The following is a 57,671-nucleotide window of genomic DNA, read 5'->3' on the forward strand; positions in this document are numbered from 1 at the left end:
GCGGAGTAGAGCTTCATGATGTGCCAGAGGATCGGCCGTCCGCCGATTTCGATCATCGGCTTGGGCTTGAGATGCGTCTCCTCAGAGATGCGGGTTCCCAACCCACCGGCGAGAATTACAGCTTTCAATTCCGTCTCTCCGTAACTGACGGCCTATCCGTTGAACGACGACCGTCAGCAAACCATGCGAATGGGGCTTCTCCGGCGATCGGGCTAAACGCCTTCGTGCGCTAAAGCAAAATGGTCCTGATCAGATCGTCCTGGGCGAACACGAGGTTGGGCAGATAACCCATCTCAACGAAACGGGCCCGCTCTTCCGGCAGATGCACCAGGATCGCCGTGTTCTCGAGTTGCGCGGGCGTAGGTTCCGCCGGCTCGTCGATGATCTCCAGTCGCGAAGGGAGCCTCACCCTTTGGAGCCGTTCCTTGAGAGTTACGATGTCCGGATATCCGGAGATGACGAGGTTCTCGATGCCCGCGGTCACCCCCAACTGCCAGGAAAGGGTCTGCAGTGCCGTTGCGAGCAATCCGCCTTCCTTGAAGGACATGACTTCCGGATGCTCGTCGAAGCCTCCGAAGACCATTCTCGTATAGACCTCGTACGCCTTCACGTATTCGCGCATGCCGACGAGCAGTCGCATCGAGACGGCCATCCGCTGCAGCGTGAAGTTTCTGCAGAGATGCTCCTGGGTCGCGCGTTCGTCGGGCGAGGTGCCGACCTTACCGCGTTTCGATGCGAAGTAGAGGAAGTATTCCAGGCCACCGCGATACTGGTCCCATCCTGTTGCCGCGATCTGAGCGCCCCCCTGAACACGATCGCGTTCGACGTTGGATGCGATGACCTGGCGATAGAAGGGCGTTCTCCGGAAGGCGATGTCGCCCTGGTCCAGGAAGTGGGCAAGCATGGGGAAGGGGTAGAAGCAGATATCCCTGGGAACCCATGAGGACCGGAAAGCGCTGGCGCGGTAGATGCCGATTTCAGGGAAGATGTGGCCCCGGAACATATAGTTGAAAACTTCGGCGAAGCTTTTCTGCGGAAAAACCTTGTCTTCGTTGACCGTGTAGAACAGTCCGCCTTCGACTTCGTTGATGCCGTCATACATCGCCCACGGCGCATGGCAGACGGTGATATTCGGATTTTCGTCGAGGTAAGCAACGATATTGGCGACTTCCTGCGGGATCAGGCGATCGTCGTCGGCGAGGTAGAGGAGGTATTCGCCGCGTCCCAGCCGCAGGGAGCTGCTCATGTTGGGGATCATCCCCACATTCTCCGCGCCCCTGACGTAGCGGATCGGCATCCCCCGCTCGATGAATTCCTTGGCTACCGCGCCGGTATTGTCCGTCGAGGCGTTGTCGGAAATGACGATTTCATAGGGGAAATCGAAGCGGAAATCGCGATGGCACCGTTCCAGGCAATCGTGCAGGTGTTTCTCACGGTTGTAGGTGGGGATGCATATGCTGAGTTTGATGGAAGACACCGAATTTCCTCGACCTGATTTGTTCGAAAGCGCAGCGGGTTCGCCGCAAGCAAGGGACGCTCAGCGGCAGGTTTCCGAGGCGCTTCCGATCGACGTCAGAGCCAGCATGGGACTTTTCCAGGCTCTGTACGTCCATTAGCTATTCCTGGATTGAGGCTATGCGACCAGACTTGCGCCAAGCTGAATGATGGTCGCGTAGGCAGCCCAAGCATCGTGGTTCGGCCAGGGCGGTCTCCTTTCTGTGTACGAGTCCCCGCACGCGGCCCGCAGGTGTTGACCTGCATTGGTCCGGGTGACTATCGAAGATGACGCAAAGGACCTTCGTGATCGCATGATTCGGCTGATCTACCTGTTCGTCGCTCTGATGGCGGCACCCGGGCTCGCGCTCGCCCAGCAATCGCCGGCGGATCTTCTCAATCTGCCGGTCGATGGTTCCGCAGCCGCGTGGATCATCCGGACTTTCGGGCTGTTGACGGTTCTGTCCGTCGCCCCCGGCATCCTGATCATGGTCACGAGCTTTCCGCGGATCGTGATCGCCTTCTCGATCCTGCGCTCGGGCATGGGCCTGTCGACCGCGCCGTCGAACATGATATTGGTCTCGATGGCGCTGTTCATGACGTTTTATGTCATGTCGCCCACCTTCGACAGGGCGTGGAACGAGGGTGTCCAGCCGCTTCTTCAGAACCGGGTCACCGAGGCGGAGGCGGTTCAGCGGATCGCGGAGCCGTTCAGAGTGTTCATGTCAGCCAATACGCGCGACAAGGACCTGGAACTCTTTGTCGAAATTGCCCGGGAGCGAAACCAGTCCGTCGGCACGCCGCAGGCCGTCGATTACCGCGTCCTGATCCCCGCTTTCATGCTCTCGGAAATACGGCGCGGTTTCGAAATCGGCTTCCTGATCATCCTGCCGTTCCTGGTCATCGACATGATCGTCGCTGCAATCACCATGGCAATGGGTATGATGATGCTGCCGCCGACATCGATCTCGCTGCCCTTCAAGATCCTTTTCTTTGTCCTGATCGACGGCTGGAACCTGCTGGTCGGCAGTCTGGTTCGTTCTTTCAACTAAACGCAGACCTGCTGAAATGGAAACGGCGGGAAATTTCCCGCCGTTTCTTTTTGGTTCGGATATCAGCTTTTGCGGAAGCTGAACGGGCCTTCCCGCGGGGGGAGGGCCGGGACGCTGAAGTGATCGGGCTTGATCTTGGCCTTGGCCTTCTCGGCCATCATCGTGTAGGCGGTCTCGAGATGCCGGCAATATCGTTCGGCGTCGAAAAGCGGATGCGTGAAGCGGTTTGCCTCCAGCCGCTTGCGCACCTCGGCGAGCTCCTCGCGGTTGTTGTAATAATGGACCGCCCGGCGAACGAAGTCATCCCGATCATCGGCGACCATTTCCGGCAGGCCGAGTGCATTCAGCAGGCTTTCGCTGACGCGCGATGCGAAGTTCTTACCCTTGTGGGTCAGCATCGGCAGCCCGGCCCAGAGCTTTTCGGAGGTCGTCGTATGGCCGTTATACGGATAGGTATCGAGGCCGAGATCCGTCAGGCCGATACGGTTGATATAGGCCGCGTAATTGTTGACGCGATCGCCGAACATCAGGCGGTTCTCGGGGATTCCCGCTTCCGCAAAGGCCTTGATCAGGTTCTTTCGAGCACCGAACCGTTCGCGGCAGATCAGGAACAGATAACTCTCCGGCGTTTCCTTGAGAACGCGGACCCAGAGGTCGATGGTTGCGGGCGTGAACTTCCAGTGACTATGGAAGCACGAGAAGATGAAGGCGTCCTGGGGCATGTCGCAGAGCGCCCGATCGATCGGCTGCGGCATCGGGCGGTGAACCGCTTCGTTCGGGAAGAACGTCTCGGGCATCCAGCAGACCTTCTCGTAGTAGTGCTGGAAGGAGCTTTCCGGCACTACCGTTTTGTCCGCGATGAGGTAGTCGATGTCGACGTTGACCACAGTACCCGGATAGCCGAGCCAGGTCGCATGCACCGGTGCGGTCTGGCGGTTCATCACGAATACCCGGTTTTCTGCGGTATGCCCCTGCAGGTCGACGAGGATGTCGATGTTCTCAGCCTTGATCGCCTCGGCGGCCTCGTCATCCGTCATGCCCCGGATCCGGACAACCCTACCCCATTCCTCGCGGATGGCGTTGTTGTCGTTGCGCAGCCGTTCGGCGGGAGCGTTGCAGAAGAGCGTGACGTCGAAACGGCTCTTGTCGTGCGATTCCAATATGCCGCGAAGCGCCTTCATGACGGCGTGTTCCGTCCAAAGGTCGGCCGAAAGATAGCCTATGCGCAGCTTGCTGCCCCAGCGGTGCGGCATGTTGTGCCTTTTCGAGGCGGCGTTTTTGGGCTTTCTCTCGCCCATTCTGGAGCCCGCGATGGCGTTCGTTTTTTCATCGTCGCACCAGCGCAGATTGAAGAGCGACACCTCGTCGGCGATCGCTTCGAATTCGCCTTTGGCGATTTCCTCGAATTGGATCGGCTCGTATTTGCGGATGATATCGTAATCGAGGGCGTCTCTCATGGCTGAGAGATAGAAATTGCGCACGATCCGATCCTCGGGATCTTTCTCGAAGATCTCCAGGATGCACTTGTTCTCTTCGTCGCTCCGATCCTGGAGCCGGATCGAGCGGGCTGCGAGTTGGCGGTGTGTCGGCTCGTCGCTTCGCGCGAGCGTGTTGCGGAAGGCTTCGGCGCCTTCCAGTTCCTGGCGCATCAGAGCGCCGGACATCAGGACGGCCATGTCCGGATCGGCAATCGCCTCTTTGAGAATGCGCGCACCGAGGCGCAGGACGTTGATGTCGTCGTTATTGGAGAAATGAAGGCGCATGGCTTCGCGCGTGTACTTGAGCTTATGCGGAGATTCCATCTCGCCGGCAATTTGGAACGCCTGGGCGGCCTCGGTCTTCATCTTGAGCTTCAACAGAGTTGCGCCCAGGAGTGCGTAGTGCCTCGGATCCTTGTGAACATCCAGCAGCTTGTTCAGGATGCCCAATACATCGTGATATTCTTTTTTGTCGAAGTGATTTTGTGCTGCGACGTATTGCCGTTGTATCTTCAGGGGTTTCAAGGCTTCCCGCTCCAGTAAAGTTGTGCCGGCGTCCCGGCAAATCGGCTTCACCGCGCATCGTGGCAAGCCAAGCTTGCATGAAGCCGACCTCCCGGAGGCCGGGCGCTTCGTACACCCTTCGTTAAGGATACTGGCCGAACGGTTTTCAGGTCGTCGTGTTGTTTAAAGAACTTAGCAAGGATTTGCTGCGAGATTTGGCTCACACGACGGGTTTGGTGTTCCTTCAGATTGAAGAGACCGAGTTGGCATGATGCCGGACCGAAGTGCCGGTAAAATATACAGTCCGGTATGTCCCCCTCCATGTATTTCGTTCAAAGGGACAATCAACTATGGCTAGCATTCTCACTAACGTGTCGGCGATGGCCGCGCTCCAGACGCTGCGCGGCATCAGCAACGACATGGAATCCACGCAGAGCCGCGTTTCTTCCGGTCTGCGCGTCGGCTCTGCTTCCGACAACGCTGCCTATTGGTCGATCGCGACCACCATGCGTTCCGACAAGGGTTCGCTCTCGACGGTTCAGGACGCTCTCGGCCTCGGCGCTGCCAAGGTCGACACTGCCTATGCCGCCATGGAATCGGCGATCGACGTCGTCACCGAAATCAAGAACAAGCTGGTTGCCGCTTCCGAACCGGGCGTCGACAAGTCCAAGGTCCAGGAAGAAATCACCCAGCTGCAGAGCCAGCTGAAGAGCATCGCTTCCTCCGCTTCGTTCTCCGGTGAAAACTGGCTGCAGGCCGAAATCGGCGGCACTCAGAACGCCACCACCGGCATCATTCAGGCCGGCACCGAGATCACCAAGCAGCTCATCGGTTCGTTCGTTCGTGACAGCGACGGCAACGTCTCGGTCAAGTCCATCAACGTCGTCCTCGACGAACAGAACGTCCTGTTCGACTTGAGCGGCGGCCGCGGCGGTCTTCTCGACCAGAATGCCCTCAACGGTTTCCGCGCCATCGAGTTCGACGACGGCACGACGAACCAGAAGGAATACTTCGGCAAGATCAACACCTCGGCGATCTACTCGACCACTGCCCAGTGGAAGGACATCGGCGGCGGCGTGTTCATGAAGGGCGACACCAACGGCGTCTACTCTTCGGGCTCCAACGGTACCTACATGATCAAGGTTGGCGGCGCTTACATCGACGCAGTCTACACGACCAAGGGTTACGACTTCTCGGCTGGTGCGACTGCAACCGCCGGCATCAAGTACGGAGCGGACATCTCGGTTTCCGACCTCGACATCACCAAGCTCGAAGACTATCGCGACTCCAGCGGTGTCAGCTATCTCGGCCTCGGTACCAAAGCCAGCGATGAGGATCTCATGCAGGCATTGACCTCGTTCGTCGATGGCCAGCTGGAAGCGATGGGCAGTGCTGCGGCCAAGCTCGGTGCGGTCTCCAAGCGCATCGACATGCAGTCCGACTTCGTCTCCAAGCTCACCGACTCGATCGACAAGGGCGTCGGCCGACTGGTGGATGCGGACATGAACGAAGAGTCGACCAAGCTCAAGGCACTGCAGACCCAGCAGCAGCTGGCGATCCAGTCGCTCTCGATTGCCAACTCCGACTCGCAGAACATCCTGTCGCTGTTCCGTTAATCGACACAGGGAAAATGGCGCGGCGGCTGACCGCGCCATCGACCTTCAAAAAGGGCCGCGTCCGAATTCGGGCGCGGCCCTTTTTATTCTCTGGATCACTTCAATGTTCCTTAATCATATTGCTTCATTCTTTGGTCATCGAAACGGTGAGTTAACCAAGAAAATTAAATGGTTAACAAGCATGATGCTGACCGCTGTTCCCGGTGAAGTCCGGAATGTCCCTTCCTACAATTAGCCATTCAAGGGGCAATCAATATGACTAGCATTCTCACCAACGTTGCAGCTATGTCTGCTCTGCAGACGCTGCGCGGCATCAGCAACGACATGGAATCCACGCAGAGCCGCGTCTCTTCCGGTCTGCGCGTCGGCTCTGCTTCCGACAACGCTGCCTATTGGTCGATCGCGACCACCATGCGTTCCGACAAGGGTTCGCTCTCGACGGTTCAGGACGCTCTCGGCCTCGGCGCTGCCAAGGTCGACACTGCCTATGCCGCCATGGAATCGGCGATCGACGTCGTCACCGAAATCAAGAACAAGCTGGTTGCCGCTTCCGAACCGGGCGTCGACAAGTCCAAGGTCCAGGAAGAAATCACCCAGCTGCAGAGCCAGCTGAAGAGCATCGCTTCCTCCGCTTCGTTCTCCGGTGAAAACTGGCTGCAGGCCGAAATCGGCGGCTCGCAGAGCGCGACCACCGGCATCATCTACGCCTCCAGCGAAATCACCAAGCAGCTCGTCGGTTCCTTCATCCGTGATGCCGACGGCAACGTCGCCGTCAAGACCATCAACGTCCTCCTCGACGAACAGAACGTCCTGTTCGACTTGAGCGGCGGCCACGGCGGTCTTCTCGACAGCAACGCCCTCAACGGTTTCCGCGCCATCGAGTTCGATGACGGCACGACGAACCAGAAGGAATACTTCGGCAAGATCAATACGTCGGCGTATTATGCGACCAACGCTGTCTGGAAGGACATTGGCGGCGGCGTGTTCATGAAGGGCGATACCAACGGCGTCTACTCTTCGGGCTCCAACGGTACCTACATGATCAAGATTGGCGGCGCTTACATCGACGCGGTTTACACGACCAAGGGTTACGACTTCTCGGCTGGTGCGACTGCAACTGCCGGCATCAAGTACGGGACGGACATCTCGGTTTCCGACCTCGACATCACCAGGCTCGAAGACTACCGCGACTCCAGCGGTGTCAGCTATCTCGGCCTTGGTACCAGAGCCAGCGATGAAGACCTCATGGCTGCACTGACCTCGTTCGTGGACGGTCAGCTGGAATCGATGAACAGTGCGGCGGCCAAGCTCGGTGCCGTATCGAAGCGCCTCGACATGCAGACGGACTTCGTCTCCAAGCTGACGGACTCCTTCGACAAGGGCGTCGGCCGACTGGTGGATGCGGACATGAACGAAGAGTCGACCAGGCTCAAGGCACTGCAGACCCAGCAGCAGCTGGCGATCCAGTCGCTCTCGATTGCCAACTCCGACTCGCAGAACATCCTGTCGCTGTTCCGTTAATCGACACAGGGAAAATGGCGCGGAGGCTGACCACGCCATGGACTTAAAAAAGGGCCGCGTCCGAATTCGGGCGCGGCTTTTTTCAATTTCCTAATCGCTTTTCTCAATTTCCCGATCGGCTTCAATATTCATTAACCATATTGCGGTTACCTAACAGCATCGAAACAGTGAGTTAACCAAGAAAATTAAATGGTTAACAAGCATGATGCTGACCGCTGTTCCCGGTGAAATCCGGAATGTCCCTTTTCGTAATCAGCCACTCAAGGGGCACCTAAAATGACAAGCATTCTTACCAACATTGCAGCTATGTCTGCTCTGCAGACGCTGCGCGGCATCGCGACCGATATGGAATCCACGCAGAGCCGCGTTTCGTCGGGCCTGCGCGTCGGTACTGCTTCCGACAATGCTGCCTATTGGTCGATCGCGACCACCATGCGTTCCGACAACGGCGCTCTTTCTGCAGTTCAGGACGCTCTCGGCCTCGGCGCCGCCAAGGTTGACACTGCCTATTCCGCCATGGAATCGGCGATCGACGTCGTCACCGAAATCAAGAACAAGCTGGTTGCCGCTTCCGAACCGGGCGTCGATAAGTCCAAGGTCCAGGAAGAAATCACCCAGCTGCAGAGCCAGCTGAAGAGCATCGCTTCCTCCGCTTCGTTCTCCGGCGAAAACTGGCTCCAGGCCGAAATCGGCGGCTCGCAGAGCGCGACCACCGGCATCATCTACGCCGCCAGCGAAATCACCAAGCAGCTCGTCGGTTCGTTCATCCGTGACAGCGAAGGCAATGTCACGGTCAAATCCATCAACGTCGTTCTCGACGAAACCAACGTCCTGTTCGACTTGAGCGGCGGCCACGGCGGTCTGCTCGACAGCAACGCCCTCAACGGTTACCGCGCCATCAAGTACGACGACGGCACGACGAACCAGAAGGAATACTTCGGCAAGATCAACACGTCGTCGTATTATGCGACCAACTCCGTCTGGAAGGACATCGGCGGCGGCGTCTTCATGCGCGGCGACACCAACGGCGTCTACTCTTCGGGCTCCAACGGTACCTACATGATCAAGGTCGGCGGCGCTTATATCGACGCTGTCTACACGACCAAGGGTTACGACTTCTCGGCCGGTGCCACGGCGACGGGCGGCATCAAGTACGCTTCGGACATCTCGGTTTCCGACCTCGACATCACCAAGCTCGAAGACTACCGCGACTCCAGCGGTGTCAGCTACCTCGGCCTCGGCACCAAAGCCACAGATGAAGATATCATGGCGGCACTGACCTCGTTCGTCGATGGTCAGCTGGAAGCGATGAACAGTGGGGCGGCCAAGCTCGGCGCCGTTGCGAAGCGGCTCGAGATGCAGTCGGACTTCGTCTCCAAGCTCACCGACTCGATCGACAAGGGTGTCGGCCGACTGGTGGATGCGGACATGAACGAAGAGTCGACCAGGCTCAAGGCACTGCAGACCCAGCAGCAGCTGGCGATCCAGTCGCTCTCGATTGCCAACTCCGACTCGCAGAACATCCTGTCGCTCTTCCGCTAATAAGACGCGTCATTCCGCACAAAGAAGTCGCGCCCTTTTGGGGCGCGGCTTTTTTTATGTCCCGGTAGTTTTTGTTAACTTTCGTAAATTCCATTTAACCTTTGTTAACCATTTCCACCTTAACTGAGCTCATCGAAACGATGGGTTAACCAAGACGAAGAAAAGGTTAACAGGCATCAGGCCAAGCCAACGTTCACCGGTGTAATCCCGGAAATGTCCCTTCCATCTAGCCATTCAAGGGGCAAACCAAAATGACCAGCATTCTTACCAATATCGCAGCTATGGCTGCTCTCCAGACTCTCCGTAACATCGACGGCCAGATGCAGACCACCCAGGACCGGGTTTCCTCTGGCCTGCGCGTCGGCACCGCGTCCGACAACGCCGCCTACTGGTCGATCGCGACCACAATGCGTTCTGACAACGGCGCTCTTTCCGCAGTTCAGGACGCCCTCGGTCTCGGCGCCGCCAAGGTTGATACCGCCTATTCCGCAATGGAAAGCGTTGTCGACGTCGTAAAGGAAATCAAGAACAAGCTCGTTACCGCCTCGGAAGCCGGCGTCGACAAGACGAAGATCCAGGCAGAAATCTCGCAGCTGCAGGATCAGTTGAAGAGCATCACTTCTTCTGCTTCGTTCTCCGGTGAAAACTGGCTGCAGGCCGAAGTCGGCGGCGCCTCCAACCCCACCACGGGCGTGATCTATGCGGCCAGCCCGGTCGTCAAGCAGGTTGTGAGCTCGTTCATCCGTGATCCCGATGGCAACGTCGCTGTCAAATCGGTGGATGTTGTTCTGAACGAAACGAACGTCCTGTTCGACTTGAGCGGCGGTCACGGCGGCCTGCTCGACGGCAATTCCTTCAACGGCTTCCGGGCGATCAACTTTGACGATGGCACGACCAACGACAAGGATTACTTCGGCAAGATCAACACTGCCGCGTTTTACGCAACGGACGCGCTCTGGAAGGATGTCGGCGGCGGCGTCTACATGAAGGGCGACACCAACGGCATCTATACGTCCGGCACCGGCGGCACCTATCTCATCAAAGTCGGTGGCGCCTACATCGACGCTGTCTACACCACCAAGGGATACGATTTCTCGGCTGGTGCGACTGCAACCGCAGGCATCAAGTACGCCTCCAACATCTCCATCTCCGAACTGGACATCACCAAGCTCGATGACTATCGCAACTCGAACGGTGTCAGCTATCTCGGGATGGGAACCAAGGCCAACGATGCCGATCTCATGGCCGCTCTCAACTCGTTCGTCGACGGTCAGCTCGAAAAGCTCATCAGCGCAACGGCAAAACTCGGGTCGATCAACAAGCGCATCGACATGCAGGAAGCTTTCGTCTCCAAGCTGACCGACTCCATCGACAGCGGTATCGGCCGACTGGTGGATGCGGACATGAGCGAAGAGTCGACCAGGCTCAAGGCCCTGCAGACCCAGCAGCAACTTGCGATCCAGTCGCTCTCGATTGCCAATACCAGTTCCGAGAATATTCTGTCGCTCTTCCGTCAGTAAGCGGCGCTCTAGGCTAGGAGCGGTTTCGTCCTGCTCTGCTGGCGTGATAGCAAATATTCCGGAAAGAAGACCGCGTCTCGAAAGAGGCGCGGTTTTTCCGCGTTTGGCGCGTGGCTTGCGCGAAACCTGCACCGTTGTCGGATAGGTCGTTAAGACTTCATTAACTTCTTGCCAATCCTCGACCGGGTTTGATAACTGTCGATTTAACGATTTGTTAAGAACGACAGACCGCCCGCATCTGTGATGCTGAGTGGCGGTACGCATGATGCCTCTCGTCGTTTCCGGTGAAGTACTCCGGATTTCCAGACCAATTGACCGAGGCACGGCCGATGACCAGCATCTTGACCAATCCCGCCGCTATGGCTGCCCTGCAGACGTTGCGCTCGATCGATCGCAACATGGAAATCACTCAGGCGCGGGTTTCCTCGGGCATGCGTGTCCAGACAGCCGCGGACAATGCCGCCTACTGGTCGATCGCAACCACGATGCGTTCCGACAATCATGCGCTCTCGACCATCCAGGACGCGCTTGGCCTCGGCGCCGCCAAGGTGGACACAGCCTACACGGCAATGGAAAGCGCGATCGACACCGTCGTCGAGATCAAATCCAAGATCGTTGCGGCTTACGGCGTCGGCTCCAATCGCGGCAAGATCCAGGAAGAAATCGCCCAGCTCCAGGAACAGCTGAAGAGCATCTCGGACTCGGCGACCTTCTCCGGCGAGAACTGGCTTCAGGACTATATCAGCGACGGCGGTACCAACGCTCAGGAAAGACCGGTCGTCAAACAGGTGGTTGCGTCGTTCACCCGCACCGCCTCCGGTGATGTCGCGGTCAAGACCGTCGATTATACGCTTGATTCCAAAACGGTCCTTTTCGACCTCAACGGCGGCAATCTCGGCATCTTGGACTCGTCCGTGAAGTTCGTCGCCGAGAGCGAAGTCGCCGTCGACATGATCACCTCCAACGGCACGATGGGTTCAACGAGCGCGTCCTACGCGGTCTCGGTTCTCGCCGAAAGCCAATTGATGGCGCTGGGCGCGGATACGAATACAATCGACACGAGCATCTATGCTGTCGGCGGCAATTTTTATCTGAAGGTCGGGGAAGGCAAATGGGCTCAGGTGACGACGACCGATCCGGCTGGGGCACCGGCGGTAACGACCCCTGCTCACGACGACGGCACCACAAAATATTATTTCGTTGTGACCGCTGCGAACAATCTCAATAACCGAAAACTTGGGATGTCGGTCACCACGGTCGACATCAACAAGCTGAACGACCTCGTCGTAAAGATGAACACGATGGTCCCAGGCTCGGCGCCGAACACTGACGCGGTGCTTGATATGATGGAGCGTTTCCTCGACAAACAGCTTCTGGCGATGACGAGCGCCGCTTCGAGCCTTGGCTCGATCCAGAAGCGCATCGATCTGCAGGAAAGCTTCGTCGCCTCCCTGACCGACGTGATCGACAAGGGTGTCGGCCGTCTGGTCGATGCGGACATGAATGAAGAATCGACGCGGTTGAAGGCGTTGCAGACCCAGCAGCAGCTCGGCATCCAGTCGCTCCAGATCGCCAACACCAACGCCGAAAACATCCTGCAGTTGTTCCGGCAGGGTTAAGACTGCGCGGCGCCGGTCACCCGGCCGCCGCCCTTCATCCTCGCGCAAGTTTAACTTCCTACCGTTCCGCTAAAGTCCGGCGAAGTGTCTTGTGTCGCCGGGACAAACGAATGGCAACCTTGTCGGGATGATACGATGATTGCAGCGGTGACGATTTGCGCTTTCGGGAGGCTCATGACGAGCCTCGAACGAAAGGCGACGGCAGGGCAGGGGGATGCTCGATGAGTGCTTCGCTCGCCCGCTACCTGAAGGATTTCAGCGAGCCGCAGGCCCCACCACTGCCCTTGCTGGCCGATGGTTTCGGCGATGGCTTCGAAGACGATCAGGCATTTCCCACTGTTGTCGAGGAGCCTGTTGATATCGAAGCCGAGCGCGCCGAAGCCTATGCAAAAGGCCATGACGCTGCGTCCGAGGAGCTTCAACAGCGTTTTGATGAAGAGCGGCAGGCGCTTCTGACCGCACATGCGGAAGAAATGGCGGCACTGCGCGAAAAATATGAAACCGAAACGGCTGCGGTGATCGCGGCCGGACTTGAGGGCATTGCCGGATTGACGGCGCAGGCGGTCAGCGATCAGACGGCAAGGATCCTGTCGCCTCTTCTCGACGAAGCGCTCGTCGCCAAGGCGATCTCCGATATGGCGGATATCATCCGCAGCGCAATACTCGAGGGCGACGTCGGGACCTTGACCGTCCGCGGCCCGCTGCATCTGTTCGAAAAACTGAAAACGGCGCTTGGAGAGCCCACCCCACTCCTGCGCCACATCGAAGCGCCTGACCTGGATATTGCAGTCGACATCGGCGAGAGCGCCCTTGTGACCCGGATGTCCGCATGGCTGGCGAGTCTGAAGAAGGTATTGGGATGAGCGAAGGCGAAAACCATCACCACGGCAAGAACGAGGTCGTCATCGTCAAGCGACATGGCGGCGCACACGACGACGGCGTCCATGGTGGCGCCTGGAAGATCGCCTATGCCGACTTCATGACCGCGATGATGGCGTTTTTCCTCGTCATGTGGCTGGTCAACGCCGCCAACGAGGAGACGAAAGCCTCGATGGCGAGTTATTTCAACCCGATCAAGCTTTCCGACGAGACCCCGGCCTCGAAGGGATTGGAAAAGCCGGTCGACGCGGCCGAGGGCCAGGAAAACGGCGAGAAGTCAAAGGTCAAGGCCGAGGGCAACGTTCAGGGCTCTGCGGCGGCGACCGGCGAGGACATGACCTCGACGTCAGGTGACGAGCCCAATTACTCCGAAGCGGACTTCTTCGAAAACCCCTATTCCGTTCTTGCCGAGATCGCTCAGCAAGTGGGCCAGCAGGCGAATGTCAGCGCCAAGGGCGAGGGCGGTGCCAGCGATTCCGGCCCCGCGACCGGTGCCGACGGCGGCCAGGCCTACCGCGACCCCTTCGATCCGGACTTCTGGACCAGGCAGATGCAGATGTCCAACGCCGAAGGACCCGAGCAGGCTGTGAAGACCACGGCGAGTGACGATCCGCTCGCCCAGATGGGGCAGGCGCCGCAATACCAGCAGGCGCGGCAATCCACGGAAGCCAACACGCAACTGCAGCAGACCCAGATGGCGGTTGCCATTCCCATCCCGCGTCCCGACCCGACGCAGATGGATAAACCGCAGGCGGCCTCGGATGCGCAGGCGACGAAGCCTGCCAACCTCAACGGACAAAAGCCGGAAGACGGTGCGAAAGCGGAAGAGCAGGCCGAACTGAAGGCTGCGGACGAGCTGAAGAAGGAAATCCAGCAGCAGATTTCCGGTATCGCCGGCAAGCTCGCGGAAGGTCTCGTCGTGACGCCTGCCGAAGGCGGTCTGCTGGTGTCGATCTCCGACCAGGCGGATGATCCGATGTTCAACATCGGTTCGGCCGTGCCGCGCCGCGAAATGGTGCTGGCGATGGAGAAGATCGGCCAGATCCTCAAGGATCGGAAGGGCAGCATCGTCCTGCGCGGACATACGGACGGCCGTCAGTTCAAGGGTACCGAAAACGACAACTGGCGCCTTTCCATGTCCCGTGCACACAGCGCCTATTACATGCTGGTGCATGGCGGCCTGGCGGAAGATCGCATCAAGCAGGTTTCCGGCTTCGCTGACAGGCGCCTCCAGGTGGCGGACGATCCGCTCGCAGCCGCAAACCGGCGTATCGAAATCCTGCTCGAGGCGGACGAGGGATAGTGATGGCTGTGGGCATAAAGTCCTTGATTGCGGCCGGCCTCGTTTTCGGGGTCGCGTTCGCGCCTGCGGCATCGGCTCAGGATCGTACGGACCTTGCGCCCTATGCGATGCTTCGGTCCCTGCAATTCGTGCAGGATTCCGTCGTGCTCGGCGATCATTCGGCGGCGGAAATGCAGCGCTTCATGCTGGGGACGATCGACCAGCGCCTGCGGACGGCGCCCCCGTCCATCTTCGAAGATCCGCGCAATGTCGACGCGGCGCTGATCTACGCCATGAGCGGCGGCAATCCCGCCACGCTCGAATTTCTCGCCTCGCGCGATGTCGCCGGCAATTTCGATAACCGTGTTGCCGACGGGCTGAGAAAATACCTCGGCGGCCGCGGAACTTTGATCGAAAAAAGCCTCAGCGAAATGGCCAAGGAATACCGGGACGAGAAGATCGGTCCCTACCTTTCGCTCGTCAGCGGAAACGTTTTGGTCGCCAAGGATCCGAAGGGCGCCTTGGTTTTTTATGATTGGGCACGCTTGACGGCGCCCGGCACGATCATCGAGGAAGCTGCGCTGCGTCGATCGGTGGCGATCACCGTCGATGCCAATATGGTGGCGCCGGCGCTCTCCTATTCGCGGAAATACGCGCGGCGTTTCATCCATTCGCCCTATGCCAGCCAGTTCGCGGATTTCTTCGTGCAACTGGCCGTCGGCCATTTCGGTGAGATCACCGAGGACGATATCGACGGAGCGCTGGAATTCATGGACGCCGACCGGCGCCGTGAGATTTTCCTGCGCATTGCGCGTTCGGCCGCGATCGCCGGCAAGAACGATCTCGCGCGTCTCGCCTCCGCAAAGGCCGAAGCGCTTGCCAAAACTCCGACGCCCGAGGCGCTTGCGAAGCTTTATGGCGGATTTGCCAATATCCCGACGAAGGACATCGGGCAGGCCATTCAGGCGATAACCGACGTTCCCGAAGAAACGCTCTCACCGCGCGACCGTGCTTTGCGGCAGGCCGCAAAAGTGGTGGCGGAGCAAGTCGTTAGCCGGCCTACGGTCGACAGCCTCGCACAAGATAAAGCTATCAAAGTGACCAATACAGAAGACGCGAAATCTCCAGTCGCGTTGCCCAGGAATGAGATCGCTGGGCCTGCCCCCGCCACGGAAAGTCCGATGGCCGGCACCGCTGCCAAATTCGATCCGGCCTTCCAGACATTCGTCGATAGCGGTCGTTCGAAATTGAATGCTATCGACGAAATGCTGAAGGAGGAGAACGCTTCCAAATGATTACTGACATTCTTGGTGGTGGTAAGACTGGCGCAGCCGACGCGGCTTCGGCCACGAAACAGGGCGTTGCCGGTCGCAAAGGTGCCGACGGTTCAGCTGGCGGCTTCTCCGACGCTCTTTCCGGTTTTGACCGCGATGCGGCTTCGGCTAATGCCGACGACGTGCCGGATGAGGACGCCCGCGCGTCTTCAGCGGAAGAACGCATGGCTGGCGACGTGAAGCAGGGCAAGCCAAAGCCGATCATCGATATCAAGCCGCAATCCCTCCGCCGCCCGGTCGAAGAGGCGGAAGATCCCGCCGGCGCCCTGAAGCAGGCGCCGGTGAACGAGCCCAAAGAAAAGCAGATGACCACCGCCGAAAGGAAGCTTCGCGAGGCCCTCGAGGCCGCGAAAGCCGTCGCGCGGAAGTCGGACGAGGTTCAGGGCAAGCGCGCCGCCAGATCCGAGAAGGACGCGGAGACCGAGACCGAGGGCGGCGAGGATCTCGACGTCTCCATGCTGGTCGCAGACGACGCCAAGATCACCGACATGCTGTCGCTTTTGACGAGTGGTGAGGCGACCGGCGCCATCAATGCGATGGTATCGAAGAATGCGCCCGGGCAGCAGAACAAGCGGATCAAGGGTCAGGATGGTGATGGGCGTGAAGTCGATGCCCTCGACCTGAAGGATGCCAAGCACGCAGGCGCCGGCGGCGCGGAAGCGGACCCGCTTTCGACGCCGGTGGATGCGGACCGGAGCGCTCCCGGCACGCGCGTCTTCCGTTTCAGCAACGCGCGCACCGACCAGCATGTCGATATGGCCGTCGGTGGGCGGGGCGAGCGCAGCACAGCGGAATTCAGATCGTCGTCGGGCGGTGCCGCCGAAAACATCACCGTGCTCGACGCACGCCGCTTCCTCGGGCTCGCACCGAATTCGAACGGCGCCAATCTCACGGCGATGCTGTCGGGGGATGCTGATTGGGCGGGCGCCATGAGCCCGAGTTCGGCGCTTTCGAATGCGGCGGCGCAGAGCAGCACCGGCACAGTGGTGAATACGCTGAAGCTGCAGTTGAACCCACACGATCTCGGGGCGGTGACGGCCACGCTGCGGCTTCACGGCGAAGAACTCAATGTTCATCTGACCGTCGAGACCCGAGCAGCCTATCGCCAGCTCAGCGAAGACAGCGGCGGCATCCTGGATGCGCTGCGTGCCCAGGGCTTCGCAGTCGAGCAGGTGACCATCAGCATCGCGCCGACGGCGGATTCCGACGGCACCAGCAGCCAGCAGGGGCAACCCGGCCAGAGCGGCCAGCAGGCCATGGCCGAGGGCGGGCGTCAGGGCCAGGCTGCCGGCCGCGGCCAGCAGCAGAATGGCGAGCGCGAGGCCGCAGATCAGGGAACGAGGAACGCAAATGACGCGGCATCGGACAATGTGGCTGGTATCGCTCCTGGCGCTCGTCCTGGTCAGCTCTACCTCTGACGCCGACGCCGGATCGCTCTTCAGTTCCGGAGGTTGGGGAGCGCAGCAGGGCGCTGCTGCGCCCGCCACGCCTCCCAGCAGGGCTCCAGCGACGCCGCGCACGCCGGTCAGAGCGCCCGCATACAACGCACCGAAGGCCAGCGCGCCTTTGAGTTCCGGCGTCTGCGAGCGGGAAATACAGGCTGCTGCGGCGAGATACGGCGTACCGGAAGGCATTCTTTATTCGGTCGGTCTCACCGAGACCGGCCGCAAGGGCAGCCTCAGCGCCTATGCCATGAATGTCGAGGGAAAGGCTTATTTCCCTCCCTCGCAGCAGGCGGCGATGACGACCTTTTACGACGCAAAACGGCAGGGCAGGAAGCTCATCGATATCGGCTGCATGCAGATCAATCACCATTTCCACGGTGAGAATTTCTCCTCGCCGGAAGAGATGTTCGACCCGAAACGCAATGTGGAATACGCCGCAAAGTTCCTCCGGAACCTGCACGACAAACACGAGACCTGGACGATGGCGGTGGCACGATACCATGCCGGACCGAACAACAATCCCGCCCAGAAGCAATATGTCTGCCGGGTGATCAGCAATCTCGTCGCCACAGGCTACGGAGAGTGGACTTCCAACGCTTCCCGGTTCTGCGCCAGTTAGACAATCACCAGTTGAATCGCAGAAATAAAGAATCGCAAAATTGCAGGGACTTGCATTTATGGCAAAAATGGCCATGCAAGTCTTCTTTTAGGATGCGTTAATTTTTCCACCGGAAATTTGTGTCAGAATTTGGTGTACCCACTACATCTAGTGCAAATCGCGGTGCGGTTGTTAATCAACTATTAATTTGTTTGGTTAACTTCACACAGCTTGTCTCGGATTCCGCCGATTCGTACCCATAGACATATTGAAGCACCACAAGTGATTCGGAGGCGGACGAATGATCGTAGTGGTTGATGAGCGTGAGCTCGTGAAAGACGGTTACACATCTCTTTTTGGGCGGGAAGGAATTCCTTCCCAGGGGTTCGATCCAAAAGAATTTGGCGAATGGGTGAGTACGGCGGCTGACTCGGATATTGCCGCGGTCGAAGCCTTCCTGATCGGCCAGGGCGAGCGTACGCTCGAACTGCCGCGGGCCATCCGGGACCGGTCCATGGCACCGGTGATCGCAGTCAGCGATCAGCCATCCCTGGAGGCGACCCTCGCCTTCTTCGACAGCGGCGTGGACGACGTGGTGCGCAAGCCCATCCATCCCCGTGAGATTCTGGCACGTGCCGCTGCGATCCGTCGCCGGTTGAAGGCGATCTCGAATTTCACCGATATCGGTTCGATCCGGGTATTCTCCGACGGTCGCGATCCGGAAATCGACGGCGACGTCTTTGCGTTGCCGCGCCGCGAGCGCCGCATCCTCGAATACCTGGTCTCCAATCGCGGTCGCCGCGTTTCCAAGACCCAGATCTTCAACGCCATCTACGGCATCTTCGACGAGGAAGTCGAAGAGAATGTCGTCGAAAGCCATATCAGCAAGCTGCGCAAGAAGCTGCGCAAGAAGCTCGGCTTCGATCCGGTCGATTCCAAGCGTTTCCTTGGTTATTGCATCGACTGGAGCTGATTTCTTAACAGGGCCTTGCCGCAAATTTTCGGCGGGAACCGTAAGCAGACAGCTTCACGCAAGGCCCGCCACTTACTCTCTCCATCAGACAAAAAGGAGATTTTCCTATGAGTATTTTCGGCACGATGAAAACGGCCGTCTCGGGCATGAACGCTCAGGCAAACCGTCTCGGTACCGTTGGCGATAACATCGCGAATTCGAGCACCGTCGGTTACAAGCGTTCTTCCACGGCGTTCTCCACGCTGGTTCTGCCCTCGACTCAAGGGTCGTATTCTTCCGGTGGTGTCGAAACCAACGTCCGCTACAGCATCGCAGACCAGGGCGGCATTCAGTATACCACGTCGTCGACCGACCTTGCCATCCAGGGCGAAGGCTTCTTCATCGTCAGCGACCCGAACGGTACTCCTTATCTGACCCGCGCCGGTGCCTTCGTGAAGGATGCGACGGGCTTCCTCAAGAACACCGCCGGTTTCAACCTGATGGGTTATCCCTACGGCACGAACCCGCCGGCCGCCGTCGTCAACGGCTTCAACGGCCTCGAGGAAATCAACATCAACGACTTCGGCATGGTGTCCTCGCCCTCGACCGCAGGCAGCTTCCCGGCCAACCTGGACAAGGGAGCGGCTATCGTTCCCGCTGGCAGCAGGCCAAGCGATAACGTTGCCGGCAGCGTCATCACCAACAAGAGCTCGCTGACGGCTTACGATCATGCCGGCGCGAAAGTTCTCTACGACTTCTACTACACTAAGACTGCCAACAACCAATGGGAAGTCACGGTCTACCGTCAGGATCAGTCCACAAATGGCGGCTTCCCTTACGTGGGGGTTCCAGCTGCCAATCTGGTGCAGGAGACGGCGAATCTTGTATTCGATCCGAATACTAACAAACTCCAGGCTGGCCCCTATGTCGTTGGTCCTCCGGTAACCGGTTCCGACAAGTCCATCACTTTTACCGACTTGACCGACGGCGCTACCCCTGCACAGTCGATCGAGATCGACCTCTCGGATATGACGCAGTTCGCGACCGCCTTTACCCCGGGCAAGGGCATCATCGACGGCAATGCGCCGAGCCCGATCACCGACGTCGAAATCGGTGGCGACGGCCTGGTCACGGCAGTCTATCAGGATGGCGGTCGTCGTCCGATCTACCAGGTTGCCCTCGCAACGGTCCCGAGCATCGACAATCTGCTTCCGCAGAACGGCAACGTCTACCTGCCGACCAACGACTCGGGCGTCGTCACCATCGGCTTCCCGCAGGCTGGCGCCTTCGGCCAGATCTATTCCGGCGCGCTTGAAAGCTCCAACGTCGATATCGCCAGCGAACTGACGGAAATGATCGAATCGCAGCGTGTCTACACCGCGAACTCCAAGGTCTTCCAGACCGGTTCCGACCTGATGGACGTCCTGATCAATCTGAAGAGATAATCGGACCGACGATCGAGAGAATAAGTCTCAAGAGGTTAGTAAAAAATGTCGCTCGCATCAGCATTGTCTACGGCACAGTCGATCTTCACCAACTCCGGCACGCAGTCGGCTGTATCGGCGAAGAACATCGCTAATGCACAGAACCCCGATTACACCCGCCGATCCGCAATGGTCGTGACCGGCGGCAACGGGGCCATTATCGGCGACATTACACGATCCTTCAGCGAGCCGCTGCTGCGCCAGACGATCGCAAGCTCATCGATCGCCAGCGGCCAGCGGACGGTGCTGGACGGCCTGCAGGAAATCAAGAACCTGATGGGGGGGAACGACAACGAGCTCTCCCCCGCCAAGCTGATTGCCGCCTTCCGCAACAGCCTTGATGCCTTCGCCGGAAAGGCGAACGATACCGGCATCGGCATTGCCTTCATTTCAAGCGCCCGGGACGTTGCGGCCGGCCTGAATATCGCCTCCGACAAGCTTCAGCAGATCCGCAAGGATGCGGACGATCAGATCAAGCAGAACGTCACCGATCTGAATGCGCTGCTTGCGAAGTTCGAGACTGTCAACAACCAGGTCAAGAATGCTGTCTCCAGCGGCGCGGATCCGAACGACTCTCTTGATGAGCGCGACGGCCTCGTCAAGAAGATCTCCGAAATCGTCGGGGTCACGTCCTATACCCGCGGCGGCAACGACATGGTGCTCTACACCACGGACGGCACGACGCTGTTCGAGGCGGTGCCGCGCAAGGTAACATTCCAGTATACCGCAGCCTTCGACGCATCGACGACCGGCAACGGCGTCTATATCGACGGCGTGGCGCTCAAGGCCGGGGATTCGGGCAATACGACCGCCAAGGGCTCGCTCCAGGCGCATATGCAGATTCGCGACAAGATCGCGCCGACCTTCCAGAGCCAGCTCGACGAAATCGCCCGGGGTCTCATCACCTCGTTTGCGGAAACCGGACCGACCGGCGCACTGCTCCCGCAGACCGGCCTCTTTACATACAAGGATGGCGCAGGCGTCCAGCAGACGGCCATTCCTCCCGCCGGGACGATCGTTCCGGGCCTCGCCTCCAAGATCTTCGTCAATCCGGTAGTCGTTCCCCCGGCAGGAACGCCCGACAAGGTGCGCGACGGTGGCATCAACGGCCTGACCTACGTCGTCAACACCGGCGGCAGCAGCTACGGGGACCTCCTCGACAAGTACAACCAAAACCTGGCCAGCCCGATGGCCTTCGATACGGACACGGAAATCGCCGATGCGCCGGACGTCCTCTCTTTTGCCGCGGACTCCATGGGCTGGCTCGAGCAGCTTCGCAGTACGGCGACCGCCGCAGACGAGACGAAGACGGCCATGCTGTCGCGCAGTCTTGAAGCGTTTTCCAGCAACACGGGCGTCAGCCTCGACGAGGAACTGTCCCTGCTTCTCGATATCGAGCAGTCCTACAAGGCCGGCGCCAAGCTCATGTCGACGGTCGATGATATGATGAAGGCCCTCTTGGATATTGCGAGCTGATCATGAAGACCTCTTTCATTTCCACATTGTCGATCCAGACCACGATGCGAAACTCCATCTCGAACGTTCAGCGCGAGATGGTGAAGGCGAACCAGGAGGCCGTGAGCCAGAAGCACGCCGATCTCGGCGTCGCGCTTGGCGCCAACACCTCGCGGGCTATCGATCTTTCCCGCGACATCACCCGCACCGACTCGCTTCTGACCACGGCCGCGCTCGCGACGCAGCGTCTCGAAACTGCTGAGCTTTCGCTCAAGAGCATGAACGAGCAGGGTTTGAAGATTCAGAGCGCGATCCTGACGCTTGGAAGCTCGGCCGACGAGACGAGCCTGTCGACGGCGCGCATGGCCATGTCCGACGCGCTGGACGCGTTCACCAACTTCGCCAACACTGCCGTTCAGGGCGAATATATCTTCTCCGGCATCAATTCCGACGTGAAGCCGCTCGATGATTATTTCGCGCCGGCATCACCGGCCAAGGCCGCGGTCGCCGCCGAACTCACTCACTACCTTTCGGTGAATGCGATCCCGAGCAAGGAGCAGATGACGGGGGCTCAGATGAACGGCTTCCTGGATAACCTGGAAGCCAAGTTCAACGGCTCGGCACCACTGACAAGCCCGCCGCATCCGGCGGCGGTTGCCGGCCAGGACTTCTGGAAGACCTTCTTCTCTGATGCCAGCGACGAAAACATGAAGAGCCGCATCAGCCCGACGGAAGTGGTCGAAAGCTCGACCAATGCCAACAGCCAGGGCATGCGCAACTTCGCTTTCGCATCGATCATCTCGATGGAATACCTGCAGACCGGGATGGACAAGGATGCCCGCGCAGCCGTGGCCACGCGTACTACAGGTGTCATCAACAAGGCGATGAACAGCGAGGGCAGCATCAACCAGCAGCGCACGTCGATCGGTATCTATACCGAACGCGTCTCCAAGGCTGAGGAAAGGTTGCAGGCGCAGAAAGATATCCTGAAGACCAGCCTTGGAAGCATGGAGAACGTCAACCCGGAAGAGGCGGCAACCCGTCTCAACACGATGAAGACGCTCCTCGAAACTGCCTATACAGTAACGGCAAAGATACAGCAGCTGAGCCTGGCCAACTTCCTTTGATGAATAAAGGAAGGCTCGTGACGAAGGATACATGAATGTACCAATTTTCATATGCCGAGATCATGGAGGACGGCGTTGCCAACGCCAAGGATCGCGAGCGGCAGGCCCTGGATCGTTCTATCGATCTTCTGATCGCGGCTCGCGACGAGAAGAACTATACGCGCACCACGGTTGAGGCTTTGTTCTACACCCGGCGTGTCTGGATCCGCTTTGTCGAGGATCTGAAGCATCCGGATAACGAGTTGGCCAATGAACTTCGTGCGGATCTGATCTCGATCGCAATCTGGATACTGAAGGAATGCGAAAAGATCAGAAACCGCGAATCGACGAATTTCCAGGGCATTATCGATGTGACCACCATCATCAGGGATGGACTTAAATGAAAAGTACGCTTCGCATCTCTTTGAAATCCGGCGAGCGGATATTTATCAACGGCGCGGTTCTGCGCGTTGATCGCAAGGTCGCGCTGGAATTTCTCAATGACGTCACGTTCCTTCTGGAGAACCATGTTCTTCAGCCGGAAGATGCGACGACGCCGCTTCGGCAGCTCTACTTTATCGCCCAGATGATGCTCATCAACCCGGATGGCAAGGAACAGTCGACGACATTGTTCCGCAAGTCGGTGGCAATGCTGCTGACCTGCTTTACCGACGATGAAATGCTGGCGGAACTCAAGCGCATCGACGGCATGGTTGCATCTGGCCGGGCCTTCGACGCTCTGAAGGCAATCCGCGCGCTCTACCCCATCGAAGACCGTATCCTCAACAATCGGGAACTCGCGCCGGCAACCGTCGAGCGGATTCGCAAGGAGATAGCACCGTGGCGGTAGACCCGATCAACAACAACAACCCTTATGCCTCCGGCAACGGCAAGACGCCGTCGTCCGACCAATCGGCCGCAGGTCTGAACTACGACAACTTCCTGCAGCTTCTCATCGCCCAGATGAAGTATCAGGATCCGACCGATCCGATGGACGCGAGCGAGCAGATTGCCCAGCTCGCCACCTTCTCGCAGGTCGAGCAGTCCGTGAAGATGAACTCGAACCTGCAGTCGCTCATCCAGGCGAATTCGTTCTCGCAGGCAGCCGATATGATCGGCAAGTACGTCACCAGCGCCGACGACAAAACCACGGGTATCATCAAACAGGTGGAAATCTACTCCGACGGTCTGGTGGCGATCACCGAGAAGGGTGATAAGGTCCTCATACAGCCCGGCATCATTCTTTCGAATCAGCCTCCGGCGGAAACTCCGACAGACGAGACCGGCGACGACGACGCCTCGGCATGATGCCGGGAATTTAAAGCAGACGGAGCCGGCGCAATGAATGAAGCCGATGCCCTTGATATCATGCAGGCGGCGATCTGGACAATCCTGATCGCCTCCGGTCCCGCGGTCATTGTGGCGATGGTCGTGGGCGTCCTGATCGCATTTCTCCAGGCTCTGACGCAGATCCAGGAGATGACGCTGACTTTCGTGCCGAAAATCGTCGCCATCATGATCACGATCGGCATTACCGCGCCGTTTATCGGCGGCCAGATCAATCTTTTCGCCAATCTGGTATTTTCGCGGGTGCAATCGGGGTTCTGACCCGGTTGCCGCCCGCCTAGCCTTTTTCATCTACCCACCTTCGCGCAAGCTTCGCCCTTTAGGCAGGACATGAACTGGTAGGAGTATTTCCTGCCGCCATCTCATGAAGAGACGGGAAAGTCATGGCGCAACCACCTTCACTATCCATTCCGAAAGTAGCCCCGAACGGTCGCGACCTCGGATTTGCGGGCGGCATCGTCGCCATCCTCTGCATCCTCTTCCTGCCGATCCCGGCGTTCCTGATCGACCTTGGCCTGGCCTTCTCGATCGCCTTCTCTGTCCTGATCCTGATGGTGGCGCTGTGGATCCAGCGGCCGCTGGACTTCTCGTCCTTCCCGACCATCCTGCTCATCGCCACCATGGTGCGATTGTCGCTCAACATCGCGACGACGCGCGTGATCCTGTCGCATGGCCACGAGGGCCATGGCGCGGCCGGTAACGTGATCCAGGGCTTCTCCGGCCTCGTCATGTCCGGCGACTTCGTGATCGGTGTGATCGTCTTCATGATCCTCGTCACCGTGAACTTCATCGTCATCACCAAGGGCGCCACCCGTATCGCGGAAGTCGGCGCCCGCTTCACCCTCGACGCCATCCCCGGCAAGCAGATGTCGATCGACGCGGACCTTTCGGCCGGCATCATCGACGAGAAGGAAGCGCAGCGCCGCCGCTCCGAGCTGGAAGAGGAAAGCTCCTTCTTCGGGGCCATGGACGGTGCGTCGAAATTCGTTCGCGGCGACGCGATCGCCGGCCTCATCATCACCGCCATCAACATCTTCGGCGGCATCATCATCGGCTATTTCCGCCACGACATGCAGATCGGCGAAGCCGCCGATGTGTTCGTCAAGCTGTCGGTCGGCGACGGTATCGTCACGCAGATCCCGGCCCTTATCGTTTCGCTCGCCGCCGGCCTCCTGGTCACCCGCGGCGGCACGGCAGGCTCCACCGACAAGGCCGTCGTCGATCAGCTGAGCGGCTATCCGCGCGCCCTTTCGATGTCGGCCGGCCTGATGGCGCTTCTGGCGATCATCCCCGGATTGCCCTTCCTGCCCTTCATGGCACTCGGCGGCCTGATGGGCTTCGGCGCCTGGCTTGTTCCGCGCCGTATCGAGGCTGAGAACAAGGCTCGTCGCGAAGACGAAGAGCAGAAGGTCGTCCAGACCAAGGAAATGGAGAAGGACTCGGTGAAGTCGGTTCTCAAGACGTCCGAAATCGAGCTCGCTCTCGGCAAGCAAGTCTCCACCCGGCTGCTTGGCGCCCACCAGGAACTCGCCTTCCGCGTCGGCAAGATGCGCAAGAAGTTCGCGACGCAGTACGGTTTCGTGGTGCCGGAAATCAAGGTTACCGACGACATCTCGATCCAGGAAAAGTCCTATCAGATCCGTATCCATGGAACGACGATCGCGTCGAACGCCCTGCGGGTCGGCGACGTCCTGGTGGTCACCGGATCCGGCCGCAAGCCGAGCATCCCGGGCGACGAGATTCGCGAACCCGCCTTCGGCATGCCGGCGGTATCGATCCTCGAAACCTTCGCCGAAGACTTGAAGCGCGAAGGCTTCCACCCGATCGATAACGTCTCGGTCGTGCTGACCCACTTGTCGGAAGTCATCCGCAATAACCTGCCGCAGCTTCTCTCCTACAAGGACGTGAAGATCCTGATCGAGCGTCTCGATCCTGAATACAAGAAACTCGCAGACGAGATCTGCTCGTCGCACATGTCCTATTCCGGCCTGCAGGCGGTGCTGAAGCTTCTGCTCGCCGAGCGCGTTTCGATCCGCAACCTGCATCTCATCCTGGAAGCAGTGGCCGAGCTCGCCCCGCATGTGCGCAAGACGGAGCAGATCGTCGAGCACGTGCGCGTTCGCATGTCGCAGCAGCTCTGCGGCGATCTCGCCGACAACGGCGTGCTGCGCGTGCTCCGCCTCGGCAACAAATGGGATATGCTGTTCCATCAGGCGCTCAAGCGCGACGGCAAGGGCGAAGTGGTCGAATTCGACATCGACCCGCGCACGCTCGAAGAGTTCAGCGAACAGGCGACGAAGGTCATCCGCGAATTCATGGATCGCGGCCTGCCCTTCGTGCTCGTCACCTCGCCGGAAACGCGTTCCTACGTCCGCATGATCATCGAGCGGCTGTTCGCAACCCTGCCGGTTCTGTCCCATGTGGAACTCGCCAAGGGCCTCGAAATCAAGATACTGGGCGCCATTTCGTGATAGACTGTCCGCAAAGGACGATTCTCGCATGATTACAGACCCGCAGGGGACCATTCTCGCACTTTTCCTTGCGTTTTGCCGCATGGGTACGTGCGTGATGGTTCTCCCGGGACTGGGAAGCGGCCGCGTGCCGGTTCAGGTGCGATTGTTCGTGGCGGTCGCCCTGTCCATGGCCGTGCTGCCGGTTCTTTGGGATCAGATTTATCCAAGGGCCTCCGAACCCACTGCCACCTATCTTGGCCTGATCTTCACCGAAGCCTTGATCGGCGCGGTTTATGGATTGATCGCCCGGCTCTATACGCTCGGCATGCAATTTGCCGGTACGATCCTTACCATGTCGATCGGCTTCACGGCGCCTGGCGGCCATGACATTTTCGAAGACTCGCAGGAAAACCAGCTGACCATTCTGCTGACGCTGAGCGGCCTGCTGCTCCTGTTCTTGATGGATTTCCACCACATCGTGTTCCGCGCGCTGGTCGATTCCTATACGGCGACGCCCGTCGGCGCGCTGATCGATCCGCAGAAGATACTGATCACGCTGACGGACACGCTGCGCGCGTCGACCATCATCATGTTGCGGCTGGCAAGCCCGTTCCTGATCTTCGGCCTGATGTTCAACGTGGCGATCGGCCTCATCAACAAGATGGCGCCGCAGATCCCGATCTTCTTCATCTCGACGCCCTTCCTGCTGATGGGAGGGCTTTTCCTTCTCTATCTGTCGATCGCCGCCTTTATCCGCCAGTACGCGGATGGTTTTGCGCCGATCTTCAGGTCCTTCTAGGAGATCGCAATGGCAGGTCCAGTCAAGCGGTCGGACAAGCTCAAGCGCCTCGTGGCGGTCCAGCGGCATCTCGAGACGATGGCTGAGCACGAGCTTGCCGCGACGACCAGGTATCGCGCCGAGGTCAATCAGTCGATGGAAGACGTCATCGATGCGATCGGCTCGATGAACCCGGTGCATCGGCAGTTCTCTCAGCATTATTCGGAACGCTTCGGCCGCCTGACCACGAAGGAACGCCAGCTTGCCGGCGTTCAGCAGATCCAGGAAATGAAGGTGCTCAAGGAGCGGACCAAGGCCGACCGCCTGGAAGAGCACATGAAGGACGCCCGTGATCACGAAGACCGCGAAGTGGCCGACGATGCGATCTACGAGCTGATTGACATCACGCTCGCCCTCGAGCAAGTCAAATAGACTGGCCAGCCTCCAGCAAGCTTCGACCTTCATAGTCTCGTCATTGCACTGATTGCCGGTTCGATCGAGGTCGGGCGGGATCATGTGCCATTTCAAACTGTTGCTGCGCTCTTGCACCTTTAGGATGCGGCTCGCGGCAGTCATGAAAGGAGCTGACGTGGCGATTTCACCTCCGAGCGATCTGGTCATGGACGTCGTCCGCGCTGCGGACCCGACTGCCGTTCAAGAAGCGCAGGCCAAGCTGAAGGCGAACAAGGCGGCCTTTGCCGCGACCAGCCTTGCCGAAGTTGGCAAGGGTTTTGGTGCAGCCATGAAATTCATCGACACGCCCGGCACGACGGCGGGTCTCGGCAATCCGGAAGCACCGAAGAAGGTCGCCGAAATGCCGGAGGAATACCGCAAGTTCGAAGCATCGGTTCTTTCGACATTCGTGAATTCCATGCTCCCGAAGGAGACCGAGGAAGTTTACGGCAAGGGCTCAGCCGGTGAATTCTGGAAGGGCATGATGGCCGAGAAGATCGCCGACGAAATGTCGAAAAAGGGCGGTGTCGGCATCGCCGAGCAGATGTACTCGCAGGCGCTCGCCCGCGCGGAGCGTCAGGCCTCGGTCAATCCGACCACCAATGAGACTGATCGCAGCCGCGCAATGAGCATGATCACCGATTTCGAGCGGCAGGTTCTCGGCGTCGATAAGAAGAGTGAGGCCTGATATGCATCAGACTGGGGCAGAAAATATGGAAGTCATTTCGAATGATTATCGCATCAAGACCGTGCTTGGCCGGTTGGAGATGATAATCGACAACGAAAATCAGCGCATCGGCCGCGATCCGGAATTCGACCTGAAAGTGTCGAACGCGCACAAAAGCCGCTGCCTCTACGAATTGACCATGCTGTTCCGCGGCACCGATCCGAAGCAGCTTGCCACCGGCCATATCGATCAGATGCACGGGCTGAAGAGCAAGCTGGCGCTCAATGCCCGCCGGGTCGAGGCACATCTTCACGCTGTTCGCGCCGTCGCCGATCTCTTGAAGAACGCTGCCCGCGACGCGGACGACGACGGTACCTACACCCAAGAACAGTTCACCTACGGCCAGGCCTGATGGTCAAGCTCCTTCTCACTGGTCTGTGGGTCTGCATCGTCACGCTTGGGGCGGTGTATTTCTCCGTGCAGATGTCCGCAGCACCTGCGCCGGTCGACGAAGAGGCCAGGCGGAAGGAGCTTCTTCAACTGGTGCGCGGGGAATCGATCACCATTCCGATGATCGCGGACGGTGCCATTACCGGTTATTTCTTGAGCCGTGTCTCCTTCATGATGGACAAGGAAAAGATCAAGAATACCAAGCTGCCGATTACCGAACTGACGACGGACCAGCTTTTCACGCTGCTGATCGGCAACCAGATGGTCGATCTCAGCAAGCCCGGCGCGTTCAACCTCGAAAAATTCCGCACCAGCATCAAGGACAACTTCAACAAGAAGCTCGGCGAGGGCCTGGTGGCGGAGGTGCTGGTCGAACAGCTCGACTACCTCTCCAAGGAAGACATTCGCAACAACGCCTCGCGCGGCAACAAGAACCCGAACCCGGGCAAGAAGATTGTCGAGGGCGTGAAGATCGAAGATCCGAAAGCTTCGCCCACGGCCGGCCACTGACGGCCGCTACCGCGACAACACAACGAATATAGGCCGGCCTTCATGGTCGGCCTTTTTGTTGCGAGAGCCTCGGAAATACGGGCATCGTTCGCATTTTACCAATCGATTTAAAGGCGATTTCAGAGCGCGCTGCTAGACCTTGGGGACGAATTGGTCTTGCCCCATGGGGAGCGCATCGATGAACGCATCCGGAGACTTCCTGACATCCGCGTCACCCCGGACCCTGTTCGGCCTGCGTGTCTGCGATCTCGGATGGAACGCAACGCTTGGCCTCGTGGAAAGCCTGATCGCGCTGCGCGGCAACCGCACGACACTCGGCTTCCTGGACGAGCGGACGGCTTTCCGTCAGATGATCGATCCCGCCTACCGCAGTCAGTTGGGCCGCAGGGTGCTTCTGCCGGGTGGCGGCCGCGCCTTCGGCATCCTCGCCAAGGCGCGGCATGAAAAACCGACACCGGTGCGTTTTTCGGCCAGGATGTTCGTCCCGGCCCTGTTGAGCTTTCTGGAGAAGGGGCATCGCATCGGCATAGCCGGCGAGGATCCCGCGCGGGTCGAAGCCCTCCGCGAGCATTTCGCCCGCCATGCCCCCTGGCATGACGTGGCGGTCGTACCCTTCGACCAGGATATGCCGCAGCGTTTCGACCTTGTCCTCGTCGATGCAGCGGGCCTTGGCCAGGAGCGGCGGATCGAGCGCCGGCTGGCTTCGGTCCGCACCGGATTGGTGGTGATGACCGGGGCGGGGTTGTCCACCTTCATCGAAGGCAAATCGGCGCCCGCAGTGCCCCAGGCGACAGTCCCGTCCCGGCTGCCGTCTTTCGCCTGACAAGTTAACCCTTTCTTTGCCATGAAATTTTAGACTGCCTTAATCAGAGGGCTGCCCGCGGGATGCCGGCGGCCTCAGATTAGCGCGGTCTTCCCATGTATCAGTCGGTGAAAATCGAAGACGACCGAAACCCTGACCCGGCAGCAATGCTCGCCGGCACCGGTTCCGTGTTCGCCGGATTGCGATCCGCGGCCCTCAAGGTTGGCGCCCTCACGGTGATCGGCGCTCTTTTGCCGCTGCTGTTTGTTGAGACGGTTCCGCATCAGTTCAGCGCCGAGACCCGACTGAAGGTCGAGGCGGCGAGCGAAGGCGCGATCAACACGGCTGCTGCTGCGCTTCGCTCCAGGACCAGCCTCGACAATGTCATCCGTGCCCTCAATCTCGGCCGCGACAGCGAATTTTCGGTCGACCGCCCGAGCGTCGTCAGGATCGTGTCCGATATCGTCTCCGGTGAGGCGATGACCGTGTCCGAGGCCGAGAACCGGCTGCGCGAGCGACTTTCCCAAGCGATCGTAACGAGCTACGACCGCCGCGCCGGCCAGCTTGCGATCTCAGTCACGGCGGGAGAGCCTGAAGAGGCGGCCCGCATCGCCAACATGCTCGGCGACACATTCCACGACGAGATAGCATTCTCCGGCACAAGGTCGTCCGGCCCGGTGGTGGAGAAGCTGCGCCAGACACTCGAGCATGCGCAAGCCGCTCTTTCCGGCTTCATCGCCGAGACCGACGCGCAGAAGCTTGCCGAACTGCGCCGGACCGAGGGCGACGGACAACAGCTCACCGCGGAAATAAACGAGGCGACGGCGCAGCTTGGCGAGCTGAAGCAGAAGGCGGCCCAGGCGTCCGCCATGAAGCTCTCGGACGTACTGAGCAAGCCCCTACCGGACAGTCTCGAATATACCGGCCTCGACTATCAGCGGCAGAGGCATGTCGAGGCAAAGCTCGCCGTCGACCAGCTTTCGAGCGATCTCGGCCCGCGTCACCCACGGCTTGCTGCGGCTCAGGCGGCGCTGGCGGATGTGAAGGACGACATTCAGGACGCGCTGAAACAGCTCGGGACCTCGCTTCGTCAGCAGGAGGCCGCCGCAGCCAAACATCTGGCTGAGCTCAAGGCGAAGCATGCGAAGAAACCCGACGACAAGGAAATAGCCGATTCCGGAGCAAGGCTTGCGGCTCTCGAAGCTGCCGTGGACGAGGCACGACGAAATTACCTCGAAGCGCTGCACGGAACCGAAGCCAAGGCATCGCCGGGCAAGGTGTCGGTCGTCGTTCCGGCCGTGGCGGCATCCGCGGCCGTGCTGGGTCCCTCATCCGCCGAGCTTTCGGGCATCGGTGCCCTGATCGGGCTCTCCCTCGGCGTCGCCCTCGTCTTTCTGAGGCGTCGCGTGCCGCGGCCCGCGACCTCCGCCGACGAAATGGATCCGGCCGACGAGCCTGCGCTGATTGTCGATCGGGACCTGCTGGCGGAGCATCTGGACGAGCGGGATTTCCTCCCCGAGGAGTATGATCCGGCTTACGATCGGCCGACCTGTGAGCCGCAGCCGTCCTGGCGCCCGCGCCATCCGGCGCCCGCCAATGACACTCCGCTTGCCGATCACATCCGCGAAATGCTGATGGTCAATCGCCGTCCGGCCCCGGAGGCGGAGCTTCCTTCCCTGGTCGCGGCCGTCATGGCGGGCCGTCTTGCCGATGGACCGTCCTATGGTGCACCTCGTCGTCCGGTTCCGTCGCCGGAGGAGGTCCGAAAGGCGGAGGAACTTCGCGAGCTTCGTCGTAACATGGCGGAGTTGCGCGAACGGGTTCAGGTCTATTCCGACCGCCGGAACGCCTCCCGAGGATAAGAAGCCTGCGACATCGAATCCGCTTGCATTTGCCGTCTGCGACCAGCATAGGCGTTGGTGGGCAAATTCAGAACATGCTCAATGTATACATTGGCGGCGGTTTCAAGCGGGAGGTGCGCATGGCTGTGGTGATCGATGGTAAAGAGGCGGCAGCATCGGTAATCACCGCGGTGACCGAGGCTTCGGGTTCGCTCGAGAGGGGAACCGGCGTGAAGCCAGGCCTTGCAGTCGTCATCGTCGGCGACGATCCGGCCAGCCACGCCTATGTCAGTTCCAAGAGCAAGATGGCCAAGCAGTGCGGTTTCAAATCGATCCAGCACAGTCTGCCCGAGGACACCACTCAGGAAACGCTTGAGAAGCTGGTTGCCGAGCTCAATGCCGATCCGTCCATCCATGGCATTCTCGTCCAGCTGCCGCTGCCGAAACACCTGAACGCCGAGCCGGTCATCCTGTCGATCTCGCCGAAGAAGGACGTCGACGGTCTGCATGTCGTCAATGCCGGCAAGATCGCGACCGGCGACCTTGAGAGCGGCTTGATTTCCTGCACCCCTGCCGGGGCGATGTTGCTGGTCAACCGTATACATGGCCGTGACCTTTCGGGTCTCAACGCTGTCGTTATCGGCCGCTCCAACCTGTTCGGCAAGCCGATGGGCCTGCTGCTCCTGGCCGCTAACGCGACCGTTACCATGGCGCATTCCAAGACGAAGGACCTCGGGTCCGTATGCCGCAACGCCGATATCCTGGTTGCCGCCGTCGGCCGGCCGCAGATGGTCAAGGCTGACTGGGTGAAGCCCGGAGCAACCGTCATCGATGTCGGCATCAACCGTGTGGCTGCGCCCGATAAGGGCGAGGGCAAGACCCGGCTGGTCGGTGACGTGGCCTATGCGGAAGCCGCTGAAGTTGCTGGCGCCATCACCCCGGTCCCAGGCGGCGTCGGCCCGATGACCATCGCCATGCTGATGGCCAACACCGTCATCGCGGCCTATCGCACGGCCGGCAAAACCGCACCCAGGTTCTGATCCTGCGGGGACAGATTGTTTCATTTGTTCCACACCGGCTGCGCGGGGGTTGACTCCTCCGCGAGAGCGTTAAATCTCTCCCATGTTTTGGAACTCCCGGCAGGGTAGAAAAAGCCGGGACAGTGGGAGGATATTTCAATGAAGGCATCATTTTGGATCGGTACGGCGCTGGCAGCGCTTCTTGCCGGTGGCGCGGTCGCCCAGGAGCTGAAATTCGCGCCCGGCCAGGATTCGAAATTTAACTGGAAGAGCTATGAGGATTTCAAGGCTGCCCACGCCAATCTCAAAGGGCAGAACCTCACGCTCTTTGGCCCCTGGCGCGGCGAGGACGAGGTGCTGTTCAACAGCGTTCTCGCATATTTCAATGCCGCGACCGGCATCAATGGCCGCTATTCCTCCTCGGAAAATTACGAACAGCAGATCGTCATCGACACCCAGGCCGGTTCTCCGCCCAACATCGCCATCATTCCGCAGCCCGGCCTCCTGGCCGATCTTGCCGCCAAGGGATTCCTGACCTCGCTCGGCCAGGAGAACTCCGACTGGGTCAAGACCAACTACGGCTCGGGCGGGGACTGGATCCGTTACGGCACCTACAAGGGCAAGGACGGCAAGGAGGCCTATTTCGGCTTCCCCTTCAAGGCCGATTTCAAATCCATGGTCTGGTATGTGCCCGAAAACTTCGAGGAAGCGGGTTACGAGGTTCCGAAGACCATGGAGGACCTGATCAAGCTCAGCGACCAGATCGTCGAGGATGGCGGTGTTCCATGGTGCATCGGTCTCGGCTCCGGCGGTGCGACGGGCTGGCCGGCGACGGACTGGGTCGAGGACATGATGCTGCGCACCCAGAAGCCGGATGTCTACGACAAATGGGTGAGCAACGAAGTCAAGTTCAATGATCCGGCTGTTGTTGGCGCGATCGATGAATTCGGCAAGTTCGCCAAGAACCCCAAATATGTGAGCGGTGGGGTTGCGGCCGTTTCCTCCACCGACTTCCGCGACAGCCCGAAGGGCCTCTTTGGCATTCCGCCGAAATGCTACCTGCATCATCAGGCATCCTTCGTTCCGTCCTTCTTCCCGCCGGAGACTAAACTCGGCACCGATGCCGACTTCTTCTACCTGCCCACCTATGCTTCGAAGCCGGACCTCGGAACACCGGTCCTCGGCGCCGGCACGATGTTTGCCATCACCAAGGATTCACCCGCCGCCAAGGCGTTCATCGAATTCCTGAAGACGCCGATCGCCCACGAGGTCTGGATGGCGCAGTCGTCGTTCCTGACGCCGTTCAAGGGTGCCAATGCGAATGCCTACGCCAATGAAGTGCTGAAGAAGCAGGGCGAGCTTCTGACCACTGCCACGACATTCCGCTTCGATGCCTCCGACCTGATGCCCGGCAAGATCGGCGCCGGCGCGTTCTGGACCGGCATGGTCGACTATGTCGGCGGCAAGGACGGCAAGACCGTGGCGACCGATATCCAGAAGGCGTGGGACGGTTTGAAATAAGTCTCCCCCAGTGGGCTCTTGAATACGACCGCGCCGGACGCCGGCGCGGTCCAATAAAAGCTACGCATAAAACCGTGAAAAGGGGAGAGCCATGATATCGCAGATCGTTTCAGCCGTCGGCGTCGTGATCGCCGGCGTTTTCGTCTGTGCCTTATACTACTGGCTCTCCGACAAGATCCTGCAGATCGTCTTTCCCGTGCCGGTCGATAATGTCCGCGCCGCCTCCGTCAATCTCAACCGCCGCGCCATGGTGCGCCCCTGGTTGTTTCTCGGCCCGGCGCTGCTCCTGCTGGTCGTCTATCTCGTCTATCCGGTCGTCGCGACCTTCATCCTTTCTTTCTACGATCGGTCGGGTGGCAATTTCGTCGGTCTTGCGAACTATCGCTGGGCCATCCAGGACGCGCAGTTCCGCCAGTCCATCTTCAACAACATCCTCTGGCTCGCCGTGGTGCCGGCGGCGTGTACCTTCTTCGGCCTCGTCATCGCGGTGCTGACCGATCGCATCTGGTGGGGCAACCTCGCCAAAAGCCTGATCTTCATGCCGATGGCGATCTCCTTTGTCGGCGCTTCGGTGATCTGGAAGTTCATCTACGAATATCGCGGTGGCAGCGAAACGCAGATCGGCCTGCTCAATGCCATCGTGCAGGCCATTGGCGGCTCTCCGCAGGTATGGATCTCGCTGCCGTTCTGGAACAACTTTTTCCTGATGGCGATCCTGATCTGGATCCAGACGGGCTTCGCCATGGTCATCCTCTCGGCCGCACTCCGCGGCATCCCCGAGGAGACGATCGAGGCCGCGGTCATCGACGGCGCCAGCGGCTGGCAGATCTTCTGGAAGATCATGGTGCCGCAGATCTGGGGCACCATCGCCGTGGTCTGGACGACGATCACCATTCTCGTGCTGAAGGTCTTCGATATCGTGCTGACCATGACCAACGGCCAGTGGAACACCATGGTTCTCGCAAACCTGATGTTCGACTGGATGTTCCGCGGCGGGGGCGACAGCGGCCGAAGTGCGGTCATAGCGCTGGTCATCATGGCCGCCGTCACGCCGATCATGATCTGGAACATCCGCCAGGCGAACAAGGAAATGGGAGGCCATTGAGATGAGTGCAGCCGCAAGCCTCCGCCGTATCGGCCTTCCGCGCCTTATAGTCCACGTCTCCGTGCTCGTCATCTGCATCATCTGGCTCATCCCGACGCTCGGCATCCTCGTCACCTCCTTTCGAGAAGCGGGCCAGATTACAGCCTCGGGCTGGTGGACCGCCTTTACGGGCGCCGCCGAGACGAGCGCCGCCCGGCTCGGCGAGCCTTCAACCGCCAAGCAGAATGGTACGAACTACGTCATTTCCGGTTCCGTTTTCGAGGGAGGGAAGGGCGGCACCGTGCGCGCCTTCGGTACCCGCGTTGCCGCTCCAACGGAATTTACAGCGGGGCAGCCCGCCGATATCGGCAATGGCGAGACGCTGACCGTCAACGAGGACGGCAGCTATACCTATTCCAAGAACGCGCCTTTCGAGGGCCGCGGCAAACGCGTCTACTTGTCCGTTGCCACTCCGCCATCCTTCACCACCGAAAATTACCGCACGGTGCTGACCTCCCAGGGGATCGGCCAGTCCTTCGTCAACTCGCTGACGGTCGCGGTGCCGGCAACGATCATTCCAATCCTGATCGCCGCCTTTGCGGCCTACGCCCTGTCCTGGATGGAGTTTCCCGGGAGGGCCCTCATCATCGCCCTGGTGGTCGGGCTGATTGTCGTGCCCTTGCAGATGTCGCTCATTCCGCTTCTGAAGATGTATAACGAGATCGGCAATTTCTTCGGCGTGCCGTCTCGCAGTTATGCAGGCATCTGGCTTGCGCACTCCGCTTTCGGCATGCCGCTCGCGATCTATCTTCTGCGCAACTACATTTCCGGGCTGCCGCGGGAAATCATCGAATCCGCCCGCGTCGATGGAGCCAGCGATTTCGAAATCTTCGTCAAGATCATCCTGCCGCTGTCGTTTCCGGCGCTCGCATCCTTCTCGATCTTCCAGTTCCTCTGGACCTGGAACGACCTCCTCGTCGCCATGGTCTTCCTTGGCACCGGCAAGGATCAGCTGGTTCTGACCGGCGCGCTGAACGCGCTTCTGGGCTCAATGGGTGGAAAGTGGGAAATCCTGACAGCTTCGGCCTTCATAACAATCGTCGTGCCGATTATCGTCTTTTTCGCCCTTCAGCGATATCTCGTCCGCGGACTGCTTGCCGGCTCCGTCAAGGGCGGCTGATCAACATCGAACGACAACAGGACATTGAATGAGCGTTTTAGCAGAAGCCCCCGCAGCACCGGACAAGGACTGGTGGCGTGGGGCCGTTATTTATCAGATTTACCCACGCTCCTATCAGGACTCGAACGGCGACGGCATCGGCGATCTGAAGGGCATCACCGCCCGTCTGCCGCATGTCGCGGCCCTTGGCGCAGACGCCATCTGGATCTCGCCCTTCTTCCCGTCGCCGATGCGGGATTTCGGCTACGACGTCTCGAACTATACGGATGTCGATCCGATGTTCGGCTCGCTGTCGGATTTCGATGGTCTGATCGCCGAGGCGCACCGGCTCGGCATCAAGGTGATGATCGACCTCGTCATGTCGCACAGCTCCGACCAGCACGCCTGGTTCATCGAAAGCCGGTCGAGCCGCTTCAATCCCAAGGCGGACTGGTATGTCTGGTCCGATGCCAAGCCGGACGGCACGCCGCCCAACAACTGGCTGTCGATCTTCGGCGGATCGGCCTGGCATTGGGATCCGACCCGCATGCAGTACTACATGCACAACTTCCTGACGTCGCAGCCGGATCTCAATCTCCACAATGCGGAAGTCCAGGATGCGCTGCTCGACATGACCCGCTTCTGGCTGAAGCGCGGCGTCGACGGCTTCCGCCTCGACACGATCAACTTCTATTTCCACGACAAGGAACTGCGCGACAACCCGGCACTCGATCCGTTGCGCCGGAACGCCTCCACCGCGCCTGCGGTGAACCCCTATAACTTCCAGGAGCATCTCTACGACAAGAACCGGCCGGAGAACCTGGAATTCCTCAGGCGCTTCCGCGCAGTGCTCGACGAGTTCCCGGCGATCGCCGCCGTCGGCGAAGTGGGCGACAGCCAGCGGGGTCTGGAAATCGTCGGGGAATATACGTCCGGCAATGACAAGATGCAGATGTGCTACGCGTTCGAATTCCTGGCGCCTGATCCGCTGACGCCGGCGCGTGTCTCCGAGGTGCAGAAAGCATTCTCGGTCGCCGCACCGGACGGTTGGGCCTGCTGGGCCTTTTCCAACCATGATGTGGTCCGCCATGTCAGCCGCTGGGGCCATGACGTTCTCGACCGCGACAGCTACGCCAAGATGGCGTCGGCCATCCTGATGTCCCAGCGCGGTTCGGTCTGCATCTATCAGGGCGAGGAACTCGGATTGACCGAGGCCGATATCGCCTATGCCGACCTTCAGGATCCCTACGGCATCCAGTTCTGGCCGGAATTCAAGGGCCGCGACGGTTGCCGCACCCCGATGGTCTGGGACAGCCAGGCATTGCAGGCCGGCTTCTCCACGGCTGAGAAAACCTGGCTGCCGATCCCGGTCGAGCATCAGCTTCGGGCCGTCGGCGCTCAATACGGCGATCCCGCATCGGTTCTGGAACAGTACCGACGTTTCCTCGCCTTCCGCAAGCAGCACCCGGCCTTTGCCAAGGGCGATATCGAATTCCTGGCCGAGCACGTCACGGTGCTCGGCTACAAGCGCCAATACGGCAACGAGACGCTGCTCTGCCTGTTCAACATGAGCCCGGCGGAAACGGCAACCGAGCTGCCGGCCGGCGATTGGGAAGTGCTGACCGGCCACGGCTTCGAAAGCGGGCTTGAAGGCAGGCGTGTCGAACTACCGGCTTGGGGGGCGTTCTTCGCCCATCACGCGTAACGAGAACAAAGGGGAGGAAAGCATGGCTGGTGTCGTTCTGAAGGATATCCGCAAGGCCTATGGCCAGGTGAAGGTGCTGCACGGCATCGACCTGGAGATCAGCCAGGGCGAGTTCGTGGTGTTTGTCGGGCCATCCGGCTGCGGCAAGTCCACGCTGCTGCGGATGATCTCCGGCCTCGAAAGCATCACCGGCGGTGAGATGTATATCGACGGCCAGCTCGTCAACGAGGTGCCGCCGTCGCGGCGCGGCATCGCCATGGTCTTCCAGTCCTACGCGCTTTATCCGCATATGACGGTCTATGACAACATGGCCTTCGGCATGCGGATCGCCAAGGAAAGCCGGGACGAGATCGACCGCCGGGTGCGTGCGGCGGCCGATATCCTCCAGCTTACTCCCTATCTCGACCGCCTGCCGAAGGCGCTGTCCGGCGGCCAGCGCCAGCGTGTCGCCATCGGCCGAGCCATCTGCCGCGACCCGAAAGTCTTCCTGTTCGACGAACCGCTTTCCAATCTCGACGCGGCGCTGCGTGTCGCCACCCGCATCGAGATCGCCAAGCTGAAGGATTCGATGCCGGACACGACGATGGTCTACGTGACGCACGACCAGGTGGAGGCGATGACGCTCGCCGACCGTATCGTCGTGCTTTCGGCCGGCCGTATCGAACAGGTCGGCGCCCCGCTCGAACTCTACGAGCGGCCCCAGAACCTCTTTGTCGCCCGCTTCATCGGCTCGCCGGCGATGAACATCATCCCGGCCACGGTGACGGAAACCGGCGAGATGACCACGGTTGCGCTGAAGGGCGGAAAATCGGTGCGCCTACCGGTGCCGACAGCGGCTTCGGAAAAGGGCAAGACGACCAGTTTCGGGGTGCGGCCGGAAGATTTGTCGATTGCCTCGGGCGAGGACTATCTCTTCGAAGGCCAGATCGGAATCATCGAGGCGCTCGGCGAGGTGACGCTGCTTTATATCGAAGGCTTGGCTGACCAGGAGCCGATCATCGCCAAGATCCCTGGCATTCTGCAGGTGAAGAAGGGTGAGACGATGCGCTTCTCAGCAGACCTGAAGAAACTGCACCTTTTCGATGCAGAAGGTAAGGCCTATCGCCTCTAGGAGTAACTATCCGTTTACTATGGTTTTGCGATATGCAATTGGAGTTGTTCTGATTTGGGACTTAAAAACACTCTGTTAAATTTCGCCGGCTAGGCTTCCTTCCATTAAGCAATGGAGGGATGTCGTGAGTGCGACTCCAAGTAACAAAAATCACTTTTTGAACAAGGAAGAGTCTTTCATGTACGACCGGGAAGCCCGGTTCAAGATGGAAGATACGATGAATGCGGCGCGTATCGAATATACGGAAAACGGCGTGATGAACATGGCGCAGCGCCGCTGTGACGTCATCCGTATCTCGATGAGCGGCGCCGTCCTCGGCATCCTGACCCAGTATAATCTGCCGAAGCAGTTTTATCTCGATATTCCCGACGCGCGCATTTCCAAGGTCGGCTGCCTGCTGATGCGCACCAACGCCAACAACACGATCGAGGTGCGTTTCCTCTCGCTGCTCAAGCAGAAGGAACTGGATCGCATCTTCATATTCTCGACCCATCCGAACCATCGCGACCGGACGCTGGATATCCGCTCCTGGTAACCCGGTTCATGACCTGAAAAAGGAAACGGCGGCTCCATGGCCGCCGGTTTTGTTTCTGCCGGCACTCAGCCTGTTTACGCAAACACGCTGGCGCCCATGTCCGCGGTGCCGACATGGCGGCGGAAGGGGGCGAAGAGTTCGCGGCCCATGCCGAACTCGTTGTCGGAAAGATCGACGACGACAGCTGTGCGAGCCCCAAACTCCGCAGCATCCACCAGCACTTCCAGCGTTCCGGCAACAGCGTCGAGGCGGATCATGTCGCCGTCCTTGATCTTGGCGATAGGCCCGCCGTCGCTGGCCTCCGGCGTGATGTGGATCGCTGCCGGTACCTTGCCGGAGGCGCCGGACATGCGGCCGTCGGTCACCAGCGCCACCTTGAAACCGCGGTCCTGGAGCACGCCGAGCGGCGGGGTGAGGCGGTGCAGTTCCGGCATGCCGTTCGCCTTCGGTCCCTGGAAGCGCACCACAGCGATGAAATCCTTGTTGAGCTCACCGCGCTTGAACGCTTCCTGCAGCCCCTGCTGATCGTGGAAGACGATCGCCGGCGCTTCGACGATATGGCGCTCCGGCTTGACGGCCGAGATCTTGATGACGGCCTTGCCGAGATTGCCCTTCAGCATCTTGAGGCCGCCATTCGACTGGAAGGGGGTCTCGATCGGCGCCAGGACCTTGAGGTCGCCGCTTTCATTCGGGGTGGGTTCGCGAACGACGGCGCCGTTGGCGTCCAGCTTCGCCTCGACCGTATAGGCTTCCAACCCATGGCCGAAGACGGTGCGCACGTCGTCATGCACCATGCCGGTCTTCAGGAGTTGCTTGATCAGGAACCCCATTCCGCCGGCGGCGTGAAAATGGTTCACGTCGGCAAGCCCGTTCGGATAGACGCGGGCAAGCAGCGGCACGACGTCGGAGAGCTCGGAAATATCCTGCCAGGTGAGCAGGATGCCGGCGGCACGCGCCATTGCGACGAGGTGGAGGGTGTGGTTTGTCGAACCGCCGGTCGCATGCAGGCCGACGACGCCGTTGACCACGGAGCGCTCGTCGATCATCTCGCCGGCCGGGGTAAATTCGTTGCCGAGTGCGGTGATCGCTAGCGCCCGCTTGGCGGCCTCGCGGGTCAGTGCTTCGCGCAGCGGCGTGCCCGGATTGACGAAGGAGGCGCCGGGCATATGGAAGCCCATGATCTCCATCAGCATCTGGTTGGAGTTTGCGGTGCCGTAGAAGGTACAGGTACCGGGGCCGTGATAGGACTTGGATTCCGCCTCGAGCAGTTCCGCGCGGCCGACCTTGCCCTCCGCATAGAGCTGGCGGATGCGCGACTTTTCGTCGTTCGGAAGCCCCGTGGTCATCGGGCCGGCGGGAATGAAGACGGAGGGCAGGTGCCCGAAGCTGAGCGCCGCGATGACGAGGCCCGGCACGATCTTGTCGCAGATGCCGAGGAAGACGGCCGCGTCGAACATGTTGTGCGACAACCCGATGCCGGCCGCCATGGCGATCGCGTCGCGCGAGAAGAGCGACAGCTCCATGCCAGGCTGGCCTTGGGTAACGCCGTCGCACATGGCCGGCACGCCACCGGCGACCTGCGCTATGCCGCCGGCTTCCCGCGCCGCCTCGCGAATGATCGGCGGGAACGTCTCATAGGGCTGGTGCGCCGAGAGCATGTCGTTATAGGCGGTGATGATCCCGAGGTTCGGGACGACGTCGCCTGCAAGCGCGTCCTTCTCGGCGGGGGAACAGACCGCAAAGCCATGGGCGAGATTGCCGCAGGAGAGCGTCGATCTGTGCGGGCCGCGCGTGGCCGCCCGCCGCACGCGGTCGAGATAGGCTTCACGGTGGGGTTTCGAGCGTTCTACGATACGGGCGGTGATTGCCTCGATGCTGGAATGAGCGGCCATGGTCTTGTCCTCTTGTGCTCAACCCCGGCTTGGGAGGGACAGGACCTTCGGGAGGGCCCTAAGCCACCGGGATTGCTCGCGTTGAAAAGTCGGCGCCTTAAGGCGCCCAGAAAATCTGCAGCGGCGACGCGGCTCGATTGAGCACGGCGCGGATCGGCATGTCCGTTTCGTCGGAGCCGGCCTTTGCCGCCTCGAGCACGTCCTTCTTGCCCTGGCCTTCGATATGCAGCACCAGGAAACGCGCATCCGAAAGGCTGGCGAACGAGAAGGTCAGCCGCTCTTCGCCGGCACCTTCCGCCTGCATGGTCAGAACGCCGCGGGGGCCGGAAAGATCGAGTGCTCGGGCAAGATTATTCCCATGCGGGAAGAACGAAGCCGTATGGCCGTCGCCGCCCATGCCGAGGATCGCCACGTCGAACGGATTGCCGATGCCGGACGTCTTTTCGGTCGCGATCACGGCCGCTTCATCGATCGACGGCGCTTCGTAGTAGAGAGGTATGAACTTGGCGGCAGCCGCCTTGTCTTTCAGCAGATGCGCCGACACCAGAAGGTGGTTGGAACGCGGGCTGTCCGCCGGCACGAACCGCTCGTCGACCAGCGTCACGGTGACCTTGCCCCAGTCGATATCGCGGGTCGCCAGTGCCTCGAAGAACTTTTTCGGGGTAGAGCCGCCCGAGACCGCGATCGAGGCGGTGTCCCGGTCGCGGATCGCTGTTTCAAGATGTGCCGCAACCTCGTCCGCCAGGCTGGCGGCGAGGGCTGCGGCATCCGCAAATTCAAGCATGTTCGCGGTCATGGCCCTTAACCCTCATGCCATGTCCGGCCGTCGCGCTCGATGAGGGCGATCGCCTGGCTCGGACCCCAGGTGCCGGCGGTATAACCCTGCACCTGCTGGCCGGCGGCTTCCCAGCCTTTGAGGATCGGGTCCACCCAGCGCCATGCGGCTTCCACTTCGTCGCGGCGCATGAACAGCGTCTGGTTGGAGCGGATCGTGTCGGTGAGCAGGCGCTCGTAGGCATCCGGATTGCGCACCGAGAAGGCTTCCGCAAAGCTCATGTCGAGCGACACGTTGCGCAGGCGCATGCCGCCTGGGCCCGGGTCCTTAATCATCAGCGACTGCTTGACGCCTTCGTCCGGCTGCAGGCGAATGATCAGCTGGTTGGCCGAAATGCGACCGGCAGCCGCGTCGAAGATGTTGTGCGGGATCGGCTTGAAAGTGATGACGATCTCGGACATGCGCGCTGCAAGCCGCTTGCCGGTTCGGATGTAGAAGGGAACGCCGGCCCAGCGCCAGTTGCCGATCTCGGCCTTGATGGCGACGAAGGTCTCGGTGTTAGAAACGCCGCCTTCGAGCTCGTCGAGATAACCCTTCACCGGGCCGCCTGCGGATGCGCCGGCGCGGTACTGGCCACGCACCGTCATCTGCTCGACATTGGCCTCGGTGATCGGCTTCAGGGCGCGCAGAACTTTAAGCTTCTCGTCGCGCACCGATTCCGAATTCATGGAGGAGGGCACTTCCATGGCGACAAGGCAGAGGAGCTGCAGAATGTGGTTCTGCACCATGTCGCGGAGCGCACCCGCCGTATCGTAATAACCGGCGCGGCCTTCGAGGCCGACGGCTTCGGCGACCGTGATCTGCACGTGGTCGATATGATCGGCGTTCCACAACGGCTCATAAAGCGCGTTGGCGAAACGCAGCGCCATCAGGTTCTGCACCGTCTCCTTGCCGAGATAGTGGTCGATGCGGAAGATCTGGTCTTCGTGGAAGGCTTTGCCGATCATGTCGTTGAGCTGCAGCGCCGACGCGAGGTCGCGGCCGATCGGCTTTTCGACGACGATGCGGGTCGACCGGGTGATCAGCTTGTGGTCGCGGATCTTTTCGGAAATCGGGCCGAAAATGCCGGGGGCCACGGCGAGATAAAAGACGCGGATGCGCTCCTTGCCGTCGTCGAGCAGCTTCTTGAGTTCGGCCCAGCCACCTTCGGCCTTTGCGTCGACCGAAATGTAATAGATCCGCTGGAGGAATTTCTGGACTTCCGCCTCGTCGTATTCGCCCTGCTTCAGATGCTCTTTCAGGGCATCCTGGGCGAATTTGCGGTAATCCTCATGGGAAAGCGTACTGCGCGAGGCGCCGATGATGCGGGTTGGTTCGGTGAACTGGCCCTCGATTTGCCGGTGGTAGAGGGCCGGAAGGAGCTTGCGTTCCGCAAGGTCGCCGGTACCGCCGAACACGATACAATCAAAGGGTTCAACTGGGATGATCTGGCTGCTCATCGCTGTTCTTTCGTCCTGCATGGTTGGGTGCATACTTATTCTAATCGATTTAAAAACGCTAGCCCGAATTGGCTTCCGAAGTGTTTACGGACTGCTTGTCAGAGCCTGTCGCGCAGCGCAAACCACGTGAGGGCAAGGAAAAGCAGCGGAGTCCGCATGTGACGCCCGCCGGGGAAGGCAGGAATTTTGAGTGCGGCAAGGTGGTCGAGATCCGTTGCCTTGCCGCCGACCATATCAGCATAAAGTTTGCCACAATAGTTTGACAGCATCACGCCATGGCCGGAATAACCGCCGATCGACGTGACCCCGGGCATGACCTCGCGCACGAAAGGCTGGCGCGGCATGGTGATCCCGACATTTCCGCCCCAGGCATGGGTGATTTCGACGTCTTTCAGCGCCGGATAGGTGTCGACGATCTGCTTGCGGATGGCGTTGGCCGTGTCCGTGGGATTGCTTGAGGTATAGACTTCCCGGCCGCCGAACAGCAGCCGATTGTCCCGGCTCTTGCGGAAATAGCGCACCACGAATCGCGAATCAGCAACGGCCTCGCCACCGGGGAGGATACCGGGGAAATCGTCGAGCGGCGCGGTGGCGGCGATGAAGGAGCCGATCGGCATGATATGCGCTGATGTAACCGGTTCGAGATCGCCGATATAGGCATTGGTGGCGATCAGCACCCGATCGGCAGTCAGCGTGCCCTTGGGCGTCCGCACCAGGATCTTGCCGCCCGGTCCATTTCTCGTTTTCTCGATGCCCGTCGCGCGGGTCATCTCAAAAATCTGCGCACCGGCCGCCTGCGCCACCCTGGCAAGCCCGACCAGCAGCTTCAGCGGATGGACGTGGCCGGTACCGGTATCGCGCACCCCGCAATAATAGTCTTTCGTGCCGAGCCGCTCTGCGGTCTCTCTACCGTCCATGAAGGAAATATGAGGATACCCGTAACGCTGCGCTGCGATCTCGGCGGTCGCCCGATAATCCTTCTCGTGGCCCCGTTTGTGCGAAACGTTCATCTGTCCCGGCATGTATTCCATGTCGATGCCGTGGATTTCGGCAAAGTCGAGGAGATGCCGCTTGGCGTTCTCGGCCATGTCGAACAGTGCCTTGGAGCGCTCGTAGCCGATCTCCTTTTCAAGATCCTCCGGCCACCAGCGCTGCCCGGTACCCATCTGTCCGCCATTGCGGCCAGAGGCGCCGTCGCCGAACCGGCTGGCCTCGATCAGTGCGACGGAGATGCCGGCCTTTGCAAGATTGTAAGCCGCCTGCAGGCCGGTATAGCCGCCGCCGATGACCGCCACGCCGACCGATCTGGATCCGTCGAGCGCCGGATAGGTCGGTCGCTCGGGGACTGTTGCCTGATACCAGGAAATTCCCGGTGCGATCGGGCTCTGCCATGCATCCAAGGCGCAGCCCTCACACGTTGAGAAGCAGGAATTCCCGCTCCCAGGGGCTGATCACCTGCATGAAGGTTTCGAACTCCCCGCGCTTGACGCCGGCATAGAGGCCGATGAATTCCGAGCTGAAGACGCTGGCCAGCGCCGGATCGGATTCGAGCAGCGACACGGCTTCCAGCAGGCCGCGCGGCAACTCGATCGACCCTTCGTTGGCTGTATCCTCGGTCGGCGGTCCCGGCTCGATCGCGTTCATGATGCCGAGCAGGCCGCAGCCGAGCGAGGCCGCGAGCGCCAGATAGGGATTGGCGTCCGAGCTCGGCAGGCGGTTTTCGACGCGCCGGGCGTTCGCATCCGAGACCGGAACACGGAACGCGGTGGTCCGATTATCGTAGCCCCAGGCATTGTTGACCGGCGCCGACATATCGGGCGTCAGGCGGCGGTAGGAGTTTACATAGGGGGCCATCATCGCGAGCGTCTTCGGCACAAAGGTCTGCATGCCGCCGATGAAGTGGAAAAACTCCTTCGAGGCGGAGCCGTCCGGGTTCGAGAAGACGTTCTTGCCGGTCTTGATGTCGACCACCGACTGGTGGATGTGCATCGCCGAACCCGCCTGGCCCTGCATCGGCTTGGCCATGAACGTGGCGTAGATGCCGTGTTTCATGGCCGCCTCGCGGATGGTGCGCTTGAACATGAACACCTGGTCGGCGAGTTCGATCGGATCGCCATGGCGCAGGTTGATCTCGAGCTGCGCCGGGCCTTCCTCGTGGATCAGCGTATCGATCTCGAGGCCCTGCTTTTCCGAGAAATGGTAGATGTCGTCGATCAGTTCGTCGAATTCGTTGATGCCGGCGATCGAGTAGCCCTGGCCGCCGAGGATGGACCGGCCGGACCGGCCTTTCGGCGGGTGCAGCGGATAGTCCGGATCATCGTTCTTGGCGACGAGGTAGAATTCGATTTCCGGCGCCACGACCGGCTTCCAGCCCCGCTCCTCATAGAGCTTGAGGATGTTCTTCAGCACGTTGCGCGGCGTATAGGGGACAGCCTTGCCTTCGGTATCGACGATGTCGCAGATCACTTGCGCGGTCGGGTCGGTTTCCCAGGGCACCACCGCCAGGGTCGAAAGATCCGGCACCAGCTTCAAATCGCTGTCGCGCGGCTCGTAGCGGAACGTGCCGGTTTCTTCGGGGTATTCACCGGAAATGGTGTGGCGGTAAAGGGCGGACGGCAGCGCCAGCGAGGTGTTCGAGGTGAACTTCGAAGAGGGCATCATCTTGCCGCGTGGCACGCCGGCGAGATCGGGCGTGATGCACTCGATATCCTCTATCCCTCGAGCCCGAAGCCACGCGGCGGCCTCCCGCCAGTCTGCGACACCTCTGAGCGAAGTGAGCGTCGGCTGGGCAGTCGCGGCTTTCGCCACAGTGCCGGTTGCAAGGGCGGGAGCGGTTTTTTTGCGCGGCATGACACATCGGGGTGAGGTTGATCGGATGTTCCATCATAACCACGGATTGGCGAATGGCGAGGGGGAGACGCCATTGACTTTGAGTTGCCGATCGAAAACAGCAGATATTGAAACAAGGAGCATGCGGTGACGCGGAAATTCGATGTGGTGGTCCTGGGCGCCGGCGGCGCGGGCATGATGTGCGCCATCCGTGCGGGCGGACGCGGCCATTCGGTGCTGGTCCTCGATCACGCCAAGGCGCCGGGCGAAAAGATCCGTATTTCCGGCGGTGGCCGCTGCAACTTCACCAATATCCATGCGACCGCCAAGAACTACCTCTCAGCCAATCCGCATTTCGCCAAGTCGGCGCTTGCGCGTTATACGCCGCGCGATTTTCTGGACATGGTCGAACGCCACGGCATTCCCTGGCACGAAAAGACGCTCGGCCAGCTCTTCTGCGACGACAGCGCCAAAGACATCATCCGTATGCTGCTGTCCGAGATGAAAGCGGCGAACGTCGTGCTCGAACTGCAGAAGCAGATCACGTCGATCGAAAAGACGCCCGACGGCTTCCGCATCGGCACCTCCGACGGGGCGGTGGAGGCGCGGTCGCTGGTGGTTGCGACCGGCGGCAAGTCGATCCCCAAAATGGGCGCCACAGGTTTTGCCTACGACGTCGCCCGGCAATTCGGGGTGAAGATCGTCGAGACGCGGCCGGCGCTCGTGCCGCTGACGCTCGATCCGAACCTGCTCGAAAAGCTCTCGCCGCTTTCCGGCATCGCGGTGCCGGCCGAAGTCCGTCACGGTAGGACTGCCTTCCGTGAGGCGTTGCTGTTTACGCATCGTGGCTTGAGCGGCCCGTCGATCCTGCAGATCTCCTCCTATTGGCGGGAAGGCGATGACGTGACGCTGGTCATCGAGCCAGACCTCGATATCGCAGCGATCCTCAAGACGGCCCGCAAGGCAAATGGAAGGCAGGCGGCGCAGACGGTACTGGCGGAGGTGTTGCCGAAACGGCTGGCTCAGTTCTTCGTCGAAAACCGCGGCCAGACCGGGCATCTCGCCGATCTTCCCGACAAGGCGATCGAGGGGCTGGCCGCCTCGATCCAGACCTGGGCCATCCGGCCCGCCGGCTCGGAAGGTTACCGGACGGCCGAGGTGACGCTCGGCGGCATCGATACATCCGAACTGGACTCGAAGACGATGCAGGCCAAGGCGGTGCCTGGCCTTTATTTCATCGGCGAATGCGTGGATGTGACCGGCTGGCTCGGTGGCTACAATTTCCAATGGGCATGGGCCTCGGGCCATGTTTGTGGGGAGGCTTTGTAGTATAGGTTGATTCAGCAGTTGTTAATGTGAGCGCCCCATCCTGCCTTAATGCCAGCCAAATCCTGTGTTTTAAGGCGGGCATGCGCTTCCTGCCGGTGGCGGCTGGAGCGCCAGAGCAACTTGCCTTGGAGTGCCGTTTCCATGCAGAGACCCAGCCGTGCCCGTGCAATCGCAATCGCTAAGGTTCAGGAGAACCCGAAGCTTATTCGCCTTCGTTTTCTCGCGATCGCCATCGGTGCAACGGCCGCGCTCCTCGCGCTTCCGGCCCTCTTTTTCTAAGAGCTTCCACTCTTCGAGTTCACCGCGCGCCTGAACGGCGGTGGTCTTCAGTCACGCTCGCGGAGCGTTGGCCTGTTTATTCTCGCGCATTCCTGAGCTCGGGTTCGCGTCAGTTCCGCGCCTCCGGGGCCTCTTTAATTCACTACATTCAAATTTAGTAAATTTTCACTTCCGCCGGCGATACTAGATTTCAGTACATAGTTTTGCGGGGAAGCTGGCCTAAATGATCAAAATCCTGCCGTCGTCCGTGGTATCGCGGATCGTTCTTCTTTGCCTCTTCATGATCTTCGTTGCGGTCATAGCGGTAGGTGGCCTCACCTATAACTACCTGCGCGGCGATATCATGGATACGGCGAAGGACGATGCGCGCAAGGCGATACGCACCATGAGCCTGCTTTACGATCTGGAACTGGACGGCGCCAAAACCGAGATCCGTGACGGCGCGGTCATCCGCGTCAGTCAGGCCGAGGGTGTGGTGAAAGACCATGACATGGTCGATCGCACGGCGTCAGCCATCGGCGGTGTCGCGACCCTGTTCGAAAAGAAGGGCACCGACTATGTCCGGATATCGACCAATGTGAAGACGGAAAAGGGCGAACGGGCAGTCGGCACCAAGCTTGCAGCGGAGCACCCGGCGCAGCCGTTCCTGGCGCGCGGGGAAGCTTATTTCGGCCCCGCCGTCTTGTTCGGCAAGGATTTCATGACGGGGTATTTCCCCATCACCAACGCCTCGAACGGCGTCACCGGCCTGCTTTTCATCGGCATTCCGATGGAAGTCTATTTTGCCCATATCGCCACCGCGGGTTATATCGTCATCGGCACCTCGCTTGGCGCTCTTCTCGTCGTCGGCATCGCAAGCCTTTTCGCCCTTCGTATGCTGCTCCGGCCGCTCGGCGTGTTGACCGGCGTCGTGCATGCGCTTGCCCAAGGCAATGACGCAACCGAAATCCCCTATGCCGAACGCCGCAACGAATTCGGCAACATCGCTCGCGCCCTGGAAGTCTTCCGGGAAGCCGCGCGCGAAAAACAACGGCTGGAGAGCCGCAGCGCCGAGGATCGAGCCGAAACGGAGGCCGAGCGCCGTCGCAACGATGCCGAAAAGCAGCGTGTCGACCGCGAGATCGACACGGCAGTCAGCGAACTGGGTGCGGCTTTGGCCCGCCTGGCTCAGGGCGACCTGTCGAGCACGATCGAGACACAGTATTCCGGCCGGCTGGAGCAGCTCCGCACCGACTTCAACGGCTCCATCGTCCGGCTGCGGGACACGCTGTCTCATATCCGCGAAAGCACGCTCTCCATCCAGAAAAGCAGTGCCGACCTCAGCCACTCCTCGACCGAACTTTCGCGCCGTACCGAAACCCAGGCGGCTTCTCTCGAGGAGACGGCCGCCGCGGTCGACGAGATCACCGCGACGGTCCGTTCTTCGGCCGAGCGCGCCCGGGAGGCGGATTTGGCGGTCGCCGTCACCAAGAAGAGCGCCGACAGCTCCGGCACCGTGGTGAGCAACGCGGTCGCTGCCATGGGACGTATCGAAGAGGCGTCCGGCAAGATTGAGCTGATCATCGAGGTCATCGACGACATCGCTTTCCAGACCAACCTCCTGGCCCTTAACGCCGGCATCGAGGCAGCCCGTGCCGGTGAGGCCGGCAAGGGATTTGCGGTCGTCGCGCAGGAAGTTCGCGAACTGGCGCAACGTTCCGCCGGTGCGGCAAAGGAAATCAAGGACCTGATCACCCAGTCGAGCCGGGAAGTCGGCTCCGGTGCCGGCCTGGTGCAGCAGGCGGGCGAAGTGCTGGCAGCGATCAGCCAGCAGATCACCGGCGTCAGCCAGCACGTGGAAATGATCGCGACGGCCAGCCGCGATCAATCGGCCGCGTTGCAGGACATCAACAACTCCGTCAACCGCATGGACCAGATGACCCAGCAGAACGGTGCGATGGTCGGCGAGACGACGGAAGCAAGCCGACGTCTCGCAAGCGAGGCAGATGCCCTGCTCGAACTGGTAGAGCAGTTCCGCATCGACGCGAACAGTCGCCGCTCGGGTTATTCCCGCGCAGCGTAATATCAGCCCACCTCAAAGCGACCGGGGCCGGGCGCCGCGGAAAATCGGGTGCCGCACCGCTCCGGCACTGCCCGGTAATCTTGCCTGGGGCGGCAGCGGTCGGAGGTTTGGTCTTCGCCTGCGCCGCCGGATAGACTGGAACCAATCTCCTGGGCGGCAGCGATGCCGCCCTTTGCCGTTTTATGTCTATCCGTCACCCGCTGCAGGCTGACGAGCCAGCGCGGGTAGGGATGGGCGTAACGCTCATAGAAATCGTTCTCCGCTGCGGTATCGCGACGGATGGGACTTGTTCGGAAGAGGTACGAATAGGCGGCTGCGACGATATTCTCATGCATCGGAATTGCTCCGTTTGTGGAAATCGTCTCCTCTATTAAACCTCAAAAACTGCTTCTTGTACCGCCGAATTCCGGCTATGTCTTTCACCTATGAAAAACATCAACTGGGATGCCTACGAGCTTTTCATGCAGGTTGCCCGGCTTGGCGGGCTGTCCGGTGCTGCCGGCATCACTGGATTGAGCCCCGCGACGATTGGCCGGCGGATGCTCGATCTGGAAGAGGCCGTCGGGCGTCCGTTGTTTTTACGCAGCCGTACCGGCTATCAGCTGACCGCCGATGGGTCTGCGTTGTTTGCCCAGATTCTGGAGATGGAAGGCGCTGCCCGCCGCATCGAGAGCTGGAAACGGGAAGGCGCCGGTTCGACGCTGGTGCGGGTTGCCTGCGGCACCTGGCTTGCCTGGATGTTCACCCGCAATCTCTCGCTTATCCGCACTGAGCGCGATGACTTCCGCCTCGATTTCTATGTCGCCGAACGACGGGCGAGCCTGACGCACCGGGAAAGCGATATTGGCATACGTGCCTTCGAGCCCGAAGAGCCGAACCTTGCGGCAACCAGGCTCGGGGAAGTCGCCTATGCGGCCTATCGTGCCCGCAACGCCCACCCCTCGGTTGCCGACCGCTGGCTTGCGGTCTCGGAGGAGGATGCGATTTCCGCCTATCTGCGTTGGCCGCATCAGGAACGGCCATCGCAAGTGGCGGTCACCATCAACCGCCCGCGCTCCCTGCGCGATTTGGCGCTGGGGGGTGCCGGAACCGCAGTCCTGCCCTGTTTCGTCGGCGACCAGGACATGCGGCTGGAGCGGGTCGGCGACGAGATCGAGAGCCTTCGGCACAGCCAGTGGATCGTCATGAACAACGACGATCGCCACCGCCGGGATATCCGCACGGTGGTCGATCGCATGGTAAAGTTCGCCCGCGGCCACGGCCCGCTATTTGCCGGCCGCCAACCTTAGACCAGTCCTCCAGTCACTGCACCCGGTTGGTGACGATGACCGGGATCATCAGGTCGCCCCAGTGGCCGTCGCCGCCGTGGTGCCGGGCGGAACGGACGAGCTCCACCGAAACCCCGGCCTCGACCGCCTTCATGATCGCATGGTTGAGGCGATGCAGGTCGTTGGCGAGCGAACGGATCGCCGCCTGCTGGTCGGGCGTCATCGCCGTCGACTGCTCTTCTGCGCGTTCCTTGACGTGGGTCTGGATGTTCATGTCGGTTCTCCTCTTGGTGATGAGTTTGTGAGGCCTATTCCGCAGCCGGCCGGAACTGGTCGTGCTCGGTGGATTCCTTCATCGCGGTGGTGGACGAAAGTCCGCCGGTGATGGCTACGGAGACGGCGTCGAAATAACCGGTGCCGACCTCGCGCTGGTGTTTCGTGGCGGTGTAGCCGTTGATCTCGGCGGCGAATTCCGCTTCCTGTAGCTCCGAATAGGCAGCCATCTGGCGGTCCTTGTAGCCACGGGCGAGCTCGAACATGCCGAAATTCAGCTGGTGGAAGCCCGCGAGCGTGATGAACTGGAACTTATAGCCCATCGCACCCAGTTCCCGCTGGAACTTGGCGATCGTTGCGTCGTCGAGATTCTTTTTCCAGTTGAACGACGGCGAGCAGTTATATGCGAGCATCTTGCCGGGATGTGCCTTGTGGACGCCTTCCGCGAACCGGCGCGCCTGTTCGAGGTCCGGCTTCGACGTCTCGCACCAGATGAGATCGCAATAGGGTGCATAGGCGACGGCGCGGGCGATGCAGGGTTCGAGCCCGTTCTTCACCTGATAGAAGCCCTCGACCGTGCGTCCTGCATCGTAGTCGACGAAGGGACGGTCGCGCTCGTCGATATCCGAGGTGAGGAGCTTTGCCGCTTCCGCGTCGGTGCGGGCGATCACCAGCGTCGGCGTGCCCATGACGTCGGCGGCAAGCCGCGCGGCCGTCAGGTTGCGGATATGTGCAGCGGTCGGGATCAGGACCTTGCCGCCGAGATGGCCGCACTTCTTTTCGGATGCGAGCTGGTCCTCGTAGTGGACGCCCGCTGCACCCGCCTCGATGAAGGCCTTCATGATCTCGAAGGCGTTGAGCGGCCCGCCGAACCCGGCTTCCGCATCAGCAACGATCGGCGCGAACCAGGTTTCGACCGAAAGGCCCTTGCCTTCCGCCGTTTCGATCTGGTCGGCACGCTGGAGCGTGCGGTTGATGCGCCGCGCCAGTTCCGGCGCGGCATTGGCCGGATAGAGCGACTGGTCCGGATACATGGCGGAGGCGGTATTGGCGTCGGCTGCGACCTGCCAGCCCGACAGGTAGATTGCCTTCAGCCCGGCCCGGACCTGCTGCATGGCCTGATTGCCGGTCATCGCGCCGAGCGCGTTGACGAAGTCCTCGCGGTGCAGCAGCGACCACAGCCGGTTGGCACCCATTTCGGCGAGCGAATAACGGATCTCCGCCGAGCCGCGCAGCCGCTTGACGTCGTCTGCGGAATAGGGGCGTTCGACCCCCTCGAAACGGCCTTTTTGAGCGCCTGGAACCAGCGTGTAAAAATCTGTCATCGTCATCCTCCTATGTAAATGCGTCAGCCGCTCGATGCGGGTTTGATGTGACTATATTTACAGAACAGAATGCTGCACCGCCAGAAAAGATGCGGAATTGTTGTCCTAAAAGGGGTTAGGATGTCTTGTCTTTCACAAGTGCTTCTGTGAAGATGTCAATTTAGTAAAAGAGGCTGGCTGGCAGCTTTGTAAAAACGGTGACAAATGGCAGAGCGAAAGATTTTTGCCGGCCCGCGGGTGCGGCGGGTGCGATTGGGCCTTGGGCTCACCCAGACGGCCATGGCCGAGGCGCTCGGCATTTCGCCTTCCTATCTCAATCTCATCGAGCGCAACCAGCGGCCGCTGACCGTCCAGCTCCTCTTGAAGCTCGCCTCCGTCTACAAGGTCGATCTCGATGCACTGCAGGGTGAGGGCGGCGGTCTTGCGGGGCGGCTACGCGAGGTGTTCGCCGATCCGCTGCTGGCCGGCGAAATCCCCGGCGACCAGGAAATCATCGAGGTGGCGGAGGCGGCCCCCAATGCGGCGCTCGGGCTGATGAAGCTTTATCGCGCCTATCGCGAGCAGGCGGCAAGGCTTTCCGATCTCGCCGAGCTTCTTGCGCGCGAGGGTCACGAAACATCGATTGCCGGCACACGCCTGCCGATCGACGAAGTGCGAGAGACGCTGGAGCGTCGCCCCAACTTCTTCGCGCGCATCGAGGATGCGGCGGAAAACTTCGCGGCGAAGCTTGGAACCGGCGACGAGCTGCCCGGCGCCCTGAAGGCCTGGGCGAAGAACGAGCACGGCATCGTGGTGCGCACGCTGCCCGTCCATGCCATGCCGAACCTGCGCCGGCGTTACGACCGCCATTCCATGCGGCTATTTCTCTCGGAGAGGCTTTCGCCCTTCGATCGGACCCGCGAGCTTGCCATGGAAGTGGCGCTTCTGGCGCTGGGCCAGGAGATCGCCGCCGAACTCGAAGACCTCAACCTCTCCACCAACGAGGCGCGGCGCATCGGCCGCTTCGAACTCGCCCGTTATGCCGCCCATGCGCTGATGATGCCCTATGGTGCTTTTCTCGCGGCAGCTCAGCGCGCCCGATACGATCTCGACGTGTTGCGCTCGCGCTTCGACGTGTCGTTCGAGCAGGCCGCCAACCGCCTGACGTCGCTCGCGCGGCCCGGCGCGCCGGGCATTCCGTTTTTTCTGATGGAACTCGACCACGCCGGCAACGCGATCCGCCGCGCCGGCGCTCAAGGGTTCCCGCAGGCCCGTTTCGGCGGGCTCTGTCCGAAGCTTGGGCTCCATTCCGCCTTCCTCCAGCCGGGCCAGGTCCTCGTCGATCGGGTAGAAATGCCGGATGGCGGGATGTTCCTGACATTGTCGAGGACGCTCGAAGGCCCGCAGGCGGGGTTCGGCGAGCGGATCCGGCGCACCGCGATCCTTCTCGGCTGCGATCTGTCGAGCGTGGGAGACACCGTCTATGGCGAGGCCCTGCCGGGGAACGCGGCGACGGTACTTGTCGGCACCGCCTGCCGGCTTTGCGAAAGACAGGGTTGCCTTTCCCGTGCCGAACCGCCGGTCACCAGACCGCTCGGACTGGACGAGATGGTGACCGGCCTCAGCGCCTTCGATTTCCAATGAGTTTTGCGGCGGCGCACATTCCCCCTTGTGGGGTGTAAAATTACTTTTTACTCTCGCGAAAAATATAAGGGAACTAGGCGTGATTTGACGATTGCGCAGAAAAAACTGGAACAGGAGAGATCATGAAAAGTCATTTGCTCAGTCTTGCCGCTGCAGTTGCCGCCACGGCCTTCGCCGCGACGGCCGCTCTGGCCCAGGAGCGCGAAGTCCGCGTCTACAACTGGTCGGACTATATCGATGAGTCGATCCTGGTCGATTTCACCAAGGAGACCGGCATCAAGGTCATCTACGATGTGTTCGACAGCAACGAGATGCTGGAGACCAAGCTTCTGGCCGGCGGTTCCGGTTATGATGTCGTCGTGCCAACCGGCCCGTTCCTCGCCCGCCAGATTCAGGCGAAGGTTTTCCAGAAGCTCGACAAGTCGAAGCTGCCGAACCTCTCCAACGTGTGGCCGCTGGTTTCCGAGCGTCTGTCGAAATACGATCCCGGCAATCAGTATGCCGTCAATTACATGTGGGGCACGACCGGCATCGGCTATAACGTCGACAAGGTGAAGGCGGCACTCGGCAATGTTCCGATCGACAGCTGGAATGTCCTCTTCAAGCCGGAAAACGCTGCCAAGCTGAAGTCCTGCGGCATCAACATCCTCGATGCATCCGACGAGACCTTCGCAATCGCGCTCAACTATCTCGGCAAGAACCCTGACAGCAAGGAAACCAAGGACCTCGAAGCCGGCGGCGCCGTCTACTCGAAAATTCGCAAGTCGGTGAAGACCTTCAATTCGTCCGCCTATATCGATGAGCTTGCCAATGGCGACAGCTGCATCACGATCGGCTGGTCGGGCGATGTGCTGCAGGCCAAGACCCGTGCCGAGGAAGCCAAGAACGGCGTCAACATCGAATTCATCATTCCCAAGGAAGGCACCTATATGTGGTTCGACAACCTCGCGATCCCGGCGGACGCGAAGCATGTCGCCGAAGCGCATGCCTTCATCAACTACCTGATGAAGCCGGAGGTCATCGCCAAGGCCTCGAACTTCGTTCAATACGCCAACGGCAACCTGGCTTCGCAGAAGTTCATCGACAAGGAAGTCCTGGAAAATCCTTCCGTCTATCCGCCGGAAGACGTGGTCAAGAAACTCTTCACCATTTCGCCCTACGGGCCGCGCGAGCAGCGGGTCCTGAACCGGGTCTGGACGCAGATCAAGACCGGTAGCTGATCAAGGGCGGGGCAGGCGGAAACGCCTGCCCCGATTACTTTTGGGGCAGCATCCATCGGGCGAAATGGGGTAAGGGCATGGCGAAATCTCTTGGGCCGGTTAAGCGTAAATTTTCTCCCTGGACCGACCCGTCGGCGGTTCCGTTCATTCGTTTCGAAAACATCACCAAACGGTTCGGCACCTTCACCGCCGTCGATAACCTGACGCTCGATATCTACGAGCGGGAATTCTTTTCGCTGCTCGGGCCCTCCGGTTGCGGCAAGACGACGCTGATGCGCATGCTCGCCGGTTTCGAGGAGCCGACCGAAGGCCGTATCCTGCTGCAGGGCAAGGATATTTCCGGCGTGCCGCCCTACCGCCGGCCGACCAACATGATGTTCCAGTCTTACGCGCTCTTCCCCCATATGACGGTCGAAAAGAACATCGCCTTCGGGTTGGAGCAGGACAATCTGCCGAAGGGCGAGATCGCCACCCGCGTCGAGGAAATGCTGAAGCTCGTCAAGCTGGAGCAGTTCGCCAAACGCAAGCCGAACCAGCTGTCCGGCGGCCAGCGCCAGCGCGTGGCGCTCGCCCGTTCCCTCGCCAAGCGCCCCAAGGTGCTGCTGCTCGACGAGCCGCTCGGTGCGCTCGACAAGAAGCTGCGCGAAGAGACGCAGTTCGAGTTGATGGACCTCCAGACCAAGCTGGGCCTGACATTCCTGATCGTCACCCACGACCAGGAGGAGGCGATGACCGTGTCCGATCGCATCGCTGTCATGGACAAGGGCCTGATCATGCAGGTGGCGACGCCGGCCGAAATTTACGAAGCGCCGAACAGCCGCTACGTCGCGGATTTCATCGGCGACATCAACATTCTCGAAGGCACGGTCGCTTCGACCGACAGCGCACTCGGCGCGCCGGGCACGGTCAGGATCGATTGCGACGGCATCGCGGTATCGGTGGAGCAGGAATGCCAGGCGGTCGCGGGCGACAAGGTCGCCT

Annotated in this window: 51 protein-coding genes (1 of these 51 running past the window's edge); 40 read left to right on the forward strand and 11 right to left on the reverse strand. The window is 60.4% G+C overall.

Annotation, left to right across the window (positions count from 1 at the left end):
• Both C5J22_RS27975 and C5J22_RS27980 read right to left on the reverse strand, forming a co-directional pair.
• A partial coding sequence (locus C5J22_RS27975) for a sugar phosphate nucleotidyltransferase (RefSeq protein WP_172746801.1) occupies positions 1 to 128 on the reverse strand: 128 nt, incomplete at its 3' end.
• A gap of 101 nt (positions 129 to 229) precedes the next feature.
• Positions 230 to 1,477, reverse strand: a complete 1,248-nt coding sequence (locus C5J22_RS27980; protein WP_105440925.1) for a glycosyltransferase family 2 protein — start codon at positions 1,475 to 1,477, stop codon at positions 230 to 232.
• Between the two features lie 331 nt (positions 1,478 to 1,808).
• On the opposite strand from C5J22_RS27980, the gene fliP reads away from it, so the two are divergent.
• Positions 1,809 to 2,546: a flagellar type III secretion system pore protein FliP gene (gene fliP / locus C5J22_RS27985; protein ID WP_046630710.1), complete on the forward strand. Its 738-nt coding sequence runs from the start codon at positions 1,809 to 1,811 to the stop codon at positions 2,544 to 2,546.
• A 62-nt stretch (positions 2,547 to 2,608) separates the two neighbouring features.
• Here the strand turns inward: fliP and C5J22_RS27990 are convergent, their stop codons facing one another.
• The gene (locus tag C5J22_RS27990) at positions 2,609 to 4,549 is read right to left on the reverse strand and encodes a glycosyl transferase (RefSeq protein ID WP_105440926.1); all 1,941 of its coding nucleotides are present in this window, start codon (positions 4,547 to 4,549) and stop codon (positions 2,609 to 2,611) included.
• 329 nt (positions 4,550 to 4,878) lie between these two features.
• Between C5J22_RS27990 and C5J22_RS31990 the strand changes: the two genes are divergently transcribed.
• The 33 genes from C5J22_RS31990 (at position 4,879) to C5J22_RS28155 (ending at position 40,316) form a co-directional block, all read left to right on the forward strand.
• Positions 4,879 to 6,144, forward strand: a complete 1,266-nt coding sequence (locus tag C5J22_RS31990; protein WP_105440927.1) for a flagellin — start codon at positions 4,879 to 4,881, stop codon at positions 6,142 to 6,144.
• Positions 6,145 to 6,399: 255 nt separating this feature from the next.
• Complete coding sequence (locus tag C5J22_RS31995) at positions 6,400 to 7,665, forward strand: flagellin (RefSeq protein WP_105440928.1); 1,266 nt, start codon at positions 6,400 to 6,402, stop codon at positions 7,663 to 7,665.
• Between the two features lie 276 nt (positions 7,666 to 7,941).
• Positions 7,942 to 9,207, forward strand: coding sequence for a flagellin (locus tag C5J22_RS32000; RefSeq protein WP_105440929.1), 1,266 nt, complete (start codon positions 7,942 to 7,944; stop codon positions 9,205 to 9,207).
• Between the two features lie 251 nt (positions 9,208 to 9,458).
• Positions 9,459 to 10,727 carry a flagellin gene (locus C5J22_RS28010; RefSeq protein ID WP_105440930.1) on the forward strand — a complete coding sequence of 423 codons (1,269 nt, stop codon included), beginning with the start codon at positions 9,459 to 9,461 and terminating at the stop codon, positions 10,725 to 10,727.
• Positions 10,728 to 11,056: 329 nt separating this feature from the next.
• Entirely contained in the window at positions 11,057 to 12,346 is a 1,290-nt protein-coding gene (locus C5J22_RS28015) for a flagellin (protein ID WP_105440931.1), read from the forward strand.
• Between the two features lie 221 nt (positions 12,347 to 12,567).
• Positions 12,568 to 13,209, forward strand: coding sequence for a hypothetical protein (locus C5J22_RS28020; RefSeq protein WP_105440932.1), 642 nt, complete (start codon positions 12,568 to 12,570; stop codon positions 13,207 to 13,209).
• Entirely contained in the window at positions 13,206 to 14,528 is a 1,323-nt protein-coding gene (locus C5J22_RS28025; RefSeq protein ID WP_105440933.1) for a MotB family protein, read from the forward strand. Before C5J22_RS28020 ends, C5J22_RS28025 begins: the two co-directional genes overlap by 4 nt.
• A 2-nt stretch (positions 14,529 to 14,530) precedes the next feature.
• A complete protein-coding gene (motC, locus tag C5J22_RS28030; RefSeq protein WP_105440934.1) occupies positions 14,531 to 15,802 on the forward strand; it encodes a chemotaxis protein MotC in 1,272 nt (423 codons plus the stop codon).
• The gene (locus tag C5J22_RS28035) at positions 15,799 to 17,259 is read left to right on the forward strand and encodes a flagellar hook-length control protein FliK (protein ID WP_105440935.1); all 1,461 of its coding nucleotides are present in this window, start codon (positions 15,799 to 15,801) and stop codon (positions 17,257 to 17,259) included. Before motC ends, C5J22_RS28035 begins: the two co-directional genes overlap by 4 nt.
• 148 nt (positions 17,260 to 17,407) lie before the next feature.
• Positions 17,408 to 17,905, forward strand: coding sequence for a transglycosylase SLT domain-containing protein (locus tag C5J22_RS28040; RefSeq protein ID WP_105404099.1), 498 nt, complete (start codon positions 17,408 to 17,410; stop codon positions 17,903 to 17,905).
• Between the two features lie 280 nt (positions 17,906 to 18,185).
• The gene (gene rem, locus C5J22_RS28045; protein WP_038539784.1) at positions 18,186 to 18,857 is read left to right on the forward strand and encodes a transcriptional activator Rem; all 672 of its coding nucleotides are present in this window, start codon (positions 18,186 to 18,188) and stop codon (positions 18,855 to 18,857) included.
• Positions 18,858 to 18,964: 107 nt separating this feature from the next.
• The gene (locus tag C5J22_RS28050; protein ID WP_105440936.1) at positions 18,965 to 20,281 is read left to right on the forward strand and encodes a flagellar hook protein FlgE; all 1,317 of its coding nucleotides are present in this window, start codon (positions 18,965 to 18,967) and stop codon (positions 20,279 to 20,281) included.
• A 45-nt stretch (positions 20,282 to 20,326) separates the two neighbouring features.
• Complete coding sequence (gene flgK, locus C5J22_RS28055) at positions 20,327 to 21,796, forward strand: flagellar hook-associated protein FlgK (RefSeq protein ID WP_105440937.1); 1,470 nt, start codon at positions 20,327 to 20,329, stop codon at positions 21,794 to 21,796.
• A 2-nt stretch (positions 21,797 to 21,798) separates the two neighbouring features.
• Positions 21,799 to 22,902, forward strand: a complete 1,104-nt coding sequence (locus tag C5J22_RS28060) for a flagellar hook-associated family protein (protein ID WP_105404102.1) — start codon at positions 21,799 to 21,801, stop codon at positions 22,900 to 22,902.
• A 35-nt stretch (positions 22,903 to 22,937) separates the two neighbouring features.
• Positions 22,938 to 23,285 carry a flagellar biosynthesis regulator FlaF gene (gene flaF / locus C5J22_RS28065; protein ID WP_037085209.1) on the forward strand — a complete coding sequence of 116 codons (348 nt, stop codon included), beginning with the start codon at positions 22,938 to 22,940 and terminating at the stop codon, positions 23,283 to 23,285.
• On the forward strand, positions 23,282 to 23,731 hold the full coding sequence (gene flbT / locus C5J22_RS28070) for a flagellar biosynthesis repressor FlbT (RefSeq protein ID WP_037085211.1): 450 nt from the start codon (positions 23,282 to 23,284) through the stop codon (positions 23,729 to 23,731). The genes flaF and flbT overlap by 4 nt, the downstream gene beginning before the upstream one ends.
• Entirely contained in the window at positions 23,722 to 24,189 is a 468-nt protein-coding gene (gene flgD, locus C5J22_RS28075) for a flagellar hook assembly protein FlgD (protein ID WP_105440938.1), read from the forward strand. Before flbT ends, flgD begins: the two co-directional genes overlap by 10 nt.
• Before the next feature lie 33 nt (positions 24,190 to 24,222).
• The gene (gene fliQ, locus C5J22_RS28080) at positions 24,223 to 24,489 is read left to right on the forward strand and encodes a flagellar biosynthesis protein FliQ (RefSeq protein ID WP_105440939.1); all 267 of its coding nucleotides are present in this window, start codon (positions 24,223 to 24,225) and stop codon (positions 24,487 to 24,489) included.
• A gap of 122 nt (positions 24,490 to 24,611) precedes the next feature.
• On the forward strand, positions 24,612 to 26,699 hold the full coding sequence (gene flhA, locus C5J22_RS28085) for a flagellar biosynthesis protein FlhA (RefSeq protein WP_046664742.1): 2,088 nt from the start codon (positions 24,612 to 24,614) through the stop codon (positions 26,697 to 26,699).
• Between the two features lie 28 nt (positions 26,700 to 26,727).
• Positions 26,728 to 27,480: a flagellar biosynthetic protein FliR gene (fliR, locus tag C5J22_RS28090; protein WP_105440940.1), complete on the forward strand. Its 753-nt coding sequence runs from the start codon at positions 26,728 to 26,730 to the stop codon at positions 27,478 to 27,480.
• A gap of 9 nt (positions 27,481 to 27,489) precedes the next feature.
• Positions 27,490 to 27,891, forward strand: coding sequence for a hypothetical protein (locus C5J22_RS28095; RefSeq protein WP_046630738.1), 402 nt, complete (start codon positions 27,490 to 27,492; stop codon positions 27,889 to 27,891).
• A 157-nt stretch (positions 27,892 to 28,048) separates the two neighbouring features.
• Positions 28,049 to 28,600 carry a rod-binding protein gene (locus C5J22_RS28100; protein WP_105404129.1) on the forward strand — a complete coding sequence of 184 codons (552 nt, stop codon included), beginning with the start codon at positions 28,049 to 28,051 and terminating at the stop codon, positions 28,598 to 28,600.
• Positions 28,601 to 28,625: 25 nt separating this feature from the next.
• On the forward strand, positions 28,626 to 28,991 hold the full coding sequence (locus C5J22_RS28105; protein WP_105440957.1) for a hypothetical protein: 366 nt from the start codon (positions 28,626 to 28,628) through the stop codon (positions 28,989 to 28,991).
• Positions 28,991 to 29,539, forward strand: a complete 549-nt coding sequence (locus C5J22_RS28110) for a hypothetical protein (RefSeq protein ID WP_046664740.1) — start codon at positions 28,991 to 28,993, stop codon at positions 29,537 to 29,539. The genes C5J22_RS28105 and C5J22_RS28110 overlap by 1 nt, the downstream gene beginning before the upstream one ends.
• 178 nt (positions 29,540 to 29,717) lie before the next feature.
• On the forward strand, positions 29,718 to 30,362 hold the full coding sequence (locus C5J22_RS28115) for a hypothetical protein (protein ID WP_105440941.1): 645 nt from the start codon (positions 29,718 to 29,720) through the stop codon (positions 30,360 to 30,362).
• Positions 30,363 to 30,469: 107 nt separating this feature from the next.
• On the forward strand, positions 30,470 to 32,203 hold the full coding sequence (locus C5J22_RS28120) for a hypothetical protein (RefSeq protein WP_172746802.1): 1,734 nt from the start codon (positions 30,470 to 30,472) through the stop codon (positions 32,201 to 32,203).
• Between the two features lie 119 nt (positions 32,204 to 32,322).
• The gene (folD, locus tag C5J22_RS28125; protein WP_105440958.1) at positions 32,323 to 33,222 is read left to right on the forward strand and encodes a bifunctional methylenetetrahydrofolate dehydrogenase/methenyltetrahydrofolate cyclohydrolase FolD; all 900 of its coding nucleotides are present in this window, start codon (positions 32,323 to 32,325) and stop codon (positions 33,220 to 33,222) included.
• 138 nt (positions 33,223 to 33,360) lie between these two features.
• Positions 33,361 to 34,722, forward strand: a complete 1,362-nt coding sequence (locus C5J22_RS28130; RefSeq protein WP_105440943.1) for an ABC transporter substrate-binding protein — start codon at positions 33,361 to 33,363, stop codon at positions 34,720 to 34,722.
• Positions 34,723 to 34,813: 91 nt separating this feature from the next.
• On the forward strand, positions 34,814 to 35,827 hold the full coding sequence (locus C5J22_RS28135) for a carbohydrate ABC transporter permease (protein WP_105440944.1): 1,014 nt from the start codon (positions 34,814 to 34,816) through the stop codon (positions 35,825 to 35,827).
• 1 nt (position 35,828) lies between these two features.
• Complete coding sequence (locus tag C5J22_RS28140; RefSeq protein WP_046664736.1) at positions 35,829 to 36,986, forward strand: carbohydrate ABC transporter permease; 1,158 nt, start codon at positions 35,829 to 35,831, stop codon at positions 36,984 to 36,986.
• Between the two features lie 28 nt (positions 36,987 to 37,014).
• Positions 37,015 to 38,670 (forward strand): alpha-glucosidase family protein, encoded by a 1,656-nt coding sequence (locus tag C5J22_RS28145; protein WP_105440945.1) that lies wholly within the window; start codon positions 37,015 to 37,017, stop codon positions 38,668 to 38,670.
• Between the two features lie 22 nt (positions 38,671 to 38,692).
• Positions 38,693 to 39,781 (forward strand): ABC transporter ATP-binding protein, encoded by a 1,089-nt coding sequence (locus tag C5J22_RS28150; RefSeq protein WP_105440946.1) that lies wholly within the window; start codon positions 38,693 to 38,695, stop codon positions 39,779 to 39,781.
• Positions 39,782 to 39,959: 178 nt separating this feature from the next.
• Positions 39,960 to 40,316: a hypothetical protein gene (locus tag C5J22_RS28155; protein WP_046611702.1), complete on the forward strand. Its 357-nt coding sequence runs from the start codon at positions 39,960 to 39,962 to the stop codon at positions 40,314 to 40,316.
• A gap of 74 nt (positions 40,317 to 40,390) precedes the next feature.
• On the opposite strand, the gene edd is transcribed toward C5J22_RS28155, so the two are convergent.
• The 5 genes from edd to C5J22_RS28180 all read right to left on the reverse strand — a co-directional run bounded on the left by edd (position 40,391) and on the right by C5J22_RS28180 (position 47,332).
• Positions 40,391 to 42,208, reverse strand: a complete 1,818-nt coding sequence (gene edd / locus C5J22_RS28160; protein WP_105440947.1) for a phosphogluconate dehydratase — start codon at positions 42,206 to 42,208, stop codon at positions 40,391 to 40,393.
• Between the two features lie 97 nt (positions 42,209 to 42,305).
• Positions 42,306 to 43,004: a 6-phosphogluconolactonase gene (gene pgl, locus C5J22_RS28165; RefSeq protein WP_105440948.1), complete on the reverse strand. Its 699-nt coding sequence runs from the start codon at positions 43,002 to 43,004 to the stop codon at positions 42,306 to 42,308.
• A gap of 5 nt (positions 43,005 to 43,009) precedes the next feature.
• Positions 43,010 to 44,482: a glucose-6-phosphate dehydrogenase gene (zwf, locus tag C5J22_RS28170; protein WP_105417586.1), complete on the reverse strand. Its 1,473-nt coding sequence runs from the start codon at positions 44,480 to 44,482 to the stop codon at positions 43,010 to 43,012.
• A gap of 98 nt (positions 44,483 to 44,580) precedes the next feature.
• Positions 44,581 to 45,882, reverse strand: a complete 1,302-nt coding sequence (locus C5J22_RS28175) for an FAD-binding oxidoreductase (RefSeq protein WP_105440949.1) — start codon at positions 45,880 to 45,882, stop codon at positions 44,581 to 44,583.
• 10 nt (positions 45,883 to 45,892) lie between these two features.
• Entirely contained in the window at positions 45,893 to 47,332 is a 1,440-nt protein-coding gene (locus tag C5J22_RS28180) for a glutamine synthetase family protein (RefSeq protein ID WP_105404115.1), read from the reverse strand.
• 126 nt (positions 47,333 to 47,458) lie between these two features.
• Between C5J22_RS28180 and C5J22_RS28185 the strand changes: the two genes are divergently transcribed.
• Both C5J22_RS28185 and C5J22_RS28190 read left to right on the forward strand, forming a co-directional pair.
• Complete coding sequence (locus C5J22_RS28185; RefSeq protein ID WP_105440950.1) at positions 47,459 to 48,640, forward strand: NAD(P)/FAD-dependent oxidoreductase; 1,182 nt, start codon at positions 47,459 to 47,461, stop codon at positions 48,638 to 48,640.
• A gap of 502 nt (positions 48,641 to 49,142) precedes the next feature.
• Positions 49,143 to 50,981, forward strand: a complete 1,839-nt coding sequence (locus tag C5J22_RS28190; RefSeq protein ID WP_105440951.1) for a methyl-accepting chemotaxis protein — start codon at positions 49,143 to 49,145, stop codon at positions 50,979 to 50,981.
• Positions 50,982 to 50,983: 2 nt separating this feature from the next.
• Here the strand turns inward: C5J22_RS28190 and C5J22_RS28195 are convergent, their stop codons facing one another.
• On the reverse strand, positions 50,984 to 51,316 hold the full coding sequence (locus C5J22_RS28195) for a hypothetical protein (RefSeq protein WP_105440952.1): 333 nt from the start codon (positions 51,314 to 51,316) through the stop codon (positions 50,984 to 50,986).
• A gap of 90 nt (positions 51,317 to 51,406) precedes the next feature.
• Between C5J22_RS28195 and C5J22_RS28200 the strand changes: the two genes are divergently transcribed.
• Positions 51,407 to 52,270, forward strand: a complete 864-nt coding sequence (locus C5J22_RS28200) for a LysR family transcriptional regulator (RefSeq protein ID WP_105440953.1) — start codon at positions 51,407 to 51,409, stop codon at positions 52,268 to 52,270.
• A 13-nt stretch (positions 52,271 to 52,283) separates the two neighbouring features.
• On the opposite strand, the gene C5J22_RS28205 is transcribed toward C5J22_RS28200, so the two are convergent.
• Together C5J22_RS28205 and aceA are read right to left on the reverse strand one after the other, a co-directional pair.
• The gene (locus C5J22_RS28205; RefSeq protein WP_046611383.1) at positions 52,284 to 52,523 is read right to left on the reverse strand and encodes a hypothetical protein; all 240 of its coding nucleotides are present in this window, start codon (positions 52,521 to 52,523) and stop codon (positions 52,284 to 52,286) included.
• 34 nt (positions 52,524 to 52,557) lie between these two features.
• Positions 52,558 to 53,847 carry an isocitrate lyase gene (aceA, locus tag C5J22_RS28210; protein ID WP_105440954.1) on the reverse strand — a complete coding sequence of 430 codons (1,290 nt, stop codon included), beginning with the start codon at positions 53,845 to 53,847 and terminating at the stop codon, positions 52,558 to 52,560.
• 204 nt (positions 53,848 to 54,051) lie between these two features.
• Here aceA and C5J22_RS28215 point away from each other — a divergent pair, with 204 nt between their 5' ends.
• The 3 genes from C5J22_RS28215 to C5J22_RS28225 form a co-directional block, all read left to right on the forward strand.
• Positions 54,052 to 55,470, forward strand: coding sequence for a short-chain fatty acyl-CoA regulator family protein (locus C5J22_RS28215; protein ID WP_105440955.1), 1,419 nt, complete (start codon positions 54,052 to 54,054; stop codon positions 55,468 to 55,470).
• A gap of 122 nt (positions 55,471 to 55,592) precedes the next feature.
• Positions 55,593 to 56,690 (forward strand): polyamine ABC transporter substrate-binding protein, encoded by a 1,098-nt coding sequence (locus C5J22_RS28220; RefSeq protein WP_105404122.1) that lies wholly within the window; start codon positions 55,593 to 55,595, stop codon positions 56,688 to 56,690.
• A gap of 77 nt (positions 56,691 to 56,767) precedes the next feature.
• Positions 56,768 to 57,671, forward strand: the 5' portion of a protein-coding gene (locus C5J22_RS28225; RefSeq protein WP_105440956.1) for an ABC transporter ATP-binding protein. Its footprint extends 254 nt past the window's final position; only the first 904 of its 1,158 coding nucleotides appear in the window; its start codon is at positions 56,768 to 56,770; its stop codon lies off the right edge, out of view.

This window comes from Neorhizobium sp. T25_13, from assembly GCF_002968675.1.
Classification (GTDB): domain Bacteria; phylum Pseudomonadota; class Alphaproteobacteria; order Rhizobiales; family Rhizobiaceae; genus Neorhizobium; species Neorhizobium tomejilense.

Coding starts and splice junctions, on each gene's coding strand:
- fliP (WP_046630710.1), top strand. CDS start 1,809: ATGATTCGGCTGATCTACCTGTTCGTCGCTCTGATGGCGGCACCCGGG.
- C5J22_RS31990 (WP_105440927.1), top strand. CDS start 4,879: ATGGCTAGCATTCTCACTAACGTGTCGGCGATGGCCGCGCTCCAGACG.
- C5J22_RS31995 (WP_105440928.1), top strand. CDS start 6,400: ATGACTAGCATTCTCACCAACGTTGCAGCTATGTCTGCTCTGCAGACG.
- C5J22_RS32000 (WP_105440929.1), top strand. CDS start 7,942: ATGACAAGCATTCTTACCAACATTGCAGCTATGTCTGCTCTGCAGACG.
- C5J22_RS28010 (WP_105440930.1), top strand. CDS start 9,459: ATGACCAGCATTCTTACCAATATCGCAGCTATGGCTGCTCTCCAGACT.
- C5J22_RS28015 (WP_105440931.1), top strand. CDS start 11,057: ATGACCAGCATCTTGACCAATCCCGCCGCTATGGCTGCCCTGCAGACG.
- C5J22_RS28020 (WP_105440932.1), top strand. CDS start 12,568: ATGAGTGCTTCGCTCGCCCGCTACCTGAAGGATTTCAGCGAGCCGCAG.
- C5J22_RS28025 (WP_105440933.1), top strand. CDS start 13,206: ATGAGCGAAGGCGAAAACCATCACCACGGCAAGAACGAGGTCGTCATC.
- motC (WP_105440934.1), top strand. CDS start 14,531: ATGGCTGTGGGCATAAAGTCCTTGATTGCGGCCGGCCTCGTTTTCGGG.
- C5J22_RS28035 (WP_105440935.1), top strand. CDS start 15,799: ATGATTACTGACATTCTTGGTGGTGGTAAGACTGGCGCAGCCGACGCG.
- rem (WP_038539784.1), top strand. CDS start 18,186: ATGATCGTAGTGGTTGATGAGCGTGAGCTCGTGAAAGACGGTTACACA.
- C5J22_RS28050 (WP_105440936.1), top strand. CDS start 18,965: ATGAGTATTTTCGGCACGATGAAAACGGCCGTCTCGGGCATGAACGCT.
- flgK (WP_105440937.1), top strand. CDS start 20,327: ATGTCGCTCGCATCAGCATTGTCTACGGCACAGTCGATCTTCACCAAC.
- C5J22_RS28060 (WP_105404102.1), top strand. CDS start 21,799: ATGAAGACCTCTTTCATTTCCACATTGTCGATCCAGACCACGATGCGA.
- flaF (WP_037085209.1), top strand. CDS start 22,938: ATGTACCAATTTTCATATGCCGAGATCATGGAGGACGGCGTTGCCAAC.
- flbT (WP_037085211.1), top strand. CDS start 23,282: ATGAAAAGTACGCTTCGCATCTCTTTGAAATCCGGCGAGCGGATATTT.
- fliQ (WP_105440939.1), top strand. CDS start 24,223: ATGAATGAAGCCGATGCCCTTGATATCATGCAGGCGGCGATCTGGACA.
- flhA (WP_046664742.1), top strand. CDS start 24,612: ATGGCGCAACCACCTTCACTATCCATTCCGAAAGTAGCCCCGAACGGT.
- fliR (WP_105440940.1), top strand. CDS start 26,728: ATGATTACAGACCCGCAGGGGACCATTCTCGCACTTTTCCTTGCGTTT.
- C5J22_RS28095 (WP_046630738.1), top strand. CDS start 27,490: ATGGCAGGTCCAGTCAAGCGGTCGGACAAGCTCAAGCGCCTCGTGGCG.
- C5J22_RS28105 (WP_105440957.1), top strand. CDS start 28,626: ATGGAAGTCATTTCGAATGATTATCGCATCAAGACCGTGCTTGGCCGG.
- C5J22_RS28110 (WP_046664740.1), top strand. CDS start 28,991: ATGGTCAAGCTCCTTCTCACTGGTCTGTGGGTCTGCATCGTCACGCTT.
- C5J22_RS28115 (WP_105440941.1), top strand. CDS start 29,718: ATGAACGCATCCGGAGACTTCCTGACATCCGCGTCACCCCGGACCCTG.
- folD (WP_105440958.1), top strand. CDS start 32,323: ATGGCTGTGGTGATCGATGGTAAAGAGGCGGCAGCATCGGTAATCACC.
- C5J22_RS28130 (WP_105440943.1), top strand. CDS start 33,361: ATGAAGGCATCATTTTGGATCGGTACGGCGCTGGCAGCGCTTCTTGCC.
- C5J22_RS28135 (WP_105440944.1), top strand. CDS start 34,814: ATGATATCGCAGATCGTTTCAGCCGTCGGCGTCGTGATCGCCGGCGTT.
- C5J22_RS28140 (WP_046664736.1), top strand. CDS start 35,829: ATGAGTGCAGCCGCAAGCCTCCGCCGTATCGGCCTTCCGCGCCTTATA.
- C5J22_RS28145 (WP_105440945.1), top strand. CDS start 37,015: ATGAGCGTTTTAGCAGAAGCCCCCGCAGCACCGGACAAGGACTGGTGG.
- C5J22_RS28150 (WP_105440946.1), top strand. CDS start 38,693: ATGGCTGGTGTCGTTCTGAAGGATATCCGCAAGGCCTATGGCCAGGTG.
- C5J22_RS28155 (WP_046611702.1), top strand. CDS start 39,960: ATGTACGACCGGGAAGCCCGGTTCAAGATGGAAGATACGATGAATGCG.
- edd (WP_105440947.1), bottom strand. CDS start 42,208: ATGGCCGCTCATTCCAGCATCGAGGCAATCACCGCCCGTATCGTAGAA.
- pgl (WP_105440948.1), bottom strand. CDS start 43,004: ATGACCGCGAACATGCTTGAATTTGCGGATGCCGCAGCCCTCGCCGCC.
- zwf (WP_105417586.1), bottom strand. CDS start 44,482: ATGAGCAGCCAGATCATCCCAGTTGAACCCTTTGATTGTATCGTGTTC.
- C5J22_RS28180 (WP_105404115.1), bottom strand. CDS start 47,332: ATGCCGCGCAAAAAAACCGCTCCCGCCCTTGCAACCGGCACTGTGGCG.
- C5J22_RS28190 (WP_105440951.1), top strand. CDS start 49,143: ATGATCAAAATCCTGCCGTCGTCCGTGGTATCGCGGATCGTTCTTCTT.
- C5J22_RS28195 (WP_105440952.1), bottom strand. CDS start 51,316: ATGCATGAGAATATCGTCGCAGCCGCCTATTCGTACCTCTTCCGAACA.
- C5J22_RS28200 (WP_105440953.1), top strand. CDS start 51,407: ATGAAAAACATCAACTGGGATGCCTACGAGCTTTTCATGCAGGTTGCC.
- C5J22_RS28205 (WP_046611383.1), bottom strand. CDS start 52,523: ATGAACATCCAGACCCACGTCAAGGAACGCGCAGAAGAGCAGTCGACG.
- aceA (WP_105440954.1), bottom strand. CDS start 53,847: ATGACAGATTTTTACACGCTGGTTCCAGGCGCTCAAAAAGGCCGTTTC.
- C5J22_RS28215 (WP_105440955.1), top strand. CDS start 54,052: ATGGCAGAGCGAAAGATTTTTGCCGGCCCGCGGGTGCGGCGGGTGCGA.
- C5J22_RS28220 (WP_105404122.1), top strand. CDS start 55,593: ATGAAAAGTCATTTGCTCAGTCTTGCCGCTGCAGTTGCCGCCACGGCC.